Annotated in this window: 44 protein-coding genes, 3 tRNA genes and 1 pseudogene (1 of these 48 running past the window's edge); 15 read left to right on the top strand and 33 right to left on the bottom strand. The window is 63.4% G+C overall.

The window, feature by feature from the left end; translation table 11 throughout:
- The 19 genes from BCHO_RS03285 to dapE all read right to left on the bottom strand — a co-directional run.
- Nucleotides 1–4 carry the start of a PucR family transcriptional regulator gene (locus BCHO_RS03285; RefSeq protein WP_024541043.1) on the bottom strand. It extends 779 nt beyond the left edge of the window, so the window shows 4 of its 783 coding nt (coding positions 1–4); the start codon lies at nt 2–4; its stop codon lies beyond the left edge, outside the window.
- 174 nt (nt 5–178) lie between these two features.
- Nucleotides 179–868 (bottom strand): 50S ribosomal protein L1, encoded by a 690-nt coding sequence (gene rplA, locus BCHO_RS03280; protein ID WP_024541044.1) that lies wholly within the window; start codon nt 866–868, stop codon nt 179–181.
- A 14-nt stretch (nt 869–882) separates the two neighbouring features.
- Nucleotides 883–1,314: a 50S ribosomal protein L11 gene (gene rplK, locus BCHO_RS03275; RefSeq protein WP_024541045.1), complete on the bottom strand. Its 432-nt coding sequence runs from the start codon at nt 1,312–1,314 to the stop codon at nt 883–885.
- A gap of 587 nt (nt 1,315–1,901) precedes the next feature.
- Nucleotides 1,902–2,828: a transcription termination/antitermination protein NusG gene (nusG, locus tag BCHO_RS03270; protein ID WP_024541046.1), complete on the bottom strand. Its 927-nt coding sequence runs from the start codon at nt 2,826–2,828 to the stop codon at nt 1,902–1,904.
- Nucleotides 2,829–2,946: 118 nt separating this feature from the next.
- A complete protein-coding gene (gene secE, locus BCHO_RS03265; RefSeq protein WP_024541047.1) occupies nt 2,947–3,177 on the bottom strand; it encodes a preprotein translocase subunit SecE in 231 nt (76 codons plus the stop codon).
- A gap of 44 nt (nt 3,178–3,221) precedes the next feature.
- Nucleotides 3,222–3,294: transfer RNA gene (locus tag BCHO_RS03260), tRNA-Trp, on the bottom strand.
- Between the two features lie 611 nt (nt 3,295–3,905).
- Nucleotides 3,906–5,123: a pyridoxal phosphate-dependent aminotransferase gene (locus BCHO_RS03255; protein ID WP_024541048.1), complete on the bottom strand. Its 1,218-nt coding sequence runs from the start codon at nt 5,121–5,123 to the stop codon at nt 3,906–3,908.
- A 406-nt stretch (nt 5,124–5,529) separates the two neighbouring features.
- On the bottom strand, nt 5,530–6,687 hold the full coding sequence (gene proB, locus BCHO_RS03250; protein ID WP_024541049.1) for a glutamate 5-kinase: 1,158 nt from the start codon (nt 6,685–6,687) through the stop codon (nt 5,530–5,532).
- A 116-nt stretch (nt 6,688–6,803) separates the two neighbouring features.
- Nucleotides 6,804–8,546: a GTPase ObgE gene (gene obgE / locus BCHO_RS03245; RefSeq protein ID WP_024541050.1), complete on the bottom strand. Its 1,743-nt coding sequence runs from the start codon at nt 8,544–8,546 to the stop codon at nt 6,804–6,806.
- Nucleotides 8,547–8,979: 433 nt separating this feature from the next.
- Nucleotides 8,980–9,231 carry a 50S ribosomal protein L27 gene (gene rpmA, locus BCHO_RS03240; RefSeq protein WP_024541051.1) on the bottom strand — a complete coding sequence of 84 codons (252 nt, stop codon included), beginning with the start codon at nt 9,229–9,231 and terminating at the stop codon, nt 8,980–8,982.
- A 60-nt stretch (nt 9,232–9,291) separates the two neighbouring features.
- Nucleotides 9,292–9,600, bottom strand: coding sequence for a 50S ribosomal protein L21 (gene rplU / locus BCHO_RS03235; RefSeq protein ID WP_024541052.1), 309 nt, complete (start codon nt 9,598–9,600; stop codon nt 9,292–9,294).
- A 1,042-nt stretch (nt 9,601–10,642) separates the two neighbouring features.
- Nucleotides 10,643–11,692, bottom strand: coding sequence for a Cna B-type domain-containing protein (locus tag BCHO_RS08745; RefSeq protein ID WP_024541053.1), 1,050 nt, complete (start codon nt 11,690–11,692; stop codon nt 10,643–10,645).
- A 74-nt stretch (nt 11,693–11,766) separates the two neighbouring features.
- Nucleotides 11,767–12,807: a class C sortase gene (locus BCHO_RS03225; protein WP_237743027.1), complete on the bottom strand. Its 1,041-nt coding sequence runs from the start codon at nt 12,805–12,807 to the stop codon at nt 11,767–11,769.
- A 25-nt stretch (nt 12,808–12,832) separates the two neighbouring features.
- Nucleotides 12,833–14,413, bottom strand: coding sequence for an isopeptide-forming domain-containing fimbrial protein (locus tag BCHO_RS03220; protein ID WP_024541055.1), 1,581 nt, complete (start codon nt 14,411–14,413; stop codon nt 12,833–12,835).
- Between the two features lie 164 nt (nt 14,414–14,577).
- Nucleotides 14,578–18,957, bottom strand: a complete 4,380-nt coding sequence (locus tag BCHO_RS08995; protein WP_081707971.1) for a SpaA isopeptide-forming pilin-related protein — start codon at nt 18,955–18,957, stop codon at nt 14,578–14,580.
- 789 nt (nt 18,958–19,746) lie between these two features.
- Entirely contained in the window at nt 19,747–20,493 is a 747-nt protein-coding gene (locus BCHO_RS03210; protein WP_152595869.1) for a hypothetical protein, read from the bottom strand.
- A 343-nt stretch (nt 20,494–20,836) separates the two neighbouring features.
- Nucleotides 20,837–21,859: a hypothetical protein gene (locus BCHO_RS08740; RefSeq protein ID WP_051354878.1), complete on the bottom strand. Its 1,023-nt coding sequence runs from the start codon at nt 21,857–21,859 to the stop codon at nt 20,837–20,839.
- A gap of 462 nt (nt 21,860–22,321) precedes the next feature.
- Complete coding sequence (locus tag BCHO_RS03200) at nt 22,322–25,285, bottom strand: Rne/Rng family ribonuclease (RefSeq protein WP_024541058.1); 2,964 nt, start codon at nt 25,283–25,285, stop codon at nt 22,322–22,324.
- 789 nt (nt 25,286–26,074) lie between these two features.
- Nucleotides 26,075–27,346, bottom strand: a complete 1,272-nt coding sequence (gene dapE / locus BCHO_RS03195; RefSeq protein WP_081707963.1) for a succinyl-diaminopimelate desuccinylase — start codon at nt 27,344–27,346, stop codon at nt 26,075–26,077.
- A gap of 893 nt (nt 27,347–28,239) precedes the next feature.
- Between dapE and BCHO_RS03190 the strand changes: the two genes are divergently transcribed.
- Nucleotides 28,240–29,184: an AEC family transporter gene (locus BCHO_RS03190; protein WP_024541060.1), complete on the top strand. Its 945-nt coding sequence runs from the start codon at nt 28,240–28,242 to the stop codon at nt 29,182–29,184.
- A gap of 325 nt (nt 29,185–29,509) precedes the next feature.
- Here the strand turns inward: BCHO_RS03190 and BCHO_RS03185 are convergent, their stop codons facing one another.
- The 8 genes and pseudogenes from BCHO_RS03185 to BCHO_RS03150 form a co-directional block, all read right to left on the bottom strand.
- Nucleotides 29,510–29,695, bottom strand: coding sequence for a hypothetical protein (locus tag BCHO_RS03185; RefSeq protein ID WP_024541061.1), 186 nt, complete (start codon nt 29,693–29,695; stop codon nt 29,510–29,512).
- Between the two features lie 193 nt (nt 29,696–29,888).
- On the bottom strand, nt 29,889–31,595 hold the full coding sequence (locus tag BCHO_RS03180; RefSeq protein WP_024541062.1) for an FtsX-like permease family protein: 1,707 nt from the start codon (nt 31,593–31,595) through the stop codon (nt 29,889–29,891).
- 236 nt (nt 31,596–31,831) lie between these two features.
- Nucleotides 31,832–32,476: pseudogene (locus BCHO_RS03175) on the bottom strand (ABC transporter ATP-binding protein); the annotation flags it as partial.
- Between the two features lie 786 nt (nt 32,477–33,262).
- Nucleotides 33,263–33,961 (bottom strand): ribonuclease HII, encoded by a 699-nt coding sequence (locus tag BCHO_RS03170; RefSeq protein ID WP_029675521.1) that lies wholly within the window; start codon nt 33,959–33,961, stop codon nt 33,263–33,265.
- Nucleotides 33,962–34,286: 325 nt separating this feature from the next.
- Nucleotides 34,287–35,027 (bottom strand): signal peptidase I, encoded by a 741-nt coding sequence (gene lepB / locus BCHO_RS03165; protein ID WP_418215004.1) that lies wholly within the window; start codon nt 35,025–35,027, stop codon nt 34,287–34,289.
- Nucleotides 35,028–35,291: 264 nt separating this feature from the next.
- Complete coding sequence (gene rplS / locus BCHO_RS03160) at nt 35,292–35,657, bottom strand: 50S ribosomal protein L19 (protein ID WP_024541066.1); 366 nt, start codon at nt 35,655–35,657, stop codon at nt 35,292–35,294.
- Nucleotides 35,658–36,507: 850 nt separating this feature from the next.
- Entirely contained in the window at nt 36,508–38,205 is a 1,698-nt protein-coding gene (gene pgi / locus BCHO_RS03155; protein WP_024541067.1) for a glucose-6-phosphate isomerase, read from the bottom strand.
- Between the two features lie 225 nt (nt 38,206–38,430).
- Nucleotides 38,431–39,642 carry a mannose-1-phosphate guanylyltransferase gene (locus BCHO_RS03150; RefSeq protein ID WP_024541068.1) on the bottom strand — a complete coding sequence of 404 codons (1,212 nt, stop codon included), beginning with the start codon at nt 39,640–39,642 and terminating at the stop codon, nt 38,431–38,433.
- A 239-nt stretch (nt 39,643–39,881) separates the two neighbouring features.
- Between BCHO_RS03150 and BCHO_RS03140 the strand changes: the two genes are divergently transcribed.
- The 3 genes from BCHO_RS03140 to BCHO_RS03130 all read left to right on the top strand — a co-directional run bounded on the left by BCHO_RS03140 (nt 39,882) and on the right by BCHO_RS03130 (nt 41,204).
- Nucleotides 39,882–39,957, top strand: a tRNA-Thr gene (locus tag BCHO_RS03140).
- A gap of 95 nt (nt 39,958–40,052) precedes the next feature.
- Nucleotides 40,053–40,133: transfer RNA gene (locus BCHO_RS03135), tRNA-Leu, on the top strand.
- Nucleotides 40,134–40,193: 60 nt separating this feature from the next.
- Nucleotides 40,194–41,204 carry an AEC family transporter gene (locus BCHO_RS03130; RefSeq protein WP_024541069.1) on the top strand — a complete coding sequence of 337 codons (1,011 nt, stop codon included), beginning with the start codon at nt 40,194–40,196 and terminating at the stop codon, nt 41,202–41,204.
- A 236-nt stretch (nt 41,205–41,440) separates the two neighbouring features.
- Here BCHO_RS03130 and BCHO_RS03125 read toward each other — a convergent pair whose 3' ends face one another.
- The 5 genes from BCHO_RS03125 to BCHO_RS03105 all read right to left on the bottom strand — a co-directional run bounded on the left by BCHO_RS03125 (nt 41,441) and on the right by BCHO_RS03105 (nt 46,515).
- A complete protein-coding gene (locus BCHO_RS03125; RefSeq protein WP_024541070.1) occupies nt 41,441–42,727 on the bottom strand; it encodes an aminoacyltransferase in 1,287 nt (428 codons plus the stop codon).
- Between the two features lie 95 nt (nt 42,728–42,822).
- Nucleotides 42,823–44,088 carry a peptidoglycan bridge formation glycyltransferase FemA/FemB family protein gene (locus BCHO_RS03120; RefSeq protein WP_024541071.1) on the bottom strand — a complete coding sequence of 422 codons (1,266 nt, stop codon included), beginning with the start codon at nt 44,086–44,088 and terminating at the stop codon, nt 42,823–42,825.
- 115 nt (nt 44,089–44,203) lie between these two features.
- A complete protein-coding gene (locus tag BCHO_RS03115; RefSeq protein ID WP_024541072.1) occupies nt 44,204–44,911 on the bottom strand; it encodes a non-canonical purine NTP pyrophosphatase in 708 nt (235 codons plus the stop codon).
- A gap of 76 nt (nt 44,912–44,987) precedes the next feature.
- A complete protein-coding gene (rph, locus tag BCHO_RS03110; RefSeq protein WP_024541073.1) occupies nt 44,988–45,758 on the bottom strand; it encodes a ribonuclease PH in 771 nt (256 codons plus the stop codon).
- A 115-nt stretch (nt 45,759–45,873) separates the two neighbouring features.
- Nucleotides 45,874–46,515 (bottom strand): Pr6Pr family membrane protein, encoded by a 642-nt coding sequence (locus BCHO_RS03105; RefSeq protein WP_024541074.1) that lies wholly within the window; start codon nt 46,513–46,515, stop codon nt 45,874–45,876.
- Nucleotides 46,516–46,682: 167 nt separating this feature from the next.
- Here BCHO_RS03105 and BCHO_RS03100 point away from each other — a divergent pair, with 167 nt between their 5' ends.
- Together BCHO_RS03100 and BCHO_RS03095 are read left to right on the top strand one after the other, a co-directional pair.
- Nucleotides 46,683–48,011: a nicotinate phosphoribosyltransferase gene (locus tag BCHO_RS03100; RefSeq protein ID WP_024541075.1), complete on the top strand. Its 1,329-nt coding sequence runs from the start codon at nt 46,683–46,685 to the stop codon at nt 48,009–48,011.
- A gap of 296 nt (nt 48,012–48,307) precedes the next feature.
- Nucleotides 48,308–49,315 carry an aldo/keto reductase gene (locus tag BCHO_RS03095; RefSeq protein WP_024541595.1) on the top strand — a complete coding sequence of 336 codons (1,008 nt, stop codon included), beginning with the start codon at nt 48,308–48,310 and terminating at the stop codon, nt 49,313–49,315.
- Between the two features lie 92 nt (nt 49,316–49,407).
- Here BCHO_RS03095 and BCHO_RS03090 read toward each other — a convergent pair whose 3' ends face one another.
- A complete protein-coding gene (locus tag BCHO_RS03090; protein WP_024541596.1) occupies nt 49,408–49,749 on the bottom strand; it encodes a DUF3039 domain-containing protein in 342 nt (113 codons plus the stop codon).
- A gap of 191 nt (nt 49,750–49,940) precedes the next feature.
- On the opposite strand from BCHO_RS03090, the gene coaD reads away from it, so the two are divergent.
- The 9 genes from coaD to BCHO_RS03045 all read left to right on the top strand — a co-directional run.
- Nucleotides 49,941–50,429, top strand: a complete 489-nt coding sequence (gene coaD / locus BCHO_RS03085; protein ID WP_024541597.1) for a pantetheine-phosphate adenylyltransferase — start codon at nt 49,941–49,943, stop codon at nt 50,427–50,429.
- Between the two features lie 37 nt (nt 50,430–50,466).
- Nucleotides 50,467–51,153 (top strand): ATP synthase subunit B family protein, encoded by a 687-nt coding sequence (locus tag BCHO_RS03080; protein WP_024541598.1) that lies wholly within the window; start codon nt 50,467–50,469, stop codon nt 51,151–51,153.
- Between the two features lie 180 nt (nt 51,154–51,333).
- Nucleotides 51,334–51,960: a YceD family protein gene (locus BCHO_RS03075; protein WP_024541599.1), complete on the top strand. Its 627-nt coding sequence runs from the start codon at nt 51,334–51,336 to the stop codon at nt 51,958–51,960.
- Nucleotides 51,961–52,124: 164 nt separating this feature from the next.
- Nucleotides 52,125–52,319: a 50S ribosomal protein L32 gene (rpmF, locus tag BCHO_RS03070; protein ID WP_024541600.1), complete on the top strand. Its 195-nt coding sequence runs from the start codon at nt 52,125–52,127 to the stop codon at nt 52,317–52,319.
- 102 nt (nt 52,320–52,421) lie between these two features.
- Complete coding sequence (gene rnc / locus BCHO_RS03065; protein WP_418215003.1) at nt 52,422–53,189, top strand: ribonuclease III; 768 nt, start codon at nt 52,422–52,424, stop codon at nt 53,187–53,189.
- Between the two features lie 361 nt (nt 53,190–53,550).
- A complete protein-coding gene (locus tag BCHO_RS03060) occupies nt 53,551–55,458 on the top strand; it encodes an acetolactate synthase large subunit (protein ID WP_024541602.1) in 1,908 nt (635 codons plus the stop codon).
- Between the two features lie 13 nt (nt 55,459–55,471).
- Entirely contained in the window at nt 55,472–56,026 is a 555-nt protein-coding gene (gene ilvN / locus BCHO_RS03055; RefSeq protein WP_024541603.1) for an acetolactate synthase small subunit, read from the top strand.
- Nucleotides 56,027–56,278: 252 nt separating this feature from the next.
- Complete coding sequence (locus tag BCHO_RS03050) at nt 56,279–57,007, top strand: type 1 glutamine amidotransferase (RefSeq protein WP_024541604.1); 729 nt, start codon at nt 56,279–56,281, stop codon at nt 57,005–57,007.
- Nucleotides 57,008–57,113: 106 nt separating this feature from the next.
- Nucleotides 57,114–57,671, top strand: a 558-nt coding sequence (locus BCHO_RS03045; protein ID WP_156097567.1) for an ATP-binding cassette domain-containing protein, incomplete at its 3' end; no start/stop codon positions are given.

Genomic DNA, 57,671 nt, shown 5'->3' with positions numbered 1-57,671 from the left:
ACATGATTTCGATTCTACCCACCGACCGTTTCTTCTCCGAGCTTCGTCTCTTCATCCTCACGATTCACGCACGCCGCCGACCAACACCCACCACCTACAAGAAATCCCCGCCGGGCATGTTGCCCAGCGGGGATGACGCTTCAATCAGCCGTAGTCGGCCGACCAATCGGAAACCGAATCAGATCGAAGCCGGATCGACCGGGACGCCCGGTTCCATCGTCGCGGTGATGGTCGCCTTGGTGATGTAGCGGCCCTTGACGGTGGACGGCTTGAGACGCTTGACTTCGTCGGCGATTGCGCGGAAGTTCTCGTCAAGAGCCTCAGCGGTGAACGAAAGCTTGCCGAAGAGGAAGCTCAGGTTGCCGTTCTTGTCGACGCGGAAGTCGACCTTGCCGCCCTTGATGTCCTTGACGGCCTTCGTGACATCCATGGTCACGGTGCCGGTCTTCGGGTTCGGCATGAGGCCACGCGGACCGAGCACACGGCCGAGACGGCCGACCTTGCCCATCATGTCCGGGGTCGCGACGACGGAGTCGAAGTCGAGGAAGCCGTTGGCGACCTGCTCGACGAGATCGTCGTCACCGACGATGTCCGCGCCGGCTTCGAGCGCCTCGGTGGCCTTCGGGCCACGGGCGAACACGAGGACCTTGGCGGTCTTGCCGGTGCCGTTCGGCAGGTTGACGGAGCCGCGCACGAGCTGATCGGCCTTGCGCGGGTCGACGTTGAGGCGGAGCACAGCTTCGACGGTCTGGTCGAAGTTGTACGACGGCATGCTCTTGAGCAGAGCAATGGCCTCTTCCGGCGTGTACAGGTTGTTGCGATCGATGCGCTCGGCCGCTTCGCGATACTTCTTGGAGTGCTTAGCCATCTGTCCCTCTCCTCTCAGTCCGTCACCGTGATGCCCATCGAGCGCGCGGTGCCCTCGATGATCTTCATTGCGGCTTCGATGTCACGAGCGGAAAGATCGGCCATCTTCGTCTCCGCGATCTCGCGGACCTGATCCTTGGTGACCGAGCCGACCTTCGTCGTCAGCGGATTGTCAGCGCCCTTCTGCACGCCCGCAGCCTTCTTGAGCAGCGCGGCCGCCGGCGGCGTCTTGAGGATGAAGTCGAAGGAACGATCCTCGTAGACGGTGATCTCGACAGGGATGATCTGGCCCATCTTGTCCTGCGTCTGCGCGTTGTACGCCTTGCAGAAGTCCATGATGTTCACGCCATGGGAACCCAGAGCCGGGCCCAGCGGCGGTGCCGGATTGGCCTTGCCAGCCTCGATCTGGAGCTTGATCAGCGCCGAGACTTTCTTCTTAGGAGCCATAAGTTGGTTCTTCTTTCTGTGAAGCGGTGAAACGGCGTGTTTCCACGCCTTCCGCAACGTTGTCTTGCTGTGCTGTGCCAGCGGGCGCACCAACGCGCACCCTCCAGTCACAACTTTTCCATGATGCCACCTATTCCCGACATCTTCACGACCGCTTTACCGGCCGCGCCATCCGCTCCTCAAGCCCCTCATGCACCGCCTCATCCATTCGCCGATTCCGGCACAACTCTCTTAGAGCATATGAGAAGCAATAAGTAATACCGCTCTCCCTCATTCCATCATCTCCGCCACGCCCATCGCAGCCTATTTCAGCTGAGAAGGAGCATTTTCTCCGCTACTCTCAAGTATCACCGGTCAGAATCCGTCTCACGATGCCGATTTCATGGCCATACCGGCCCATAGCCGAGAAAATGCTCCTCTTCAGCCGAAATGCATCCGCGCACCCGTCCAGCCGACGCGCATCGCGCACGGCCGCATCCGCAAATCCACCAATCCGCGTCGTCCACCACTCGTCGAATCTCGCTCGCAATGAAAAACGCGCAGCCGTACGAAGACGGGCTGCGCGTTTCCTTGCCGAACTATACCGTTCAGACGAGCTTCTCCACCTGCTCGAAGCCGAGTTCGACCGGCGTGTCGCGCCCGAAGATCGACACGAGCACCGTGAGCTTCTGCGTCGACGGTTCCACTTCGGACACGACGGCGGACATCGTCGCGAACGGGCCATCGGTGACGGTGACCTGATCGCCGACGGCGTATGAGACCTCCATGACGCGCTTCTTCGCAGCGGCCGGCTTGTCGCCCGCCTCCTTGAGCGCCTGCGAAGCGATCATCGGCGCCATCATCTGCACGACTTCCTTGCGGGTCAGCGGCGCCGGCTCACGCGTCGGGCCGACGAAGCCGGTCACGCCTTCCGTCTCGCGCACGATGCGGCGCGCGTCCTCGTCCGGCCACATGCGGATAAGCACATAGCCCGGCACACGCACGCGCGTCACGACCTTCTTGCCTTTCTCGGTGTGCTTTTCGACTTCCTCCATCGGCACTTCCACTTGGAAGATCGTGTCTTCAAGACCGAAGCTGGCCACGCGCGATTCGATGTTGCTCTTGACGCGCTTCTCATATCCCGAATACGTATGCAGCACGTACCACTTGCCTTCGAGCGTGCGCAGGCTCTTCGAGAACTCCTTGACGGCCTTCGTACCGGCGTCCTCCTCCTCGGCTTCCTCTTCCGCCTCCGCGGCCGGACCGTCGTCATTCGCGTCGGCGTCTGCGGTGCCGCTCGATTTCGCGTCCGAGTCGGCGTCCGCCTGCTCGTCGATGTCCTCTTCGATGCTCACGGTTGCAGCCGCGTCGGCGCCGTCGGCTGGCGTCTGCTCCGCGGCGTCCACGGAGTCGTACGCGATGCCTTCCGCGACATCCTCACTCGGCGACGCGGCGGCGACGGCGTCAATCTCCTCCGTCTGTGACTGATCCTGATCAGCCTGATTGAGGTCATCGAGATTCACTTCGTCACTCATGCATGTCCTTTGTGCTGGGGGTTGATTTCAACGATTGAATGTACCAGAAAACGATTATAGCTGGGGTTCCCCCCAGCTATAATCGCAACGTTTGCGCCTGTTTTTCGCCTTGGCCGAATCAGCCGAAGACCAGGAAGGCGAGCTTGCCGAGTCCGGTGTCCATCAGCGTGACGAGCACCATGAGCAGCACGACGAAAATGAACGACGCGAGCGACCAGTAGAACAGCTGCTTCCTCGTCGGCGTCACGACCTTGCGCAGCTCATCGATGATCTGCTTGATGAACAGACCGATGCGCATGAACACGTTCGGCTTCACGACAACTTCGCCATGATCAGTCTTCTTGGCCATGTTCCCTCCTGAAAGACATTCGATGAACTTACTCGCCGTCTTTGCAGGGAAGGCGGGACTCGAACCCACAACCTACGGTTTTGGAGACCGTTGCGCTACCAATTGCGCCACTTCCCTAGGTTGATTCTGCGACCTGCCGTCTCCGACCTTCGCAAAACCGCCAAGTCGAAATAGTAACGTATCCTTCCGACGATGTCCAATCCCGTGTGTTTCCTTCACAATCCGCCCACGTTTCCCCGATTCCCGGCGCCCCCTCAGGCACGTCCCCGCCGCAAACCACCCCTCTCCTCTTCCTCTCTCTTTCCCTCCTCTCCCCCTATCTCCTTCTCCCTATCTCCCCCTCCCCGCTGCTTCCCCTCTCCGCCCACGAGTCCCCCGTCCTCCTTCCGTCACTTGCCCATCTCATCCGCACCGTCCCGACCCATCGACCCCACCGACAACCCCGACCACTGCGTCCCGATCCGTCGACCACCCAGACGAAAACACCCGCAAACCGGCCCATTTGCGCCCCGACCCATCGACCACCACGACGACCCCGACCGCAAACCGGCCCATTTCCGTCCCAACCCATCGACCACCCCGACAACCCTACCCGCAAACCAGCCTCCATTTCCATCCCGCTCCGCCCTATCCATGCGAAAACGGCGGCCGCGCATCAGCGCAACCGCCGTCAATCCGCTCACGACGAACCGATTCCTCCGATTCCGTCGCGAACCGCCATCACACACTCAGGCGCGCGTCGCCTCGGCCCATTCCTTGAACCGACGCATGCCCTCCACAATCTGATCGTCCGCCACCGCGTACGAGAAACGCATATACCCGGGTGCGCCGAACGCCTCGCCCGGCACGGCGGCCACGTGGGCCTCGTCGAGCAGCGCCGCAGCCAGATCAGAGGAAGTCTCGAATTCGAGTCCATTCGGGCCGACCGGACGGTTCAGCAGTCCGCGAACGTCAGCGAACGCGTAGAACGCGCCATTCGGCGTCGGGCAATGCACACCTTCGATATCGTTGAGCGCGGAGACGATGATGCCACGACGTTTGTCGAAGGCCTCGCGCATCATCTCGACCGCGTCGAGCGGCCCGGCGACCGCCGCGAGCGCTGCACATTGCGCGATGTTGTTGACATTCGACGTCATGTGACCCTGCAGTTTCGCCGCTTCCTTGGCGACTTCCGGCGGCGCGATGAGCCAGCCGACGCGCCAGCCCGGCATCGCGTACGTCTTCGCAACGCCGTTGAGCACGATGAGCTGTCCGCGTACCTCCGGCACGGCCGCGCCGATATACGTCGTTTTCACACCGTCATAGGTGAGGTGCTCGTAGATTTCGTCGCTGAGCACCCACACGCCGTGTTCGACCGCCCATTCGCCGATCTGCTTGATCGTCTTCTCGCTCCACACCGCACCGGTGGGGTTGTTTGGCGACGTGACGATGATTGCCTTCGTCTTGTCGGTACGTGCTTTTTCGATGTCTTCGATATTCGGCTCGAAGCCGACTTCGGCACCGGCGAACACTTCGACCGGCTTGCCGCCGGCGAGCTTGACCATCTCTGGATAGCTTGTCCAGTACGGCGTCGGGATAATGACTTCGTCGCCATCGTTGAGGATCAGCTGCATCGCCTCGTACACGCCCTGCTTACCGCCGTTCGTCACGACGACCTGCTCGGGCTTGACTTCATAGCCGCTGTCGCGCAACGTCTTGTCGGCGATGGCCGCGCGCAGCTCCGGCAGACCCGCCGTCGGCGTGTACTTGTAGTTCTTCGGATCGACGACCGCTTCGGCTGCGACCGCGACGATTTCCTGCGGCGTCGCGAAGTTCGGTTCGCCCGCGCCGAAACCGACGACGTCAACGCCCTGGGCCTTCATCGCCTTGGCTTTGGTGTCCACCGCGAGCGTGGCACTCGGCGCAACATGGTTGATTCTTTCGGAAAGAGGAAGGGAGTTGCTCATGTCCTCCATGCTATCCCTTCGCGTTGTCATCCCAGCCCCGTGTCGCCCTCTCCCATTCACCATCCGGACTTTCACCCTCCCAATCCCCCCGATTTCCGTCCCAACCCGTCGGCCACCCCGACAACCCCACTCGCAAGCCAGCCCATTTGCGTCCCGACCCATCGACCACCCCGACGAACCCGCCCGCAAACCAGCCAGTTCCCGTCCTGACCCGTCGGCCACCCCGACAACCCCACCCGCAAACCAGCCAGTTTCCGGCCCACCTCGACGGCCTAGGACGCACAACGGCCGCTGCAGGCGAAAAAACCTTGCAGCGGCCGTTGCCGGCAGCCTAGATCCACCCGCGCACCATCCTCGCGCGCATCACCCCCGCGCCCCACCCCGCGTGCACGCCGGCTCTACACCTCTACACGAGTACGAGGTTGTCGCGGTGCACGAGCGGATGCGCGTATTCGTCTCCGAGCAGACGCCGCAGCTGCGCCGTAGTGCGGCCGAGCATGTCCGGCACCTCCTCGGAATCGTAGGCGACAAGCCCGCGCGCCAGATGATTGCCGGCCTCGTCGTCAATCCACACCGCATCACCGGCGGAGAAATCCCCGCGCGTCTCAAGTACGCCCGCGGCGAGCAGGCTCGCCCGCCCTGCGCGCACGGCCGCAGCCGCACCGGCGTCGGCGACGAGCGTGCCCTGGGGATGCGACGCGAATTTGATCCACAACCGCTTCGCCGAACCGCGGTGTTTGACCGGCGCGAACGCGGTGCCCACGTTGTCGCCCATCAGCGCAGGTCCAGCGTTCGACGCACAGGTCATGACGGCCGGGATGCCGGAGACCGCCGCCATGCGCGCGGCCTCGAGCTTCGTGACCATGCCGCCGGTGCCGACGCCTGAACCGGTGCCGCCGACACGGATCTCGTCGATCATCGCCGTCACATTCGGCACGAACGTAATCTTGCGTGAGCCCGGCTCCTTCGGCGGCGCCGTGTAGAGCGCATCCACGTCGGTGAGCAGCACGAGCGCATCGGCGCGCACCATGTTCGCGATGAGCGCGCTCAGGCGATCGTTGTCACCAAAGCGGATCTCATTGCTGGCGAGCGCATCGTTCTCATTGACGATCGGCACAACGCCGAGCTCGAGCATCGTCGCCATCGTCCGGCGCGCGTTGCGGTACTGCTGCGGCTGCATCGTGTCGCCGGCAGTGATGAGCAACTGCCCGACACGCACGCCGTAGCGCCCAAACGCAGTCTCGTACTGCGCCATGAGCAGCCCCTGCCCGACCGACGCGCACGCCTGCTGCGTCGCCACGTCGGTCGGTCTTGACGCGAACCCGAGCGGCCCGAAGCCCGCCGCGATCGCGCCCGACGACACGAGGACAACGTTGGCACCGGCGAGGCGTACGCTCGCCACCGCGCCGGAAAGCGCATCGAGCTTGTCCACATCGAGATGCCCCGACGGCTGCGTCAGCGAACTCGACCCGACCTTGACGACGATCGTCTTCGCCGCCGCGACCGCGCGCCGCGTTTCCTCGGCCGTCCAATCGCCGACCGTGAAACGTCTATCGTCGTCCACCGAGACCGAAGCGATTCCCGTTCCATCCGTCACGCCCGCAGCCGATTCCTCGCCCGCAGCCGAACCGTCTTCCGCCTGCAGCCGACTTTCGGCTCCAAGCTGACCGTCGCCGCCCGTCACGCTTCGTCTCCCCGCGAACCCGTTCGCCCCGAACCCGTTCGGCCCGAACCGTCATCCGATTCGTCCTCATACTCCTCGGGTTCGCCTCGGCCGAACAACGACGTCTCGTCGTGCCGGTCGTCATCGATCGACGGATCCGCCCAATGGCCAGCCTCGCGTTCCGCCTGCATCGCGGCGCGCACGGCGGCGCGCGCGTCCATCATCTCGTGGTACTGACGGCGACGTTCCGCATTCGTACGGCGCCGCGCACGCGTGTCCTCCTCCTCAAGGCGAAGATCATGGCCACGCGAGCCGAGCTGCGTGCCGTCGAGCATCTCCGCGCCGGCCGCGATCGTCGGATCCCAATCGAAGGCGACGGCGCGCGCGCCGCGTCCGATGCGCACTTCGTCTCCCGGCTTGGCACCGTTCTTTCTGAGCGCATCCTCGACGCCGAGTTTCGCGAGACGGTCCGCGAGGTAGCCGACGGCCTCGTCGTTGTCGAAGTTCGTCTGCACGACCCAACGTTCCGGTTTCGTGCCGGTGACCGTGTACCAGTAGTTGCCGTTGCCGTCTTCTTCGCGTTCGATCGTGAATTCCTGCACGTCGCCGTTGCGTCCGTTGCGCCGGCGCGTCCCCGCTTCCTCGAGCGGCTTGATGACGACGCGTTCCTCCTCGGCGCTCGCCTCACGCGCGGCGACGTCCTTGCGCATCTCGGTGACGAGGTTCGCGAGCGCGAAGTTGAGTTCCTTGAGGCCTTCGTGCGACGCGGTCGACACGATGTACACCGGCAAATCCATCTTCTCGAATTCCGGCTTGACGAATTCAGCGAGTTCCTTCGCCTCCGGCATATCGACCTTGTTGAGGATGATGACGCGCGGGCGTTCGGGGATCGGGATCGCCCCGAGCGGCAGTTCGAGCTCCTCCGCGTATTCGGCGAGTTCCTTTTCGAGCGCGCGGTAGTCGGCGACCGGGTCGCGGTTCGGTTCGAGCGTCGCGCAATCGATGACGTGCGCGATGATTTCGGTGCGTTCGATGTGCCTCAGGAACTGCAGTCCGAGCCCTTTGCCCTGCGACGCGCCGGGGATGAGCCCCGGCACGTCGGCGATCGTGTATCGCATATCGCCCGCCTGCACGACGCCGAGGTTCGGCACGAGCGTCGTGAACGGATAGTCGGCGATCTTCGGCTTCGCCGCGGACATGGCCGCGATGAGCGACGATTTGCCCGCCGACGGGAAGCCGACGAGCGCCACGTCGGCGATCGATTTGAGCTCGAGGATGACGTCGCGCTCTTCGCCGGGTTCGCCAAGCAGTGCGAATCCCGGGGCACGACGCGTCTTGTTGGCGAGCGCCGCGTTGCCGAGGCCGCCCGCGCCGCCTGCGGCCGCGACGAATTCGTCGCCGGCGTGCCGCAGATCGGCCAATACCTCGCCCGGACGCTTCGGCTGACCTTCCGCTCCGCGCGCGGTGAACACGACGGTGCCGACCGGTACCGGCAGCCGCAGATCCGCTCCTTGCGAACCGTCCTTCGTGTCGCCGAGGCCCATCGTTCCGCTCTCGGCGGTGCGATGCGGCATGAACCGATAATCCAGCAGCGAATTCGCATTCGGATCGGCCACGAAGATGACCGATCCGCCGCGCCCGCCATTGCCGCCGTTCGGCCCGGCCAGCGGCTTGTACTTCTCCCTGCGGATGCCCGCCGACCCGTTGCCGCCGTCTCCGCCCTTCACATGCACTGTCACTCGATCTACAAAGTCACTCATAACCGACCATTCTATAGGGGCGTCGCTATCTCGACACCGTCCGCATGCGACGCCCGTCGCCTGCCGGTATGCCGACGGTGCAAATCGCCGACAGCATGGGTCGCCGGACGGCGATGACTGCCGCGCAAGCCACCGTCAATACGTACACTGCGTAACCTGCGCAATTCGCATAACTAGCACACTCCCGAAGCCGCCGCTCCGACTTCCTATGCGTAGCTCCACCCACACACCACCAATCAAGGCACCCCAAACGGCATTCCACAGGTGACCACACCCACAAACAACCACCCACACCACCACCGACGGCACCTCACACTCATCACTCAACCACGCCACGCCCAGCCACCGCCTACTCACACCCCCGCAAACGCAGGAAGGCCCCCGCCAAACGGCGGAGGCCTTCCAAAAGTCTGTGCTTACGCGATCAGTGGAATCACTCAGCGACGACGTCGACGACCTTGCGATCGCGGCGAACACCGAAGCGAACCTGACCATCGGTCAGCGCGAACAGCGTGTGGTCCTTGCCAACGCCGACGTTCTTGCCCGGATGGAACTTGGTGCCGCGCTGGCGAACGAGGATGTTGCCGGCGACGACGGCTTCACCGCCGAAGCGCTTCACGCCGAGGTACTGAGGATTTGAATCGCGACCGTTACGCGAGCTGGACGCGCCCTTCTTATGTGCCATTTCTAATTCCTTTCAGTGTCTGACTGCAGTCTTCCGATGCCGATCCGTATCTGAGCGAACTCAGGCGATCTCGGTGATCTTGACGGCGGTCAGCTTCTGGCGATGGCCCTTGCGACGAGCAACGCCGGTCTTGTTCTTGAACTTCTGGATGCGGATCTTCGGACCCTTGGCCTCATCATCCACAACTTCCGCCTTGACGGTGATCTTCGCGAGATCCGCCGCCGCAACGGTGACCTTGGAGCCATCCACGACGAGCGCAACCGGGAATTCCACGGTTTCGCCATTCTTGGCTGCAAGACGATTCACGAGGATCGTATCGCCGACCTCGACCTTTTCCTGATGGCCGCCGGCCTTCACAATCGCGTACATATTCGTTCCTTTATTCACTTGGGAAGCTTACTGTCCGGCGCGTGCGAGCCTCGCGGCCAGACACCAGCAATCTAATATACACAGTCCCATGAACATCCGTTGACCGTCCGCGACACGCCGATGATACTCGCCGATGCCACACACCGTCATCATCCGACGCTGCCGCGCTGCCCAACGTCTGCATTCCCCTAACCTACTCCCGCCAGCTGACCATCCCCAACCACCGCACCCATCGCGTAGCAGTTCACGCCGTATTATTGGAATTATTGGGCCAATCCCCGCGGCCATGCCGAAGTCGATTTCGCCATCGAGCGATATGGCGCCATCCATCCGATCGAGGTGCAGGCGGCGATCAATCTCAGAACCAAGAGCCTGCATGCCGCCTGCGACCGATTCCATCTTGACCGTGCCTTCCGCATAGCGATGACCGATTACCGATGACCGATTACCGTGACAAAGGCTGATCGCCGACTTCCCGCTCTGGGCCGCCACCGGCCTGCGCGTTATCTGGAGCAAGGCATCCCCCTATCTCCGATTTTGGGGTGGGCAGGTCGGGTGACTGGCCCTGTTTTCCTTGGATTTCCAACGCCGCTTTCGCTCCAACGATACGATTAGCGGGAAAAACCCACCCCAAAATCGCAGATACGCGCAGCACATGTCTACAGGCACGCCGATTGCGCCAACCATCTCGTGCTTTCTCGTTTTCCGCCCCGCAGCGCTCTGATTCATCAGCCTATCTCCCGACTATCTCAGCTGAAGAGGAGCATTTTCTCGGGATACCCCATGTATACCCCCACTTATTTCCGCGCCGCGCCATAGACGCTACCCGCCATCTACAGAGAAAATGCTCCTCTTCAGCCGAGATACCACCCAACCAACCTAGATGGGACCCGCAAAGGGCCGCCAACCACCGAACACACCCAACCACCAACCGCAGAGCACTCCCCAAACAACACCCCAAATACCAAAAAGAGGGAAGGCCACCCTCCCGGATGGCCTTCCCTACCAATCGGCGTCAGCCGCTGCGATCACTTCGCGCAGCTCACGCTTCCTTCTTGCGGCTCTTCACGATGAGCAGCACGCCAAGCACGAGCGCCGCTCCTGCCACGACGACGACGAGCGCGATGTCGGCACCGGTCTGCGCCGGCGGCTTCTGCGGCGTGACCGGCGGAGCCGGCTTCGTGTTGGTGATCGTCACGCTGGCTTCATCCTCAGCGGTCATGTCGTAGTCGGAGATTGTCGTGTACCCTGCCGGCACGTCCTTCTCCACGACCTTCCAGTCGTTGCCGGATTCGAGTTCCGCCCACGTATGCTGCCAGTTGTTCGCGTCGGACAGTTCGATGGTCTCCTGGCTTTCACCGTTCTTGAGCAGTTCCACGGTGATCGACTTCGGGCGATCGTTGTTGCCGGCGTCCTTCCAGACCTTCTTGACGTTGAGCGTCTCGGTCTTGATTTCCGGCACGACGCAGTCGCTCTTCGGTTCGATGTTGACGACGCGCTGGTTCGCCCCGTCTTCGACGTGCACGTTCGGCAGCGCGACGAGCATTGCCGAACTCGCGCATTCGAGCGTCTTTTCGACGAGGCGCTCGGCGGTGACGAGGAACATGCCGTCGCCGACCTTTTCGAAGGTGACGTTGCCGTCCGCGTCGGTCATCGCGCTTGCCGCCGGCTTCGTGCCGTTGACGTCGATGTAGCCGGCGAGCGTGTTCGCCATGTCGCGGAAGGTCTGCGGATCGGCGTTGAGCACATCCCAGTTCACCGGATACTGTTCAGCGTCGGCGAAGTCGCCGATCGGCTCGTAGCCGCCTTCGTTCGCCCACTTCGCCACGTTGTAGACGTGGAATACGACGCCTTCGAGTCCGGCGCTGTCGTGCGCATAGTGGACGTTGATGGTGCCCTCACCGTCCCCTGCAACGACGGTGGCCGCCAGATCGGTGCGGTCATCGGTCGTCGTGATGGAGTCTTTGACGTCCGTGTCCGTGGCCGTGTCGTCCGCGTAGACGTTCGGCAGGCCGATGGCGAAGCTTGCGATCAACGCGCCCGCGCACAGCGTTGCCGTGGCGATGCGGCTGCCGAGGGTAAGCCGTTCCATATTGTCCCCCTTGGGTTGGTGAGGTGTTCTTTCTTCTCTTGGTTCATTATAAGTGTTGCGATGACGGGTCTGCGTCAACGGCCCGCATGCTTGACCTGTGCGCCGGTCACGGCGTCGCGTCCGCGTTTGCGGCTGCGGTGCACGATGAGCCAGATGATCCAGAGGATGAACATCACGATGGCGAGTGCGATGCCGGCGATGATGAGCGTCCGCTGATTGTCTGCTTTGTCGTATGGTGTCTCGTCTGCGTTCGCCGGCGTCGGAATCCGGTGTCCGCGTACGAGGAGTCGGTGCGAGTTGACACCGTATGGTGTGCAGGTGATGAGTGTCGCGTAGTCCTGGTCGGGGTCGAAGTCGAGGTCCCGCATTTCGTTCGGCAGCACGGTGCGTATCTGATCGACTTGATACGTGTAGGTGTCGTCGAGGATGTGGAATGCGAAGGTGTCGCCTTCCTTGAGGCTGTCGAGTCCGGTGAAGAGTTTCGCCGATGGCAGTCCCGTATGTCCGGAGATGGCCGTGTGCGTGTCTTTGCCCCCTACGGGCAGCGACGATCCGGCGAGGTGTCCGCCGGCGATCTGCAGCACGGTGTCTTCGGTGCCGTGGTAGATGGGCAGTCGCACTTCGAGTTTCGGGATCGTGATGTATCCCATGATTCCGGTGCCTGAGACGTCAAGCGTCTTGTTGTACTGGTCCATCTGCTCGTCGGTGAGGTGCCAACGGTCCGGCAGCGTGTTGAGTTGTTCGTTGTAGGCGTGGGCTTGGGCGAGGAGGTCCTTCTTCTGGTCCGCGCTCATGTCTTTGACGGTTTCGACGTATCCGGCGACGGCGCGTGACGCGTGCATCGTGTTCCACCAGTTGGCGAAGGTCGGATAGACGAGAAGCCCGATGCCTCCGAGGAGGACGAGGGCGAAGAGCACGATCATGATGTTGAGTCCGACGTTGCTCTTCTTTGTTGTTGTGGTTGTTGTGGCGTTGTCAGTGGCGTTGATGGTCTGTTCCTCCATAAGGATGCCGCCCGTCGATTCCTGTGCGGAGCCGGCGGGCGACGTAAGGGATGAGGCATCGATACTACCGTCAGTCTGGGATTCCAGATTGGCCGAGTGTTGATTCCTCATGTCACCTTTCCTTGTGGGGTGTCACTCAGGCCTGACGGCGACGGAGCGCAACCGCGAGGCCGATGCCGGCGATCAGGACGATCGCAGCGCCAGCGACGTACAGCACCGTGGTGCCCATGCCACCGGTCGACGGCAGCTCGTTGCCCGACTTGTTCTCGATCTTGGTCGAGATGGAACCGGTGCTCGCGGTGCCGGTGAACGTATCGCCACCAGCAAGGCTGTTCAGCTTCGGATCATCAGAGCTGATCTGATGGTCAGCGGTGACGGTGAACTCAACATCAGCAGCCGTGTTGTAGCCTGCGGGCGTGTACGTTTCGGCGAGCTTGTAGTCGCCGGCGTCGATGCCTTCCCAAGCGATGGTGTACTTGCCATCAACCTTGACAACGGACTTCTCAGCGGAGGCTTCCTTGCCGTTGGTGTACGGGACGTACGTACCATCAGCGTTCTTCTTGTACAGCGTGAACTTCGGCAGGTCGCTCTCAGCCGGAGCACCGACGTCGAAGGTCTTCTCGACATCGAGCCTGTAGGTGAAGACGGTGACCTTGTCCGTCGGGGTGTTTTCGGTGTTGCCGGTGCCGTCGTGGTTGCTGTTGTTCGAGAACTCGAGATAAGCCTCGTTCGGGTTGCCGTTGGAGCCGATGACAGCGCCAGTGTTCAGCTTCGCGGTGTAGCGAACGTAGACGGTCGTGTCCTTGTCGACCAGCGTCTGACCGTCGGTGTTCAGCGAAAGGATGTCGGCGATGCCAACGGTGAACGCACCATTCTCGCCCGGCGTCAGCGTGAAGCTGGATGTGACGTCGGTTTCCACACCGCCGTTCGCAACGACGACCTTAAGATCATTGTTGCGGGTCAGACCCGTCGACAGCGTATCGTGGAAGACGTAGTTGAAAGTCTTGAAGGACGTCAGGTTCGCAGGCAGCGTGCCGGCCAGCTGGAACGGAACATCATCGCCGATGTTGTAGTCGGCGGAATCAATCCACTGCTCGGCGGTCTGACCGTTGGAGGTATCGTTGTCCTGGACCTTCTTGACGAGGGTCACGGTGCCGTTCTTGACGGCAATGTTCGCGTCCTTATCAAGCGCGGTGTCCACGATGAACGAGGAATCGGTGTTCGCAGCCGGGGCGCCGTTCACCGTCTGGTTGAACAGGTAGTAGCCACGCGGAATGCCGGTGAAGGCGAGCGAGTTGCCGGCAGCGGTCTCGGCAAGATCAGCTTCGATACCATCCGTAGTAATCGCATCCATGACCTTCTTGGCAAAGGCACGAACATTCTGAGAATCGGTGTTGGTGGTGGTGTCGCCAGTGCTCAGATTCTTAATACCATCAACGATCTGCTTGTCGGTGACGTTACCACCGGTCAGGCCAAGCGCGGTCTTCAGCACCGCTGCGTACTTGGTGTTGACTTCATAAGCAACCGAAGTGCCGTTGACGCCGGTGACGTTGAGCAGGCGATAGGCCTTATACTGATCACCCGAAACGGTGCCGGTCAGCGTGATGTTGCCGGTACCAACCGGGGCTGCACTTGCAGAGGTGGCACCGATGAAACCGGTGGCGGCGATCGCAGCGGCGGAGACCGCGGCGGCGAAGCCCTTCCAAACCTTCTTCATGTTATCTCCTTGGATTGGTTTATGAATTTTTGATTCATAAATCGGTTTTTACTTCCCCCCAGCAAAGAATCGTTATTGATTCAAGCAAGGGAGGTACCGTCTCGCGATAACCGATCGGACGGCACCAAATCTTTAATTGTTGTTCATCGTTGACTAGGTTTTGTTTAGACACGTTTCCGCGTCGCTATCGCATAGCCTAGCATCGATATCGCTGTCAGCGCAAACCCGACCAGCACAATCAGCGTGTTGCCCTCGCCGCCCGTAGAAGGCAGCTCAAAGCCCGGCGTGTTCGGAATCTTGTTGCCGTTTTCCGCACCCTGAATGGCGATGTTCTTCTCCACATTGTCTTTGGACACAGTGAACGTGTAGGTCTTGTCGGACGGATAAAAACCATCAGGGGCCTTCGTCTCAACGAGCTCATAGTCTCCCCACTGCAGGTTCTGCATCTGGAATACGCCGGCACTCGGATGATGATCATAAGTCCAAGTCGGCTGATTATCCGGCTTTCCGGGGACGGAACAAGCGGCAGGGGTAGTCGTGCAGTCGATGACTTTATACCACTCAGAGTAATTAACCGTATCTTCAGCCTTAAACCTGACCTTCCATTCAGAGCCAGCAAGCAGTTCACTAGTGTCCTCGGAATTGACCTTGGTCCAGTTTACGCTGCCGGTCTTGCGATTGTTCGGCGCGACATTATTATTCACAGATTTTTCACCAGTGCCGTTGAAGGAACCAGTCTTGTCGTAGCTCGTCCCGTTGCCCTTGTTCCAGGCAACGCCAGAGGTGTCGTCAGGAGCCTGCGTGCTGAGCTCGAAGTAGTAGTAGACGTTCTCCGGAAGTTTGTAGCCCTCAGGAGCCTTCGTTTCGGACAAACGATACTTGCCGATCGCAAGACCCTTCAGCGTGAACTTACCCGCCTCATGGTTCTTGTCGGAGCTCTTGCAACCGGTCGCCGCATCCGCCTGGCAGTCCTCGATCTTTTCGATATTGGTCGCATATGCACCGTTATCGAACTTCTCGAGCTTCCACTCAGAACCAGCAAGCGGATCGTTCGTGGCATCGGAATCGTTCTCCGAATACCCGGCGTCGATCTTGTCCCAGCTGAACTCGGTCAACTTATCGGAAATCCATGCAACACCGTTTTGATCGACATGGTTGGGATCCCAGGTCACAGTGCCGTTCTGGATGGTGATCGTATATACCTGAGGATTCAGGTAGTAGCCTTCAGGAGCAGTGTGTTCCTTAAGCTTGTAGACGCCATCAGGAAGGTTCTCCAGCTTGAATCGACCTGTATCAGGATCAGCATCGGCCCAAGCCGCATTGGATGCATAAGCCACGTTTTCATCGGACAGCGCCGCAACCGCAGTATCTTCCGGCACGTTCGCATCATCTACTGGGGTAGACGACGCCGCACGCTTAGGAGCCTGATTCCGGACACGAGTGGTGGCACAGGACGGGGCGCCCGCGGAGCCTTTGCCGGCTTCGATCTTCCAAGCTGCCGCACCTGCAGTAACTGTGCTTCCGCTGTTAATACCATATGTACCTTTATCCGACTGGAGGTCAGTAATGGTGAACTGCTGGCGATTCTTATATACGTAGCCCACAAACCAGTTGCCGCTGCTTGTGCATGACTGCATCTTCTCAGCCTGGACTACATCCCCATCGGCCTTAAAGGTCACCGAATTCACGCTAGGCCACAGAATATAAACAGCAGTCCGGGTCGTGTCTTCCGTGACATTCACGGTAACGGAGGCTTGCTTCCCTCCCGCCGTTGCAGTCACAGTAGACCTACCGACGACGTTTCCCGTGACAGTGACGGTTCCATCCGCGTTGGTAGTGAGCGTGACGTTAGCATTGTCCGTTGACCAGGTTGCACTACCTGCAGGACGAACAACAGCTTCAAGCTTCACGCTGTTGCCTACTGTCAAATCAATAGACGTCGCTGGCTGGGTTTCACCAGACTTGTAAATCTCAACGCTATCGACATTCGGAGCCAGCGGTGTAAAGCTCACGGTAGCCGTAATGGACGGATTTGAGGTCGAAGTCGCAGTCAGTGTAACAACTGTCGTCCCATCACCATCACGAACAGAAACGGTACCGTCCTGTTCAACGACCGCCAGACTTGGTTGATCAGAGGACCAGTGCACGCCATTAGGCGCACCCTCCGGGGTCACCGAAGTCGAGAATTTCAGCGTGGACGGAGACGAAACAGTTCCGATATTCTGTCCAGTGACATTGACGCCCTCAGCATTCTTGATCTCAATGCCCTCAACGCCAGCCGTGACATCATCGATGACCGTCCAAGTCTGTCCGCCATCAGAGGAGATTTGCCAGGAAGAGCTCGGAAGTGGTGTATGGGAAGTGTCGCCTTCGGCATACTTACCCCACTTGATTTCGGTTCCGCTGTTCACAGGGGTATTGATGATTGCTTCATCATCGGTCAAATCTTTATCGGCATTTGAGCCATTAATCGGATTACCATGCTGATCCCACACCTTGGCGATGGTCGTATTCGGCGTATCGCCGGAATGGGTAGTCTGAATGAGATAAATGTTATTGTTCGGCTCGTGATCCTGCACATGACCGTTTTCGCGGAGATAATAGTTCTTGTCCGGAACTAGGCTAGTCACCGAAATAACGCCCTCAGTCATATTCCAATCACCGGTGCCGTTATCGGTCACCGTAGTGATCGGATTCTGCTGTGCTTTTGCATCTTCAAGGTTACGGTACAACTTCCAGCTACTTCCAGGAAGAAGAGTCGAACCGTTGGACTTTTGCCACTGGATCACAGACGCTTTCGTGGAGACGGAACCGGTCCAAGGAAGATTATGGCGTTCCTGATCCATATCAAGCACGGACGAGGTCACACCTTCGATTTTATTGAAGTATGCTGCCCCCTTCGGGTTGTTCATCATGAAGTCTTCGCCGACCCACACACGACCATTAGTCGTGACATGGCTGTCAAAGCTACCGTTGGGAACAAGAATGCTGCCTAGCATGGCCGCAGCAGGATCATCGCCCGCGCATCCCCTGTTGTAATTGGTGTTGGTGCCACAAGCGATATAACCCCAATCATTACCAAACGCACCATCATCCTTGCCGGCGGCACCTGTAGAACCGGCATAGTACTGGCCACCGTTGATGGTTACCAGCTTGGCGTCTGCAAAGTTCCACATGATCGAGCGAGCAGCATCGACATAGGCCTTCTGGATATCTTTATTGCCTTCCAGATAATAGCCATTCCCGATTTGCTTATCTCCCCACCAGAAACGCCAACCGGTGTTGAACTGCACATCGCCACCGGTCACATTGATGACGATAGAGGCTCCTTCAGGGATATCAGTGAATTTGAAATCGACACCTCCCTGAGTACCATTGCTCAGCAAGGTGTTCTCGATGTTGAAAACCTGCAGGTTAGAAGTGCCATCACCCTTGAAGGTGATCAGCTTCTCGCTTGCATTACCAGAATTATTCTGGAAGTTAAAAGAATAGCTAATACCATTCTTGTTGCTATAGCTATAACGGTAATACGTGACATTTTCAGCAGGCGCCGTGCCCACTTTCACCGTACCGGTGGAAGCAAGCTTTTTGAAGGTGTCGGAATCACTCTGAATCTCCTCAGTGTATCTAGAACGATTAACACCATTCACGCTATTCAACGGATTGGTTGCGTTCCAATCAACAAGGCCATCTCCTCGCCAAGCGCCCTGATTACCTCCAATTGAATCACGGTCACCTTGCTTAAAAACGCCTCGGAACTGCCCAATCCCCGGCTGGTAACCATCTTTATATCCTTGAGAGAAGGTTGTACTGCCGACAATTTTTGCATTGTAACTCGCCTCATTAGTGGCGGGCGTCCATGTATCCAGACCATTCCACGTAGCGGTCTTGCCAATCCAACCATTATGGTTCCAAGCGCCAACATTGCCGGTTACGCCGCCGGTCGTCATCGACTGGATATTGGAGCCTTCACCAGCGACAACAAGAGCGGTGCTATCAGTTGTCGGTCGGAACTGTGCGCCGAAGCCAGCGATACCGAAACGGAAGCCCTGACCGCCCGAGAATCCAATGCGGGCACCGGCATCACTCCACTTACTCGTCGACCAGCTGTCCTTGATCTGATTGATGGCCAGCTTACCTTTGACAATAGTCAGGCCCTCAGCCTCAGCCGCATATGAGGCCGTAGGCGCACTAGTGTAGTCATAGAAACCTCTGTCGTTGGCGCCACCTGATTTATTGCCATTCAAGGTAAGATTGCTACCCGCCGGACGACCGCCAACATACATGTCGCGTCCGACCCATGTCGCAACGCCAGTATCAACCTTGAGGTCGGACATGTCATCGCCAAGCTGAATGTCCCCCGGCTTATAGAAGCCCGACTCACCCGGCCCCAAATCGGTAGGATCCGCGGCATACGCCTCACGCGCGGGCATCAACGCGGGAACGGCGGTGGCGAACATCATCGCTACCGCCGTGAATGCAGCGAGCAGGCGGGGCTTGGCCGATGTGGCATCCCCGCGGCCGCTCCCGTGCTTCATCCTCATAGGTTCTTCCCCTTTTGCTCTTTCCCGGGCCGAGGTGGACCGAAGTTCCTCTTAAGTGCTTTCTGGCATTGCCGACCAGCTGGATGCTGCGGTGAATCCGTCTGCAATCCTTCGCAGTCGCATCCCTCCTCTACCGGTGGCAACGCCTTCGTTTCACATCTGTACTGCATTTTACCCGAAGCTGAAAGGTAATGCGTACATCCAACAAAACTGAACCGCTTAAGATGCACTCCTCAAACGTTTGCATCGGCGTTTCGCCGTGGGAATGAGTCGGGCATCGGCAGCAGTTGCGGTCTGTGGACTATCCATTCAACCACGAAAGCCCTTCTACGACAATCGATTCGGCGCCTTTCCCACACACTTTTCACAATCCATCTCACCCACCTGTTCCACGATGCGAATGCACCAGCGTGTCTCCGCGCGAGTTCCGGCCCGTTTGCAGTAACCCGCATCATCCATTGGAAGCCCCTACCTGCGGATTATCCCCCGCATAAGCCCATCGCTGACGCATCCCGCTCCAACTCCTGACAACGTACGCATTCTCCAATCAATTCGCCACCCATTGCCCCATCCCAGCTCTCCCCTCCACCAAACCGTCCCAGTGAACGCATTCGCCCCAATCCGTACCCACCACGTTCACAACAACCCGTCCCAGTGAACGTATCCGCCCCAATCCGCACCCGGAACGATCGCAAACAGACTACTTCACGAACATATCGCGTATGCCCCTCCCCCAACAAAAGCATCCCCACCCCCATCCCTCTTGACCAATTCATACGGCGTCCTTTTCTAATCTCCAGAAACAACTCTGGTATAGGGCCACGTGATATCTGCATGAGGATGTTCCGCTAGCCATTTTTTCACGTTAGGCAACTCAGCAGGAACTTCTGCATCATAACGGTACCTGATCTGCGGTAACGAGCAGTTTGTTGCTTCAGCCGCAGCAACGAAGTCCCCCTCTCCCGCCGCTGAATCTGCAAGTTTCCATACATCCTCAACAGTCTTCACCAAGCGAGGACCGCCCTTGACGAAATAGGAGGCATGTGGCAACGGCGAGATGGCCTTGTCATAACGCCGCTGCCAATCAGCTTCAATCTGCTCAAACTCATGTTTGAGCTCCTTGCTGCGCAGAAGCCGCTTGAACAGATTCCCCTCACGTTCGGACGCAAAGGCGCTCCATTCCGGCTTCCTACCGGCCACTTTTAGGGCGAATGCCTTCCGGTCCCTTTCCGTGACCTTGCGCAATGACAGGAATGTGTTCCAAATCAGTTTAAGACGCAGATACCTTTTCCCATCCTCCGTCTGTGCCCACATAGCCAATCTTGCTTTGTTTCCTCTCGATATCTCCTCCTCTATTCGTTCTGACATCGTCTCCACTTCATCTCGCAAATCATCCAAATCGCTCCGCAGACCGTCAATTTCATTCTGGAGCTCATCCAACCGCGTATTAAAGTCATCCATCAGTGTTCCGCCTTCGCTTCCTCTTCTTTCACACAACCGGGAGGAGAACCGTTCTCCCTCGGCATCGAAGTTCATCGCCTTTAATCTAACCAGAACTTTCGTTAACCAAACTCCACAATGCGTAGCCGGTGCTCTCTGGCAACGAGCAGTCATATCTACTCCTTATACGACGCCTGTTCGAATCGGCGCAATAGGCATCCCATAGGAGTCTCTGTCTCCAATCCGCTTCCGTCGCGCTTACCACAGACCGCCCCAGTGAACGTTTCCGCCCCAATCCGCACCCGGGACGATCGCAGACAGGTCTCTCAGCGAACGTCTCTGCATCAATCTGCACCCGCCGTAATCGCGGCGGACTGGTCTAGCGAACATCTCACACGCAGATCTCCCCTACGATGATCGCAAGCGCCGACGGTTGCGATCATGTCGGCTGCGAGAGCGCACCGGCATGATCGCCAAATCGACCCGCAGAACCCGTTACCGACGTACGGGAACCCCGGCTTCGCGCAGTTTCCGTTGCAGCATCGCCGTATTGTTCAGGTCCTCCATCCGGATGCGCACCACGGTATGGACGCCGGCACGCTTCAGGCCCTCGACCCGCTCGCGTTCGTCGTCGATGATGCCGCCGAGCGAGCGCCCCTTCGTCATCTGCGGATCGGTTGTACTTGACGAGCCCATCGAGCTCGACGACGATGATCGCGCCATCGGTGCAGAGCCACAGAAAATCCACGCGGTAGGTGCGCCCGGTCTGCGGATCGACGAAAACCACCTGCATCTGCGGCACCGCGAACCCGCATTGGACGAATCGGGCCAGCGCCTTCGCCTCGCCGCCATTCTCGACAAGCGGTGTCGCATATTGGAACACGGCCCGCGGCGCCTTGCCTATCTCGCCGTTATGCGCCGCGCATCCGATGATCGACGTCAGTTCCACACCGTTGTGCAGCACGCAGCACACGACCTGCATCGCGGCGTCGAACGGCGGCATCCGCGCGCAATCGACCGCCGTCCGCTCCGGCGTCGTCACCTTCACGCCATCTACGCGGATGCACAATCCGGCACCCGAGCGGATGCGGTGCATGTGGCGGCTGTCTCCTTTCCCATTGCGCATCGTGCACATCACATCGACCTTGCCGCTTCGCAGCGCCTCGTTCACGGTGCGGTAGTCGATCCACAAGCCGAGTATGCATGCTGCGGCGACGCCGCCGAAGACCCAATCGGAATGAATCTGCGCGAGGCCGCGGACCAGATGGCACATCTGCTCAATCGGCGTCAGCGCCTCCCAGGTCGTGCGCCATATGAACAATCCGGGCATCAGCGACACGATCTCACCCGCTCTGCGCCGCCGCATCAACGCCTGCCGCACCCCATCATTGGTGGCGTGCAGGCATCTGCGCGCCGCCTCCGCCTCATCCAACTGCTGCTCCATTGCCGCATGTCTGCGCATGATAGCTCCTTTCCACACATTCCCCCGCACTCCATCGGCGGGATATGAGCCCATACGCTAGCCGCTCACCACACCACGCCGCCACCTGCGCCGGCACCTGTGTACGGATGCCCCCGTTGTCCACATTCCCTCCCCGGCGAACCGCTCCGCCGAGCGGCGCACCCAATCTGATCGCAACAGCATACCTCAGCGAACATCCCCGCCACATATCGCACCGCTGATGATCGCAACCGCACAACCCAGCGAACACCCGCGCCACACACCGCACCCCGGATAATCGCAACGCGGCCATAGCCGCCATCCGCGCACAGAAACACACGAAGCGGAGCGACCGAAGACCGCGTCCAAACCACAAAACGGCCCACCGAAAACACAGAACGGCCGTGGGCGGAAGCGTCAGCCTCCACCCACGGCCGTTCAGACTACATATACACGCGCGGACAACCAGCCGCCCGCGGAGGACTAGTCCTCGTTCTCCTCGACGTGTTCGATCTGCACCTCGAGGGTTTCTGCGTCGTTGAGCGCGTCGTGGATCTCCTCTTCGGCGTTCGTCGCCGCCACGGCCGCCGCCGCGATCTGCGCGAGCTTCTGCTTGACGGCGTCGGACGACCCCTGCGGCACCGACGCGCCACGCGCGGACGACGTCCCGCGCCCTGCACCATGCGCACCATGCGCACCATGCGAGCCGGAGCCGCCGTGCGCTTCGCTGCCGTGGCCGTGCTTGTTCGTCTTGACGAACGGGTCGCCGCCCTTGAGCGCATACGGATCGTCGTAGTCCCCGGAGATCGTCGGCTCGTCATGCACGATGAATCCGCGCCCCTTGCACGTCGGGCACTCTTCGGAGAACGCTTCGACGAGTCCCTGACCTATGCGCTTGCGCGTCATCTGCACCAAGCCCAGCGACGTGACCTCGGCCACCTGATGCTTCGTGCGGTCGCGCGCCAGGCACTCGACCAAACGCCGCAGCACGAGGTCGCGGTTCGCCGGCATCACCATGTCCACGTAATCGATCATGACCATGCCGCCGATGTCACGCAGACGCAGCTGCCGTGCGATCTCCTCGCTCGCCTCGAGGTTGCAGCGCGTCACCGTCTCCTCGAGCGACTTGCCACGGCCGATGAACCGGCCGGTGTTCACATCGATCGTCGTCATCGCCTCGGTGCGGTCGATGACGATCGATCCGCCGGACGGCAGGTACACCTGACGTTCCATGCCCTTGCGCAGCTGCGAATCGATCTGCCACTTGTCGAACACGTCCTTGCCTTCGTGCTCGGCCGGATCCCACTTCTCCAGCTTTGCGCTCAGATCGGGCGCCATTGTATCCAGATACTGTTCGATGCGCTCATAGACGCTGTCGCCTTCGACGATCATCTTGCGGAAGTCGTCGTTGAAGATGTCGCGCACGACGCGGATCGCCATGTCCGGCTCGCCCTGCAACAGCTTCGGACGCTTGCCGTGGCGGAATTCCTCGAACTTCGTCTGGATCTGCTCCCACTGATGCGTGAGCTGTTCCATGTCCTTGACGATCGCCTCTTCGGTGGCGCCCTCCGCGGCCGTGCGGATGATGACGCCCATGTCCTTCGGCGCGACCTTCGACACAATCGACTTCAGGCGGCTGCGCTCACGGCTGCTCAGCTTGCGGCTGACGCCGGTCATGCCGCCCAACGGCACGAGCACGAGGAAGCGGCCGGCGAGCGTCACCTGACTCGTCAGACGCGCGCCCTTATGGCCGATCGGATCCTTCGTCACCTGCACAAGCACCGGATCGCCGGAGCGGAACGCGAGTTCGATGCGCCGCGGCTGCCCTTCGAGACGTGTCGTGTCCCAGTTGACCTCGCCCGCGTACAGCACGCCGTTGCGCGCCTGGCCGATGTCGACGAAGGCCGCCTCCATGCTCGGCAGCACGTTCTGCACACGGCCGATGTAGATGTTGCCGACCGTCGCGACCTCCTGGATGTCGGAGACGTAATGCTCGACGAGCACGTTGTCCTCGAGCACCGAGATCTGCGTATGGCGTTCGCGCTGACGCACGACCATCAGTCGGTCGACGTTTTCGCGGCGGGCGAGGAAGTCCTGCTCGAGCAGCTGGTTCTGCCGGCTGCGCTCGCGACGGTTGTCACGACGGCGCTGCTTCTTCGCCTCGAGACGCGTGGAGCCTTCGACGTCGGTGATCTCGTCGATGTACTGCTGCTTGCGCGAACGGTGCGTCGTCGTCTCCTCTTCGGCGTTCTTGCCGCCACGGCGACGACGGCGACGACGCGTGACCGTCGTCTCCTCGTCTTCCTCGTTGTTCTCTTCGTTGTCCTTGTCGGCGTTCTTGTCGTTCGACTTCGTCGACTCGGCGTCGGACTCCTGCGAGCGGCGACGGCGACGGCGACGCGTGCGCATCGACGTCTCCTCCTCCTCGTCCTCGTCCTCGCCGTGCTCGTCGTTCGCCTTCTTCTTCGCGTTGCGCGCGATCGCGTCGTCGATCGGCGCATACGTGATGTCGTCGAGCACGAGGTCCTCTTCGATCTGCTCGACTTCGGCCGCCGCGCGACGCTCCTGCGCGTTGAGACGACGGTTCGATCTGCGCGAACGGCGGCGCGTCGACGTCGTCTCCTCTTCGCCGTCGGGGTAGTCGCGAACGGTCGTCTCCTCGCTCGTCTCGGTCACGTCGTCGGCGTCGGACGACTCATGCGCGGCCGATGCACGACGCGAGCGGCGGCGGCTGCGCGGCGCCGGCTCCTCGTCATCGTCCTGCGACTTCGCGCGGCGCGAGCGACGCGACGTCGTCGGCTCCTCATCGTCCTCGTCAGCGGCGGACGACGCGCGACGCGAACGGCGGCGCGGCGCGGACTCGTTCTCATCGTCGGAGGCGGAGGCACGACGGCGACGGCTGCGCGGCGCCGGCTCCTCGTCATCGTCATCAGCGCCGTTGCGGCGGGAGCGGCGGTCGTCGTCCTCATCGCCCGGCAGCGGGATGACGGGCTCCTGGAACAGCAGCGACGTCATCGGACGCGAGGCGCGGCGGTGCGACGTGCGGCCGGATTCGCGATTGGCGTCACGGTCGGCGTCACGGTCGTCATTGTCGACGAAATCGTCGAGCGCGTCGACGACGTCGGCCGCGGAACGGCTGCGCGACGACGACGTCGCACGTGTACGGCGACGCTTCGGTTCGCCGTCAGCGGAATCTTTGTCGTCCTTCGACGACGTGATCGCCGCGGCCGGCTTCGACGCGGGCAATGCTGGCACGCTCGGCTCGCGGAACAGCGGCGCGTGCTCCTCCACCTTGAGCTCGACGGAGGCGTTCGCGGCGCCGGCGTCACGCACGACACGGCGGCCGCGACGACGCGGCGCCGGCTGCGCGGCAACGTTTTCGGGGGTCTTCTCTGTAGATGCGGAAGTTTCGTTCGCGACGAAACGATCAGTCAAATCGGGCACCATGCTCCTAACGGCGCGCCATGCTGCAATCACGGCGCAGACGTCCTGGCCCCATGCGTTCTCACGCCATACTCTCACTACGGCCGCGCGGGTCGCGCACGCTGGTGGCAATCCAAAAGTCGATTCAAGCGAAGGCGGACACCGGCGCTCGCGGTTTACGATCCCGTTCTTCCGGGTTCAACGCGAGGGGATCAACGCCATCGGTTGTTGGGCGATTTTTGCAGAAAACCGCCACGTCTCAGTATGACACAACTCATGGTCGAATGTGCGACGGCGTGGGTGGATGTGCGCGGCGGCGGTTCGCGGACCCCGCGTCCCGGAACGTCGACGGGGCCGATGAAACTGGACGGAAGCGGGCCTTTAGCGTCCCGACCCATCGAACCAGCCGACGAACCCACCCGCAGCGTCCCAACCCATCAGGCCAATCGACGAACCCACCCGCAAAACGGCCCTTTAGCGTCCCGACCTGTCGAACCAGCCGACGAACCCACCCGCGAATCAGCCTGTTAGCGTCCCAACTCATCGAACCGGCCGACGAAACGGGACGCAGCGTCCCGAACCATCGGCACAGTCGACGAAACCGGACGCACCCCAGTCCCCCAGCGTCCCGAACCATCGAACCAGCCGACGAACCCACCCGCAGCGTCCCGAACCATCCGGTCGGACGACGGAACCGGACGGAAACAGGCCCCACAGCATCCCAATCCGTCGGCGCGGCCGACGAATCGGGACGGAAACAGGTGGTTTTGCGGGTTGGGATATCGACTGCACCGACGAAACGGGACGCGCGGGTCAGTTCAGCCAGTCGGTGAGGATGCCGGCCATGAGCGTGAGGTCGGTTTCGGGCAGCTGCTCGTCATGCTTGTGCGCCAGCAGCGGACTGCCGGCGCCCAGATTCACGGCGGGGATGCCGAGTTGCGAGAAACGCGCCACATCGGTCCAACCGAGCTTCGCCAGCGGCTCACGGCCGGTACGCTCACGCACAAGCGCGACAAGCGACTGCACGAGCGGATCGTCCATGCCGGGACGCGCGGACGGCGACTCGTCCTTCATCTCGATGCCGAAACCCGCGAACACGCCGCCGGTCGCGACATGCTCGCCGTTGCCGAGTTCGGCGCCGCAATCGGCCCCCATCATCAATGCCTTCGCCTGTGGCAGCGTCTTGTTCGGAGCGAAACGGTAGTTCACATGGACACGGCATTCGCCGGGGATGACGTTCGTGCCGTTGCCGCCGGAGATCAGCGTCGCGTTGAGACCCTCCTGATACGTCAGGCCATCCACGTCGACCGCCTTGTTCTCATAGGCGTTCAACCGGTTGAGGATTTCGGCGGCCTTGTGGATCGCGTTGTCGCCCATCCACGCGCGCGCCGAATGCGCGGCCACGCCGTGCGCGACGACGTCGAAACGCATCGTGCCGTTGCAGCCGCCCTCGATGCCGCAGTCGGTGGGTTCGCCGATGATCGCGAAATCGCCGGTAATCCAGTCGGGATGCGCCTCGACGACCTTGCGCAGGCCGTTCTTCTCGGCGGCGACTTCCTCATGGTCGTAGAAAACGAAGGTCAGGTCGTACTTCGGGTCGGTCAATGTGGCCGCAAGGAACAGCAGCACGGCGTTGGAACCCTTCATGTCGGTCGCGCCGCGCCCCCACAGCACACGTTCGCCCGGATGGGCGGCGGCGACGTCCCCGCGGATCAGCGGATCGCCCGGTTCGAGCCACAACGGCGGGAAGTTGTCGATGACCGGCACCGTGTCCAGATGTCCGGCGAGCACGACGCGATGCTCCTTGCCGAAGTCCGTGGTCGCGACGAGCGTATCGCCGTGGCGGCGCACCGTCAGATGCGGCTGCGCGCGCAGGAACTCCTCGACCATATCGGTGAGCGGGCCTTCGTCATCACTCACCGAATACACGCTCATCACCTGCGCCATCAGATCGTTGAGGTTCCGCTGGTCGCCCGCGGACGGGTCGATAACGATGGAGGACGCCGGAGGAATCGGAGTCGCGGTGGTGGAGGAGGCGGGCGACGTGTTGGAGGCGGAAGCAGTAGGTGCGGAGTTAGCAGTCATTGAAATCTCCAGATACAGAACGATTCATAGTCGGTTTGCTCGCACATATCGTAACAGCTGGGTCAGCGACACGGTCGGCGCGACCGCAGTGCGGGCATACGGGCGGCGACACAGCGCGCCGGGTCTTCTGGCGTCCGCGATTGCCGGCGGCGGCGACGGAATGGGACGGAATCAGGTCCCTTCGCGTCCCGAACCGTCGACGCACACGACAAATCGGGACGCTACGGGACGGTTCATCGACACGGCCGATGGAACCACCCGCGGAACCGCCCGTTAGCGTCCCGGTTCATCGACAGCACCGACGGAACGGGACGGAAACAGACTCCCCAGCGTCTCGAAACATGGACGCGTGCGACGGATCGGGACGCAATCAGGCTCCCCAGCGGGACGGAACGTCGACGCGCACGACGGAGCGGGACGCTACGGGACGGGACATCGACACGGTCGACGAAACCACCCGCGAACCAGCCACTTCGCGTCCCGGCTCATCGGCGGCTCTGATGGAACGGGACGCAAACAGGCCCGTTTGCGGGACGGAACATCAACATGCCCGACGGAACGGGACGCTACGGGACGGTTCATCGACACAGCCGATGGAACGGGACGGAAACAGTCCCCTTCGCGGGACGGAACATCGACACGACCGACGGAACCACCCGCGGAACGACCCCTTAGCGTCCCGGCTCATCGACAGCACCGACGCTACGGGACGGTTCATCGACACGGCCGATGAGTCAGGACGCGAGCGCGCGCCCGTTTTGAAACAAATGACGCGCGATGTGGGAGGGAGGTGACACACTGAGTTGGGCATACGAGCATACGAGCATACGAGCATACGAAGCACAACAAAGCACAGCAAGGCACAAACGGAAACACACGAGTAAAGGAGCGTCATGGCGGGCTTGATCAGCGCGATGGAAGGTTTCTGCGTCATCGGCATCGTGATCGCGGTCGGCTATGTCGCCGCACGCATGCAGATTGGCGGCCCGCAGGCGCAGTACGTGCTCAACCGCTTGAGCTTCTTCGTCGCGAGCCCCTGCCTGATGTTCGATATCCTCGCCGACGAGAAGCTGGGCGAGATCTTCCATCCATCGATTTTCGTCGCGTTCTTCTCGGCGCTCGCGGTGGGCGTCATCTTCCTGATCCTCAACGCGTGCTTCTTCCATCTGAAGGCGCCCGACGCCACGATCGGCGTGCTCAACTCGCTCTACCTGAACTCGAACAACATCGGTCTGCCGATCGCCACCTACATCCTCGGCAACCCGGCGCTTGTCGCACCGATTCTCGTCATGCAGCAGGCCGTGTTCACGCCGATTGGCCTGACCGTGCTCGATGCGACGACGAAGGGCAAGGTCTCGGCGAAGACGATCCTCAAGCAGCCGCTGCATCAGCCGCTGCTCATCGGCACGATGCTCGGCATTCTCGTCTCGCTGCTCAACGCGAAGTTCGGTTTTGCAATCGTGCCGGACTACATCCGCAACCCGATCAGCATGATCGGCGCGTCGGCGGTCCCGATGATCCTGATGGCGTTCGGCATGTCGCTGCACGGCACGAAACCGATGCAGAACAAGAGCAACCGTCCGGCGATCGTCACCGTCGCCGTGCTGAAGAACGTCGTGATGCCGATCATCGCATTTCTGCTCGCCTACTTCGTGATGGGCTTCCGCGGCCCGGTGCTATACGCGTGCGTCGTGCTCGCCGCGCTGCCGACCGGCCAGAACGTCTACAATTACGCGGCCCGTTACAACGTGGGTCTCACCTTCGCGCGCGACGGCATCCTCGTCTCGACTGTGACGAGTCCGATCTTCATCGCGATCATCGCCGCGATCCTGAGCTGACAGCGGAGCGGCGTGCCGATACGCGCGTACTTGCGCGATCCTCGGCATGGAACCACGATTGGCGGCCGCGTCTTCCACGGCGTGGGGTCGGAAGGCCTCAGTACGGCCGACGCCACCGGTCATGCCCACGCGTTGTTCCGCAGCGGAAGCCGGAAGATCCCCATCCGAACCGACCATTCCGGAAAGTCTGCATTGAGGCCCCGAGGAGCATGAATGCGGGTCTTACGCAACTATCTCGGCTGAGGAGGAGCATTTTCTCCGAATAGGCCGAGTATCAAGCGGCAAAACGGCATGGCGCAGTGCCTTCGGACGCCGATACTCGTGACTAGCCGAGAAAATGCTCCTCCTCAGCCGAGATAGTCCCGCCGAAGCCGCAGATAGCGTCGCCAACGCCGTCACGATTCCCGTCAACGTCGATCCAGCCCTGCCGAAGCAGACTAGAAGTGCCGATTTTCTCCTCGAGCGCATGCGGCTCGAGCCCGGACCGCCATGCAACAGCAATGTTCGCCATCTTCCATACCCGTCGGCCTCCATTTCCACAAATGACAGCACCCCAGTGATCACGGACGGCTGCCAGCCGGCAGGACAGCGGTCACGCGGAGTCGTCGCCGTGCCGTATCCGGTTGCCCATCGCCGCAATGCCGGCAGCCCCACGGCCGCGTCCACTTCCGACCATTCCGCATCGGTGGGGCGCGTCCCCGTCGTCAGTCGTCGCGGCGACGGCTGACCGTATCGAGACGCGTCGCTGTCCGGTTCGCGCACACGGCGCCGACGCTGACGAGCGCATAGCACAGCGCGATGCCGAGCGCGAACCGCAGCAGCACCGCTGGCTCGGTAAGCGCGGAGCCGAGCAGCGGCAGCATCAGGAACATCGAACATCCGGCCGCCACGATGATGACGGTGTTGAGCGGCGTGAGCACTTCGCTGAATCGCGCACGGCGCAACGTGCGCGCGTCGGTGCCTTCGAGGATGAGCATGTGGTATTCGTCCGCCTGGTCGTACACGCTCGCCGACTGCATGATGCCCGAGCTGACGGCGGCGAGCACGGCCGCGAACAGGAGCGTGAGCGTGCCGCCGAGCGCGATGTCGTGCATCATCATCAGCGATTCGGGATCCGCGTCATCGCCGGCGACAAGTATGCCGCACACCGACGTGACGCCGGCGATGAACACGGCGAGCGCAATGCCGGAGACGTTGCGCCATGCGCGTTTCGGATTGTCGAGTATTCTGCGCATCGCGATCATGACGGCCGCGTTCTTCGGATGGCGGGCGCGTGTCTTCGCGACGGCTGTCACAATCCACGAACCGATGAGGTTGAGCAGCATGAAGCAGCCGCCGATGATGCCGAACACGATCGCATAGACGACGATCATGCCGGCCTGCGCGAACATTTGCAGACTGTTGAGCACGACGAATCCGCCGATGGGTACGACGACGAAGACGATGGCACGCCACCCGCTCGGCATCGCCGACCCCTGCCGTGCGCTGACGCCGAGCGGCGTGATCGCGACGCGGCGCAACGTGAGCAATGCGGAGACGAGCGCGAGCAATGCGACGCCGACGACGGTGCCGACAAGCGCATATGGGCCGACCCACAGCTGTGCAAAGCCAAACCGTCGGTTTTCGAAGGTGAGCGTCATGATGAGCGGCATGATCGCGAAGTAGCCGACGACGCCGATGAGTGCGCCGAGCACCGCCTGGCTGACCGCTTCAAGGGCCGTCAACCGTGTGACCTGCGCCGTCGTCGCGCCGATGAGCCGCAGCGCCGCGAGACGTTCGTCGCGTCGGGTCGCCGCCAATCTGGCCGCCGAACCGGCGAGCGTCGTGAACGGGACGATGAGCAGCACGCACGCGAAGATCGCAAGCGTGACATAGAACTCGCCGTTGGCGCTCATGTTGTCATGCGATGCGCAGCGCGCGGCGTCGAACATGCAGGCCACCGTATGGTCGGGCGACGCGCGCCAGATGAAGCCGTGCAGACCGCCGAGCACGGTGAGGAAGATCGCGGTCGCGGCGGCGAAGGCGATGACGGCGAGCATGCCAGTGAAGTCGCCGCCGCGACGTCCCGCGCACACCGGCTGTGTGGTGGCGGACGACGTGGGCTGTGCGAACGTGTGCGCTGCGGATGTATCAGCCGCCGGCGTAGTCGTCGGTTGCATATCCGCTGCAGCCGCGACCGTGGCGTCGGTGATCGCATCCGTGACCGCTCGCGATGCGTCCGCAGTCTTCGGCAATGCCATGTCCGACGTCGACGCCGCCATCGCCGCGACCATGTTCGATGTCGGCACAACCACCGCAGGCTGTGCGTTTGATTGCGCGTCCGACTGCGCGTCGCGCTGCACGGTGTGCAGCGACCGCGCGATGGCGGCCGGACTGCGGTGGAACAGTCTCCAGAGGGCAAACGTGTTCATCGTGCGACTCCTTGCGAAGGATTGCGCGAATGGTCAACCATTGCGGGCATCGTCGCGCCGCCGACAGCGCCGCCTCGCGGATCGGCTCCGTGCACGAAGTCACGCGCGCGGGCGTCGGCACGCTGTGAAACAGCCGTGCGGGCGCCGGCACCGTATTCCATGCCCCGGCCCCTTCCCCTGTCCCTTCCCCTGTACGGCGAATTGCCCATCCGCTGGTTCGCCGCGTCGAGTACGATGCCGTCGCGCATGTGGACGGTGCGTCCGCAGAAGGCGGCGATGTTCGGGTCGTGCGTGACGAGCACGACGGCGGCGTTGTTCGCGGCCGCCGCCTCCATCAGCAGCTGCATGACGTCATGCCCGGTGTTCTGGTCGAGCGCGCCGGTCGGTTCGTCGGCGAAGATGATCGCCGGGTTCACGCACAGCGCACGCGCAATCGCGACGCGCTGCATCTGGCCGCCGCTCATCTCGCCGGGCCGGCTGAACATCAGATGGCGCAGACCGATGCGATCGAGCCAGGAAAGCGCACGGTCGGTGGCCTCGCGATACGGCATGCCGGACAGCATCAGCGGCAGCGCAACGTTCTCGACGGCTGGCAGCTCCGGCAGCAGCTGTCCCGATTGGAAGACGAATCCGAAGGCCTGACGGCGCAAACGTGTGCGTTCGGCCTCGCTGATGCGATCGATGTCGGCGCCGCGGAATATCACACGGCCGATTGTCGGCTTCGTGATGCCGGCGAGCACGTGCAGCAGCGTCGACTTGCCCGAGCCCGACGGTCCCATGATCGCCACGCGCTCGCCTTCGCCGACGAGAAAATTCGCATGGTTGAGCGCCGGCGGCTGCCCCGGCTGGATTGTGCTGTGCGACGTCGCGTTGTAGTCCATGACGAGGTCGATGCCGTGCAGCACCGGCGTCGGCGCTCCTTGTTGCGTGCGTACGGCGCGCGCCAGGTTCACCGCCGGCGGATTATTCGTGCTGCTTTGCTGTGACGGATTCTGTGCGTTCATAGTTGCCACGGTATGCCCGCTTCTGCGGCGCGACCATCATGCATCGGGATGACTTCGTCTTCGGTCCCGCGCATTCGTCAGCCTTAAGGATGACGCATACGATTGCATCCCGCCCGCGAGCGCCGCGCGCGACTGCACGTACACCATGCGCTGACAACAAGTAAACCGCACAGCTGACAACAAGTAAACTATGCACTGAAACAAGACATGCTTTTTTGTGGACTATCGCTGTAGTTTCATCCCCACGCGTATCCCCCACATGTGGACCATCGGCGCCTTCCCCTGCGATTGCGGCACACCCACACGTTTCTCTCACTCCTGCGCAAAAGCCCGGAATTCCGACCATCTGCGCGGATCAGACTCACCAACCAACATGACATCCATCATCGTGCCCGCATGTGCACACCCGTATCCACTACCAATGTGGACTATCGCTGTACTTTTGTGGACTATCGGCGCTTTCCGTGGAATATCAACACTTTTGTGGACTATCGGCGCCTTTCCACACCGCATGTGGACAGTCGCCTCGCTTTCCCCACATGCGCATCCACATATGTGGACTATCGGCACTTTCCTCCGCTCACGGCGTGCGCGGCACGCACGGCGTCCGCACTGCGCATATCGCGCATACGGTGTGCATGCCATGCACACCGTCCGCATCGCTCATGTCAGATTCCAGCTGACACGATGCAGATCGCTCGGACCATATTCGGCGATCGCCACACGATGCGCCTTCGATCCGTAGCCCTTGTTGTGCGCCCATCCGTAGCGCGCATAGTCGGGGTTCTCCGCGAGCGCAACCATGAGCCGGTCACGCGTCACCTTCGCGAGCACGGCCGCGGCGGCGACCGAACAGCACCGCTGATCGCCTTTGACCTGGGTGATGACGTGTGCAGGCACCGGCACGAGCGGCGCCTCGAAGGTGCCAAGTGCCTTCGTGATGTAGTCGTTCGGCCCGTCGAGGATCGCACCGACGCGCGCATCACCGTGTCCATCGATGCCGAGTGCGCGCTCGACCTCATCGAGTGCGCGCAGTGCGGCCACACCGAGCGCGTGCGAGATGCCCCACTCGTCGATCTCCTGATTCGTCGCCGAACCGATGGCATACGCGTCCACCCATGTCTGCAGCGGTTCGTACAGCGCTTCGCGACGATGTTCGGTGAGCATCTTCGAATCCGCCAGATACTGCGGCACCGTCTGCTGCGCACGGTCGAGATCGGCGGCGCGGAACGCTGCGGCGCCGACCATGGCCGGTCCGGCGAGCGACCCTCGTCCCACTTCGTCGAATCCGACGATGACATCGCATCCATCCGCCGCGATACGTCTCTCGAGCTCAAACGTCGGCACTGCGGAAATGCTCATCCCATCCTCTTTTCTGATCGTTGTTCCGTTCGCCCGATGTTCCAGCCGCCACATTGCACGACCGTCCAGTGCAGCCGCCGCGCGCATCACTTTCACTCTACGCGACCGCCGTCGCGACCGCACGCATCACGCAGTCGGCCGGCATCATCACTGCACGCATCCACGCACCCACGCCGCATAGTCGCCCTGCATCACCGTGCGAGACCGCCTGCATCATCACCGCATGCGACACTCCATGCAATCGTTGCCATGACCGCGCCGTCACAACCGCCGCGCGCAGCCATTCGCCGTGGTTGTCATCACTCGTCGTGATTCACGTGAAACGTCAGTTCTTCGCTTCGCGGAACGGCACATCGGCGAAGACATCGTGATGCGCGCTCAGCCAACCGAGCCGGTTGAGCGGCCAGTAGCGCGCGAAGGCAACGCCGACGATGTCGCTGATCGGCACGAGTCCACTGTCGCCGTCGTTCTGATGGTATCGGGAATCCGCGGAATTCGAACGATTGTCGCCCATCACGAACACATGGCCCGGCTTGACGGTCACTTTGAACGGGAAGGCGCTCGGCTCGGTGCCCGGCTTGATGTACGACGATTCGTCGATGGCGACGCCGTTGATGACGACGGGCGCTCCGTTGCCGTCGCATTCGACGATGTCGCCCGGCAGGCCGATGAGTCGCTTGATGAGATAATCACTCGAGAACGTGTTCTGTTCGTCGGCGAGCCAGTTCGCGGGATCCTTGAAGACAACGATGTCACCTCGCTTGAGCTTGGTGACACGCGGCACGAGCTTCGTCGTCACGACGCGGTCGCCGGGAAGGATCGTGTCTTCCATCGACCTCGACGGAATGACGTACATGCCGAACAGGAACACGCGCAGCAGCACGACGATCGCGATCGGCAGCGCGCACCACAGCAGGAAATCGCGCACCGTGAACTTCGCGTCCGGCTTCGGCTGGTTGGCATGCCGCGCGCTGTACACGTCGTCGCGGCCGGCGCCGCCCTGCGTCTGCATGGATGCGCCTTCGCCACCCATCCGGCTGTCCTCGGCTGACGAATCGTTGCGCATGGATCTCCTGACTGTTGGCTGCCGTGCTCCCCGCATCCGCACAACGAACGCGCGGCTACGCTGTACGCCATTGTATGACATCGCTGGCATAACGGACGCCCGCATGCACAAGCTCGTCACATTCGGCCACGGACGGAATCTTCAATGCATCATCGACATGTCACCGACAGCGAACGATACGAAAAGAGGATCCGCGGAACACGGATCCTCTGACGACTATGCACACGCGCGATCGTCACTGCAGGATGACGTGCGCGGCCGCACTCACTTGGCGGAGTTGTCGCGGCGCTCGACGATGCGGGCGGCCTTACCGCGCAGGTTGCGCAGGTAGTAGAGCTTCGCGCGGCGCACGCGGCCACGACGGACGACCTTGATCGAGTCGATCGCCGGGGAGTGCAGCGGGAAGCGACGCTCAACGCCGGTGCCGAAGCTGATCTTGCGGACGATGAAGGTCTCGCGCACGCCCGAACCCTGACGGCCGATCACCACGCCGGTGAAGGTCTGGATACGGGAGTTGTTGCCTTCCTTGATCTTCACGTTCACGTCGACGGTGTCGCCCGGACGGAACGCCGGGATCTCGTCGGCCGGCTTCATGTGCTTGGCGTCGAATGCCTCAATAGCGTTAACCATGATGTTCCTCGCTCGCTGCCGCATATCAGCGCAGTGGTTGGGGCGGTCGTCTTCTGGACGCCGCCAGATTTTCGCGGACCGCTGCGGCCCGCGCTGCCGATCCGCCGAAAGTCACGTTCGGCTGGACCCGAAGATGCGCGGGGTTATGCGGCACCCCATGCATCGACACAACGTTCGGTATTGTACACACGGCCATGAACACAACCATGAGCAGCTTCGCGCGGCGATCGTTCCATCCCTGTATGCGGCAGTTGGTGATTGAGGTCAATCACCAACTACGATTTACATCCGTCGTGACGGCAGTATTTGAGTAAGTCCACCTATAAACTGCCATCAACGGCTGCCATCACGGCAATATTCAGGTGAGACCACACACAAACGGCCATCCCCCATCACCCCGACGGCATTCTGTGGGTGGCACACTCACAGGATGCCGTCCACGGCCGCCGAGACGGCATTCTGTGGGTAAGGCCACCAAAAAAGCGCCACCCGCAGCCGCAGGGATGGCATTCTGTGGGTGAGGTCACCAAAAAAGCACCGCCCGCAGCCGCCGAGACGGCATAATTTGGGTAAGTCGCCTACACACTGCCGGCTACAGCCGCATAGGCACAATAAACAGCAAAAGGGTGCACAGCCCGCAGCGGGGCCATGCACCCTATGTATGGATCACGGCTATCTCGGCGGCAACTACCTGACAGCAGACGCCGCCGCAGCAACCGCAACCGCTATCCAGCAGCAACAGCTACCTAAACGGCAGCAGCTAGCAGTAACAGCCGCAACAGCGTCAGCCACCAGCAATGACAGCCGCAGTCGCTAGCCGCACCAGCTGCCGCCGAGAAACCGCCGAGAATCAGAACTCGCGGACCTTGCGGTAGAAGTTGATCAGGCTGCGCGTGGACGCGTCCTGCGCGGCGAGCGCCTCGTCGTTCTGCGAGATCGCCGGCGTGATCTCCTTCGCGAGCTGCTTGCCGAGCTCGACGCCCCACTGGTCGTAGGAATCGAGGCCCCAGACGGTGCCCTCGACGAAGGTGATGTGCTCGTAGAGCGCGATCAGCTCGCCGAGCGCGAACGGATCGAGGCGGACGCCCATGATCGACGTCGTCGGACGGTTGCCGGTGAACACGCGGGCCGGGACGATGTCCTCCGGTGTGCCCTCGGCGCGCACTTCGTCGGCGGTCTTGCCGAAGGCGAGCGCCTTCGTCTGCGCGAAGTAGTTGCCGAGCAGCAGCTCGTGCATGTCCTGGTCGCCGTCCTTGAGCGGGTTCGGCGTGTTCGCGAACGCGATGAAGTCGGCCGGGATCAGCTGCGTGCCCTGGTGGATCAGCTGGAAGAACGCGTGCTGGCCGTTCGTGCCCGGCTCGCCCCAGAAGATCTCGCCGGTCTCGGTCGTCACCGGGGTGCCGTCCCAGCGCACGGACTTGCCGTTGGATTCCATCGTCAGCTGCTGCAGGTACGCCGGGAAGCGGTGCAGGTACTGGTCGTACGGGAGCACCGCGTGCGAGGCGACCTTGAAGAAGTTGCGGTACCAGACGTTGAGCATGCCCATGAGCACGACGACGTTCTTCTCGAACGGCGTGTTCTTGAAGTACTCGTCGATCTGGTGGAAGCCGTTGAGGAACTCCTCGAAGCGGGCCGGTCCGAAGACGATGGCCAGCGTCAGGCCGACGGCGGAATCGACGGAGTAGCGGCCGCCGACCCAATCCCAGAAGCCGAAGGCGTTCTTCGGGTCGATGCCGAATTCCTTGACGCGCTCGAGGTTCGTCGAGACGGCGACGAAGTGCTTCTCGACGGCGTCGGCCTTGGCCTCGCCGGTGCCGTCGATGGCGCCGGAGGCCTGCAGCTCCTCGAGGAGCCACGCACGCGCCTCACGCGCGTTCGTCAGCGTCTCGAGCGTGCCGAAGGTCTTGGAGACGACGACGAAGAGCGTCGTCTCCGGGTCGAGGTCGCGCGTCTTCTCGGCGATGTCGTTCGGGTCGATGTTGGAGACATAGCGCGCCTTGATGCCGGCGTCGGCGAACGGCTTGAGCGCTTCGTACGCCATGACGGGGCCCAGGTCGGAACCGCCGATGCCGATGTTGACGACGGTCTCGATCTCCTTGCCGGTGACGCCCTTCCATTCGCCGGAACGGACCTTGTCGGCGAAGGCGTACATGCGGTCGAGGGTCTCACGGACGTCCTTGACGGTGTCCTGGCCGTCGACGATGTACTTGCCCTCGTCCTCGGCCGGGCGGCGCAGCGCGGTGTGCAGCACGGCACGGTCCTCGGTGTTGTTGATGTGCACGCCGGTGTACATCTGTTCGGTGCGCTCGGCAAGCTTGACTTCCTTGGCGAGTTCGGCGAACAGCTGCAGCGTCTCCGGCTTGATCAGGTTCTTGGAAAGATCGAAATGCAGCGTGCCCGCGTCGAAGGACAGCGCATCCACACGGTTCTCGTCCTCGGCGAACCACTTCTTGAGGTCGACCCCTTCGGTCTGCATGTCGTCATAGTGGCGCTGCAGCTTGGCCCACGCCTCGGTTTGGGTGGCGTCGACTGGAGGATTGATTGCCATTGTTGGTCCTTTCATCATCATCTTCTGCAAAGCGCGCGTGCTGCGATGGCGCCGTCCGCGCCGCCGTCAGTCGGCATACGTTTGCAACGCTTCACAGAACACACACACTACTCACGAAATAAGACAGTGCCGCACGTCGCGCCGGGCGCGATGTGCGACCTCTCATTGCTTAACGACGTTAACCGAAAACGGCGGAACGTCGCCGCCGCCACACGCGCGCGGCGGCTACAGCAGCTCGTCCGCACCCGATTCCGCCAGATGCTTGACCATCGCCTTGACCTCCTGGCTGCGAGCGCGCGGCGCGACGAGCAGCGCGTCGGCGGTGTCGACGACGACCATGTCGTTGACGCCGAGCAGCGCGATCGTGCGGCCGCCGCCGGCGACGATGACGTCACCGGCCGAGTCGAGCGTCGAGACGTCGTCGAGCGAGCCGAGCACCTTGTTGTTGCGTTCGTCGACGCTCGGCAGCAGCGCGGCGACCGAATTGAAGTCGCCGATGTCATCCCATCCGAAGTCGCCGGGGATCATCGCGACGCCGCCTTCGACGGACAATGGTTCAGCGACGGCGTAGTCGAAGGCGATCTTCTCGATCGACGGCCAGTGCTTCGCCATCGCCGCATCGCGATGCGCGCGGAAGTCCTCACGGTGCACGCTCTCGCGCGGGTTCTCGCCCTGCGCGCGCGCCGTCTCGACGGCCGCCTCGTAGGCGCGGTCGTCGTCGACGATCGCGTCGGCGATCGCGTCGATCGCGCGCGCAAGCCGCGGCTTCTCCTTGTGCAGATGGTCCATCAGCACGCTCGCGCGCATGACGAACATGCCGGCGTTCCAACGGTATTCGCCTGTCGACAGATACGCCTGCGCGGTGACGGCGTTCGGCTTCTCGACGAAGCGTTCGACGAGCGTCGCGTCGGGCGCGTCGGGAATCTGCGCGGCGAGCGAACCGCCTTCGTGGATGTAGCCGAAGGCCGTCGACGGGCGCGACGCGGCAATGCCGATCGTCGTGACGTAGCCGACGCGCGCGGTCTGCACGGCCTGGCGCACCGCCTCGATGAACGCGAGCTTGCCGCGGATGACGTGGTCGGCGGCGAAGGATCCGACGATGATGTCGTCGCCGTGGCGGCGCATCAGCACGGCCGTCGCGAGCGCGATCGCCGCCGTCGAATCGCGCGGCGACGGCTCGGCGAAGATATGCTCGGCGCTGAGCTCCGGCAGTTGTTCGCGCACGGCGGCGACGTGGCGCTCGCCGGTGCTCACGCACACATGGTCGATGCCGCAGATCGCGGCGAGACGGTCGAAGGTCGTCTGGATGAGCGTGCGCCCCTGACCGAGCAGGTCGAAGAGGAACTTCGGCTTGCTTTCGCGGCTCAACGGCCACAGCCTCGTGCCGGTGCCGCCTGCGGGGATGATGGCGTAGAAATCGTCGAATCCGTTACTCATGCCGTTCATCTTACACAGTCGCGCAGGTCGCGCGAACGCGTGACGCCTTGCAACGCCTCGCCTCGCGCGGCCTCGCGCATCGCCTCACGCGGTGCCTCCTCGCCGTCCGCCCCCCACAAAAACCCCACGACCATCCCGACGATTTCCCCGCCGGCCACACCGTCCGCGACACGCGCGACACGCGCGTATTGCGCAATCGCCCGGCATCGACTATACTCACCATCTTGTGCACTAAGCACGCCACTTTAGCTCAGTCGGTAGAGCGGCTCACTCGTAATGAGCAGGTCGACAGTTCGATTCTGTCAAGTGGCTCCACTGCCCTAGGCTACACGGCCTAGGGTTTTTGTTTTCCGATCACTCGCGCGCCATCTGCACCGCGGGACGGCCGGAAGACGAAACGGTGCAGTGACGCGCGAGTGGCGTAATTGGTAGCCGCGCAGGATTTAGGTTCCTGTGTCTTCGACGTGTGGGTTCGAGTCCCATCTCGCGCACGCGGACCACCCATCCGTCCCTTTCGCGTATCCATCCGCCCATCCGCGACCGAGGCCACCATGCTCACGCTGCTCCAGCCCATCTCCCTGCTGTGCATCATCGTCGTCGGCTATCTGTTCAAGCGTCGTGGCCTGTTCGGCCCGCGCGACTACCGCATCATCCAGGTCGTGCTGTTCGACCTTGTCCTTCCCGGCGCGATCGTCTACTCGTTCGCGAGGAACCCGCACGACCTGTCGCTGCTGTGGCTGTCCGCCTACGGCTTCGTCGTCGCGCTGATCCCGGTCGTCGTCATCTATCTGGCGACGTCGCGCCACCCGATCGCGTCCCGCGCGTTCCTGATGCTCAACGCCTCCGGCCTGAACATCGGCTGCTTCTGCTTCCCGGTCGTGCAGGCCTTCCTCGGTTCCGCCGCCGTCGTGCCGGCCGCGATGTTCGACATCGGCAACTGCATCATGGTGGCCGCCGGCACGAACGTGATGACGCAGACGCTGCTGCACATCCGCCCCGGGCGCACGCTCGCCGAGCAGGGCGCCGGCGACACGCCGACGCTGCCGTATGAGAAGCCGACCGACCCCGACGCCAGACGCCTCGCGTGCCGTTCGCTGCGCCGCACGATCCTCAAGGGCTTCGTCGGCTCCGTCCCCTTCGATGTCTACGTCGTCATGATCGTGCTGACGGCGATCGGCGTGACGTTGCCCGTCTGGTTCGCCGACCTGTTCGCGCCGCTGGCGAATGCGAACGCCTCCGTCGCGATGCTGATGGTCGGCATGCTGATGGACGTACCCTCCGACCGACGCGACGTCCTCGCCGTGCTGCGCGTCATCGCCTGGCGACTGCCCTTCGGCCTGCTGTTCGCGGCCGCCGCGTGGTTCCTGCTGCCCTTCGACCCGATGATCCGCGAGGCGACGATGATGTGCTGCCTCGCGCCGATCGCCGTGTTCTCGACGTTGTTCACCGACGAGGTGCTCGGCAACGCGAGGCTCGCCGGCTTCTCGCTCGCCGTGACCGCCGCCATCAGCATCCTGCTGATGACCGGCGCCCACATGCTGATCGCCGCCGGAATGCTGTGAGATCATGTGCGGATATGTGCCGACATGTGCGGCCTGACATGCATGCGGCGCCGCAGCGCCCTGGCGTACAGGCCCGGCGCCCCCATCTGCGCTGAGGGAGAGCAACTTCTCCCGAAACGGCAAGTATGGCCTTCGGCAACCGCGGATTTCCAACGCCGATGAGGCCGGATACCCGCCTACATCGAGGAAGTTGCTCCCCCTCAGCGCAGATAGGCGTCACAGCCGCCGCGCAACGGTCAGCCGAGGACCTTCTTCAGCGTGCGCCTGAGCGCCATGCGCGCACGGCTCACCGGCAGCACGAACTCGCCGACGAGCTCCTCAACATGGCCGTTGAAGCCCTGCTTGAACTCGAGCACGCCGTGGCCTTCGCTGTCCGGATCGTCGAAGACGCCGTCGATGCCGTAGAAGTTGTAGCGCGTGATGCCCTTGTCGAGGCACAGCTTGACCATCGCCTCGTGCTGGATCAATGCGCTCGCATAGAACGGCTTGTACTCCTCGACGCTGCCCGAGTACAGGTAGACGGTCTCGTTCGGATGCGTCACGAACAGCGAGCATGCGGCCGGCAGCATCGCGCCGCGCGCCTTGAGTTCGCGTGCGGCGTCGAGCCGCTTGTGCGCGGCCTTGAGATTGCTCGACTCCTCGTTGTGGCGGCGGCGCAGCTTCGTCGTCTCGCGCTGCGCGAGCTTTTCCCCGAGGCCGGCGACGAGCTCCTCGAGCCGCTGCGCCTTGCGCTGCATCGACGCCTCGTAGGCGGCCGTGTCGATGTAGGCGATGAGGAAATGCGCGCGGTCGCCGAAGGCGTCGGCGAAATCATGGAAGTACTGTTCGCCGCGGTAGGCGAAATGGCGGCGCTGCGCCGTCTGCCGTTCGATGTCGGCGAAGACGTGCAGTTCGTCGGCGCCGACCTCCCTGACGACGACGCCCATCGACCGCGCGCGCTCGATGCTCCACTGCGTGCGCTTCTCATACGACTTGAGCAATGCGTCGGCCGTGTCGTAGGGCGTGAGGTCCTTGACGTACACCCAGCGGTTGATGACGCTGTCGTAGCCGCGGGTGAAGGGCTGATGCTGCCAGCCGAGCCGTTCGAAGGCGCGCAGGTACTCGTCGTGCGGCTCCTCGGTCGGCGTGCCGTCCGAAGCGCGCAGCCGGTAGACGAGGTTCGGCCAGCAGGAGACGCTGATCGCATGGCGGCGCTTCGCGTCGGCGCGGATCGCGTCGCTCATCGCGGCCATCATCGCCGCGTCGTCGGGGTCGCAGACCGGGCCGAGCCAGATCGATCCGGCCATGCCGAAGCGGCTCGGCGTGTAGGCGATCATCGCGCCTGCGACGATATGGCCGTCGGCGTCCCTGAGGCCGACCTGCGAGCAGACGGAGCCGTGCTTCGCCGCGAGCGCCGCCATCTGCGAAGTCTGCTGGAAGTCGCCGAGCGGATCGCTGCCGGACAATGCGTCCATCTCCTGCGCCGTCAGCTGCGTCGCCGTCCATCGTCCTTCGTTCGCCTGCGCCGTCTTCCGTGTCGCCATCGTCGTTCCGTCTCCCCTGTGCTGATCCGTGTGCCCATCTGCTGCCATGATTGCCTGTCCGCTGCGCTCGCCGCGTGTCTGCCGCGCGCCGCCGCTCATCCGCGGATGCGGTGCGCGAGCCGTTCGAGCTTGTACACGGCCGGCCGCAGCACGCGCATGAACTCGCCGGGCAGCTCCTCGACGTAGCCGTCGAAGCCCTGCTTGAACTCGAGCACGCCGCGTCCCTCGCTGTCCGGATCATCGAAGACGCCGTCGATGCCGTAGAAGTTGTAGCGCGGCACGCCGCGTTCGACGCACAGGTGCAGCATCGCCTCGTACTGGATCAGGGCGCTCGCGTAGAACGGCTTGTACTCTTCGACGCTGCCGGAGAACAGGTAGACGGTCTCCTGCGGCACCGTCACGAACATCGACGCGGCGACCGGGATGAATCGGCCGCGTTCGAGCAATGTGGCCGCCTCCTCGTAGCGTTTCGTCGCCGCGGCGAGGTTGTTCGACTCCTCGTTGTGCCGACGGCGCAGCTTCGTCGTCTCGCGCTGCGCGAGCTTCGCGTCGAGATCGTCGACGAGCTTCTGCAGATCGTCGCGCTTGCGCTGCATCGCGTCATGGTAGGCCTGCGTGTTGATCTGCGCGACGAGGAAATGCACGTCGTCGCCGAAGGCCTTCGCGAACTTGCGGAAGTACTGTTCGCCGCGGTATTCGAAATGGCGGCGTTCCGCCGTCTGCTGCTCGATCGACGCGAAGACGCCGAGTTCGTCGGGGCCGACGCGGCGCACTTCGACGCCCATCGACTGCGCGCGCTTGACGCTCCACTGCGTGCGTTTGCTGAAGGTCTTCAGCAGCGCCGCACCGTCGGCGACGCCGTCGAGGTCCTTGAGGAAACGCCAGCGCGGCACCGCCGTGTAGCCGCGCGTGAAGCCGCCGTGCGCCATGCCGGCGGCCTTGAGGTCGGCCATCATCGCCGTGTCGGGCTCGCCGGTCTGTCCCGGCAGCGGCTCGCCCTGCGCGTCGCGCAGACGGTACGGCTGTTCGGGCGTGATGTCGAGATGCACGGCGTGGCGGCGGCGCTTCGCCATCGCGGCGATGTGGTCGATGAGGAAGACGGTCAGTTCGCGGTCGTCGAGGTCGCACAGCGGGCCGTCGGCGATCGTGCTGAAGGCGGTCAGGCCGGAGCCGTGCGTGGCGACGAGCGCCGCCGCGACGACCGCGCCGTGCTCGCGCACGCCGACGTAGTCGATCGTCTGCCCTTGGGCGACCCTGAGGTCGGCCATCATCACGGTCTGCTGGAAATTGCCGTGCCGGGCGTGCGCCGCGAAACCGGCGAACTCGTCACGGGTCAGATCGGCGAACACGAACTGCCGCATCACAAAACCTCCACTCATCGGCGCCTGTGGGCGCCGTACTGCAGCGCGCGCTGCACCATCGGAATCATCGAAATCATCGGACGGACGAGCGGCGTACGACGCCGCCGCGACCGGACTACAGCAGCGCCTCGATCGCCGGCACGAGCGCGCGCAGCGCCTTGCCGCGGTGCGAGATCGCGTTCTTCTGCTCGGGCGTCATCTGCGCGCTCGTCAGCAGCTCGCCGCTCGCGACCGCCTCGGCCGGCTGGTCGTCGGGCATGAAGATCGGGTCGTAGCCGAAGCCGTTCGTGCCGTGCGGCGCGCGCACGATCGTGCCGGCCATCTCGCCGAGCACGACGGTCTCCTGCGCGTCCTCGAGGCCGTCGCCGTCATCGATGTCGTCGCCGGATGCGGCGTCGAAGTCAGCCGTGTCCTCCTCGTCGGCCACCGGCGCGACGAGCGCGGCGGCGCAGCGGAAGCGCGCGGTGCGGTCGTCGTCCTGGATGTCCTCGATCTGCGCGAGCAGCAGACGGTTGTTGGCCTCGTCGTTGCCGTGCTCGCCGCTCCAACGCGCCGACAGGATGCCCGGCGCGTTGCCCATGACGTCGACGATCAGCCCCGAGTCGTCGGCGATCGCCGGCAAGCCGGTGCGCAGCGCGACGAAGCGCGCCTTGAGCAGCGCGTTCGCCTCGAAGGTGACGCCGGTCTCCACCGGGTCGGACAGTCCGAGGCTGCCTGCGGACACCAGTTCGATCTCGTCGGCGCGATCGCCGAGCCGTTCGGCGAGAATGGCGCGGATCTCCACGAGTTTGCCTTCGTTATGCGTCGCCACGACGATCTTCATGGCGCTCCTTTCCTGCGGTATCTGCGGTATTCAAACGATGGTGGTCAAGCACGGGCGGCGGCTGCGGCGCAGCCGCTCACTCAGCGTCGAGCTCCTCGAGCGCGGCGCGCTGCGCGGCCTGCAGCTCGCGGTTGCCCTTCGTCGCCAGGTCGAGCAACACATTAAGTTCGTCGCGGGAGAACGGACGGTGCTCGGCGGTGCCCTGGATCTCGATGAACTCGCCCGAGCCGGTCATCGCGACGTTCATGTCGGTCATCGCGCGGCTGTCCTCGAGATACGGCAGGTCGAGCATCGGACGGCCGTCGATGACGCCGACCGACACTGCGGAGACGCTGTCCTTGAGCACGCGCTTCGCGCTGCGGATGCGGCGGTTCTTCTGCGCCCAGCGCAACGCGTCGACCATCGCGACGTACGCGCCGGTGATCGACGCGGTGCGCGTGCCGCCGTCGGCCTGCAGCACGTCGCAGTCGAGCTGGATCTGGTTCTCGCCGAGCGCCTTCATGTCGACGACGCCGCGCAGGCAGCGGCCGATCAGGCGACTGATCTCGTGCGTGCGGCCGCCGACCTTGCCGCGCACCGATTCGCGGTCGGTGCGTTCGGCGGTGGCGCGCGGCAGCATCGAATACTCGGCCGTCACCCAGCCGAGACCGCTGTCCTTGCGCCAGCGCGGCACGCCCTGCGTGAACGTGGCCGTGCACATGACGCGCGTGTTGCCGCATTCGATGAGCACCGAGCCCTCCGGGACGTCGGTGAACGCGCGCGTGATGCGTACCGGCCGCAGCTCATCGCTCTGCCGCCCGTCGGGGCGGATGACGGTGGTCGAACTGATCATGTCCTTGATTTCCATGCTGTGGCTTCCTTCGGATTGCCTGTGCGGCGGCGGCGCGCGACGGCGCGACGACGTGTTCGCTGTACTTCGTTACCGATGATAGCCGCATATGCGGCCGCCGCCATGCTCGCGGCTACGCCGTTTTGCCGCCGGCGGGCGCGCGCGCCGGCATCGCGCGGTCGATGATGCACACGAGCGCGCCGACGACGAGGAACGCGGCGACGATCTTGAGGCATGCGACGCCGAAGTTCACCCAGCCGATCGACGGCAGATCGAGGAACGCATACGGATACGGGCTGCCGCCGACGCCGGGGCCGACGCCGTGCGGCCACCACCATGCGCGTGCGAGCACGAAGACCAGATACAGCGGCGGGTAGATGAGCCACAGCAGCGGATAGGTCGGCTTGTAGCGGCGGTGGACGTCGAAGACGATGAAATCGATGACGACCATGACCGGCACGATGCGGTGCAGCATCGTGTTCGTCATGATGCCGAGGATCTGCGGCACATAACGAGGATCGTCGGGTGGCATCATGAAGAACGCGACAAGCGCGACGACGATCGCATAGGTCGTCGCCATCCCCTTGAGCCACGCCGGCGGCTGTTCGCCGTGCACGAGCGATGCGGCGCCCGCCCACAGCATGACGAAGGCGATGAGCGCGCCGGTCTGGAACGTGAAGTACACCCAACGGTTCGGTATCGTCCACGCTTCGGACGTGCCCATGATACATAGCGCGGCGATCGCCAGCCGCCAGATTCCCGCAATGAAACGCATGTCCCCAGCATACCGGCAGCGCCGTGCACCGCGGGCGCGCGCCGGACGCCTCACGATATGGGCGCATGCCGCCCGTTGCCGCGGCGCCCGACTACTGTGGTGCGCAACATGCGCCCGTTCGCGCCATCCGCGCGGGGCACCCTGAAGGATCCAAGGAGAGAGTTCCCATGGTCGACTACAACCCGGTCCTGATGACCGACATGTACGAGTACACGATGCTCGACGCGACGCTGCAGGATGGCACCGCGTCTCGCGACTGCGTGTTCGAGGTCTTCACGCGCCACCTTCCCGAAGGCCGCCGCTACGGCGTCGTCGCCGGCACCGGCCGGCTGCTCGACGCGCTCGCCGACTTCCACTTCGCCGACGAGGACCTGAAGTTCCTGCGCGACCGCCATATCGTCAACAAGGAGACAGTCGACTGGCTCGAACATTTCGCATTCCACGGCTCGATCCGCGGCTACCGCGAAGGCGAGATGTACTTCCCGAACTCGCCGATCCTGCAGGTCGAGGGTTCGTTCGGCGAATGCACATTGCTCGAGACGCTGATCCTGTCGATCCTCAACTACGATTCGGCGGTCGCGGCCGCCGCGTCGCGCATGACGTCGGCCGCGAAGAACCGCCCGTGCATGGACATGGGCGGACGACGCACGAACGAGTGGGCGGCCGTCGCCGCCGCACGCGCGTCGATCGTCGGCGGATTCCAGGGCACCGCGAATCTGCTCGCCGCGAAACTCTACGACCTGACGGCGATCGGCACGGCCGCGCACTGCTTCACGCTCGTGCACGACAGCGAGCGCGCCGCGTTCGAATCGCAGATCGCCGCGCTCGGCAGGAACACGACGCTGCTCGTCGACACCTACAACATCGAGGAGGCGGTCAAGACCGCCGTCGAGGTCGCCGGCCCCGAGCTCGGCGGCGTGCGCATCGACTCGGGCGACCTCGCGTCGCTCGCGCAGCGCGTACGCAACCAGCTCGACGCGCTCGGCGCCGTCAACACGAAGATCACGGTCACGAACGACCTCGACGAGTACGCGATCGCGTCGCTGCAGACGGCGCCGGTCGACTCGTACGGCGTCGGCACGCAGCTCGTCACCGGCTCCGGCGCGCCGACCTGCGCGATGGTGTACAAGCTCACCGAACGCGCCGGCGACGACGGCACGATGGTGCCGGTCGCGAAGAAGTCGACAAACAAGGCGACGGTGCCCGGCCGCAAGCTCGCGTTCCGCTCCTACGAATACTCGCTCGCCGACTGCGAGCACGTCATCTCCGGCACGAAGGAGCAGCTCGACACGTTCACGCCCGAGGAGGGCTGGCAGGACCTGCTCGTCGACTTCGTCGACCACGGCCAGATCGACGACCAGTGGCGCGGCCATGACGCGATCATCAACGCGCGCACGCACCACGAGGAGGCGCTCAAATCGCTGCCGATCACCGCGCAGTCGCTGATGCGCGGCGACCCGGTGATCCCGACGCAGACGATCGTCCTGCCGCAGTAGGCGGCTGTAGTGGCAATGGGTGTGGCGGCGATTTATGGGTGAGGCACCTGCAGACTGCCGCCGCAGCAGCCACCAACGGCATTCCATGGGTGACACACCTACAGACTGCCGCCGCAGCAGCCACCAACGGCATTCCATGGGTGACACACCTACAGACTGCCGCCGCAGCAACCACCAGCGGCATTCCATGGGTGACACACCTGCAGACTGCCGCCGCAGCAGCCACCAGCGGCAGTATCGGGGCACCGTTACAATGGGGGCAGCCATTACCAACCATCCAAGACAGCGAGGTCACGATGTTCGAAGCCACCGACAGCTACACACCCGATCCGACGCGCTACGAGTCGATGGAGTACCGGCGCTGCGGCGTCAGCGGCCTCAGACTGCCGCGCATCGCGCTCGGCCTGTGGCACAACTTCGGCGACGACACGCCGCCGGCGAACATGCGCGCGACGATTCGCACGGCCTTCGACAACGGCGTCACCTACTTCGACCTCGCCAACAACTACGGCCCCGAACCCGGCGCCGCCGAGCGCAACTTCGGCCGCATCCTGCGCGCCGACCTGGCCGCGCACCGCGACGAACTCGTCGTCGCGACGAAGGCCGGCTTTGAGATGTGGGACGGCCCCTACGGCCGCGGCGGCAGCCGCAAATACCTGCTGAACAGCCTCGACGACTCGCTCACCCGCCTCGGCCTCGACTACGTCGACGTCTTCTACCACCACTGCATGGATCCGGACACGCCGCTCGAGGAGTCGATGGGCGCGCTCGCGACCGCCGTGAGCAGCGGCAAGGCGCTCTACGTGGGCCTGTCGAACTACGACGGCGCGACGATGGAGCGTGCGATGGGCATCCTCGCCGACCTGCATGTGCCGTTCATCGTCAACCAGAACCGCTACAACATCTTCGACCGCACAATCGAGCACAACGGACTCAAGGAGACCGGCGCGCGTCTCGGCCGCGGCCTCGTCACGTTCTCGCCGCTCGACCAGGGCCTGCTCACCGACCGCTACCTCCACGGCATCCCCGCCGACAGCCGCATCGCGCGCGACGGTCGCTTCCTGCAGGCGAGCGCGCTCACCGACGAACGCATGCGGCAGATCCGCGGCCTCAACGAGCTCGCCGCGCAGCGCGGCCAGTCGCTTGCCGAGATGTCGCTCGCGTGGCTGCTGCACGATCCGGCGGTGACGACGGTGCTCGTCGGAGCGTCGCGTCCCGCCCAGCTGCTCGACGACATCGCCGCGCTCGACAACACCGATTTCACCGACGACGAGCTCGCGCGCATCGATGCGCTATCCCTCTGAACGAAGGAAAACGCTCCTCCTCAGCGGCGAATACCACGGCGACACGCCAATGGTTTTGCGCTGAGGAGGAGCGTTTTCCTTGAGAATCGGGTTTAGAACTTGTTGCCGTACTCCGCGTAGATGCGCTTGCACTCGGGGCAGATCGGGTAGTCCGCCGGGTTGCGCTTCGGCACCCACACCTTGCCGCACAGCGCGACGACCGGCCGTCCGGTCAGCCTCGATTCCTCGATGCGTTCCCGGGAGACGTAGTGCGCGAAGCGGTCGGCGTCTCCGTTGTCGCTGCGTTGCGCCTGCTCCTCCTCGGCCGGCCGTTCGAGCACCGTCGTGCCGGTGCTCGTGTCCGGCTCGGTCTGCGTGAGCGGATCGGCCTCGTCGAGCGCCCCCGCGTTCCTCCACTGTCCGAGCTGTTCGAACTGTTCGATTAATGCTTCCATGATTGTTCTCCGTTCCGCGGCGCACCCCGCGCGGCGCGTCCAGTGCGTTGGTGCGTCCATGATATCGCACGCGCCCGCGCGCATCGCGGACATGCGCCCCGTCTGACCAACCGCGCGCCGCCGATGCGCATTCCCGCGGCTTTTTCGCGAAACGCGGCTCGAAAACCCCACGTGTCGCTACTCTTGTACATATGACTATTGCTGTATGCCCCGGATCGTACGATCCGATCACCGACGGCCACCTTGACGTCATCCGGCGCTGCGCGCGCCTGTTCGACGTCGTGCATGTCGTCGTCGCCGTGAACGCCGCGAAGACGCCGCTGTTCACCGAGGAGGAGCGCGTCGACATCATCCGCCACACATTGGGGCCCGACGACACGAACATCGTCGTCAGTTCCACCGACGGCCTGATCACCGACTACTGCGAGAAGGTCGGCGCGACCGTCATCGTCAAGGGTCTGCGGCAGAACGGCGACTACGAGGCCGAGCTGGGCATGGCGCTCGTCAACCGCAAGCTCGCCGGCATCGAGACGATGTTCCTGCCGGCCGACCCGGTGCTCGAGCACATCTCGAGCTCCGTCGTCAAGGACGTCGCACGCCACGGCGGCGACGTGCGCGGCATGGTCCCCGACTACGTCGCCGAAAAGCTCAACGTCGCGCTCGGGGCGGCGCACGACTGACGATGGCTGCACACCCACGCATGGAAGAAGGACGACAATGACGGACGAGACACCGGTCGACGACACCGACGAGCACATTCCCGCGAACGCGCGCGGCCGCGCGACCTTCAACATGAGCGACCTGCCCGACCTGCGCGACCATCAGGACGGCGACGCGCAGCAGCCGACGCGCGAGCAGGAGGAGTTCACGACCGTCTACGACACGATCGACGCGATGGAACGCACGCTCAACGAGGCGAAGGGCACGATGTTCTCGCCGACGCTCGTGAAGATCGACCGCGAGGACTTCCTCGACCAGCTGCAGTCGCTCAAGGCGATGCTGCCGGTGCAGCTCGAACGCGCGTCCGCGCTGATGCGCGAGGCGGAGCGCCGCCTCGAAGGCGCGCAGTCGCAAGCGAACGTGATCATCACCTCCGCGCAGAGCCGCGCCGCCGACATGATCCGCGACGCGAACGACCAGGTGCAGTTCCTGACGAGCCAGGAGAACATCACGCAGCTGGCGCGCGAGAAGGCGACGCAGATGCTCAACAAGGCGCAGCACACCTCCGACCGGCTCACGCAGGGCGCCGACCGCTATTGCATCGGCGTCATGAACGATCTGCAGGAGCAGCTCGACAAGCTCAAGCGTGACGTCGCCGGCGGCCTGCAGGTGCTCGAGGACCGTCAGCAGAAGGCCGCGCAGAACGTGCCGCACGTCTCCGACGACGACTACCCGGAGGCGTGACGCGCCGTCGCGCGCGGCGGCGGACGCCGGGAATCGCGCGGCGACCGACGGAGGAATAAACGTTTCCGATCGGCGATTGGTCGAAGCGGATACGTCTGCGCCGACGTGCGGCGACGCGACCGTGCGCGGACGACGCAGACGACGAGAACGACAGACACAGCAATCAGAAAAGAGGAACGCATGGCACGTGTGCAGTACACGGATTGGACGGTGCCGGTCGCACAGGTCGGCTCGCATGCGGGGCAGCAGATGCCGCTCGACCGCGTCTTCCCGGCGCCGTCGGGCATCGGCGACAACATCGTCGGCGTCACCGAGGGCGCCGACGTCCACGTCAACGGACAATTCGACTCGATCGTCGACGGACTGATCTTCACCGGCACCTTCACGGCGCCGGTGCACGCCGTGTGCTCACGCTGCGACACGCCGCTCGACGACGACTGGAGCGAACAGGTGACGGCGTTCTTCCCCTACGAGGAGGAACAGTCGGAATCGAAGGGCGGCAAGGGTAGGAAGCAGGACGAGGACGTCGAGATCATCGCCGGCGAGGACGAGGCCGAGGACGTCTATCCGCTGATGGACAACGGATCCTTCGCCGACCTCGAGGCGCTGATCCGCGACACCTTCGTCGACGCGCTGCCGCTGCAGCCGCTGTGCCGCCCCGACTGCAGGGGCCTGTGCCCGCAGTGCGGCATCGACCTCAACGAGTATCCCGACCACCATCACGAGACGACCGACATCCGCTTCGCCGGCCTCGAGGCGCTCAAGGCGCGGCTCGAGGCGGCCGAAGGCAGCGCGGACGGCGAGTAGGCGGGGCACTGCGTCGTCCATGGCCGGCGTGCGGCGCAGACGACACGCGTCGCAGTCGCCACGCGGTACGCATGCGCAGCCGCGTGCGTCGCACTTGTACAACCAATGCGTTAGACTGCTGAACGCTTAAGCTCAATTGTTCGATCGAATAGAGGAAACAAACTATGGCACTGCCAAAGTACAAGATGTCGCGCGCCAACACGCGTACGCGTCGCGCTAACTGGAAGACCAAGGCCGTCCCGACGATCAGCTGCCCGAACTGCGGCGCTCCGACGATGGCTCACATGGCCTGCCCGACCTGCGGTTCCTACCGCGGCCGCGTCTATCGCGAGGCCATCCGCAGCACCTACTCGCGCTGAGTCAAGGATCGCCGACTAAACGCATAACACGAAAAACGCTCTGCCATCGACGGGTGGCAGGGCGTTTTTCGTTCCCCTAGCCTGCGCACGGCGCCGACTACTATGGCGGACATGACCAACCATGTGACCGTAACCATCGACGACACCAATCCCGCGCATCCGCTACTGGAGGCGCTCGGCACGACGCTGCAGCCGGATCTGCTCGTCGAGGCACTCACCCACCGTTCCTTCTCCCATGAGCATCCGGACGCGAAGAACTACGAACGTCTCGAGTTCCTCGGCGACGCCGTTCTCGAACTCGTCGTCACCGAGACGCTGTTCACCGCGCATCCGGACATGACCGAAGGCCAGCTCGCGAAGATCCGCGCGAAGGCCGTCTCCGAGGACGCGCTGTCCGCGATCGCCCGCACGAAGCTCAACGCGAGCCCGTACATCCTGCTCGGCCACGGCGAGCTCGAGCAGGGCGGCGCCGAGAAAAGCTCGATCCTGTGCGACATCGTCGAATCGCTGATCGGCGCGACCTTCGTCGAATACGGCATCGACGGCGCGCGCGAGGTCGTCCACCGTCTCGTCGACGGCACGCTCGCCGAAGTCGCGAGCGAGGGACCCGCGCTCGACTGGAAGACGTCGCTCACCGTGAAGGCGCATCAGCTGGGCTTGGGCGAGCCGCGCTACCAGATGTCGGTCGGCGGCCCCGAATACGCGCAGCAGTTCACGGCGCGCGCGATGCTCGGCGACAGCGACGACGTCGTCGGCATCGGCCACGGCACGAGCAAGCGCAAGGCGCAGCTCGCCGCCGCCGAACAGGCATGGAAGAACCTCGACGCCGCGCAGACGGCCGTCGACGACGACGCGGCGAACGGCGACTGATCGGCGCGGACGGCCGGACGTCGCATCGCGAACGGAATCGGCGCAGGCTGCACCCGTCACGTTCGCAAACGGTACCGTTTGCGAACGTGACGGGTGCGCTATTGGTCCCATGACAGTCGCCAAGCGGCAACCTCGTGAACGCTGCGGGTGCGATCCGCGCCGATTCCGTTCGCGTAGGCACGATGTTGCGAACGTGACGGGTGCAGTCCGCGCATGCGACGGTCGCGGATGGACGCCGCCATCGGCCGGCTGTCCGAAAAAACATTCATCATTCGGTCATGACCGCGGCCATACGACCCTTTTCCATTAGGATGACGTGGACAACCAGCAGACACAACCTAGGAAAAGGGAGGGATCAGCAGTGTCACCTACACCCCTGCAGGCGTTCAGCGGCGTGACGAAACCCGCCGCGGCCCATCACAAGCATGCGGTCACTGAAGGCGAGAAGATGACGGGTGCGCAGGCGCTCGTCCGCGCTCTTGAGGATCTGGGTGTCAAGGACGTCTTCGGCGTCCCCGGTGGCGCGATCCTGCCCGTCTACGACGCCATCAACGAGGACACGCGCTTCCGCTTCATCCTCGCACGCCACGAACAGGCAGCAGGACACGCGGCCGAAGGATACGCCGTCGCCACCGGCGAGGTCGGCGTGTGCATCGTCACATCGGGCCCCGGCGCGACGAACGTCATCACGGCGATCGCCGACGCGAACATGGACTCGATCCCGATGATCGTCATCACCGGGCAGGTCGGCGTCAACTCGATCGGCACCGACGCGTTCCAGGAGGCGGACATCGTCGGCGCGACGTACCCGGTCTCCAAGCATTCGTACCTCGTCACGAGCGCGCAGGACGTGCCGCGCGTGCTCGCCGAAGCGCACTACATCGCGCGTTCCGGCCGCCCCGGACCGGTCGTCGTCGACCTGACGAAGACCGCGCAGAACGAGGAGATGTACTACACGTGGCCGCAGCGTATGATCCTGCCCGGCTACAATCCGACGACCGAGGCGCACGGCCGCGTGCTGACGACGGCCGCCGAGCTGTTCCAGCGTTCGTTCCGCCCGGTGCTCTACGTCGGCGGCGGCGCCGTGCGTTCCGACGCCGGCGACGAGATCAAGGCGCTCGCCGACCTCACCGGCGCGCCGATCGTCACGACGCTGCCGGCGCGCGGCATCGTCTCCGACGACGACCCCGCCGTGCTCGGCATGCTCGGCATGCACGGCACGATCGCGGCGACCGGCGCCGTGCAGCGCTCCGACCTGCTCGTCGCGATCGGCGCGCGCTTCGACGACCGCGTCACCGGCAAGCTCGAGGCCTTCGCCCCCGGCGCACGCGTCATCCACATCGACATCGATCCGGCGGAGATCGGCAAGAACCGCGTCGCCGACGTGCCGATCGTCGGCGACGTCAAGACGGTGCTCCAGGCGCTGATCCCGCAGATCGAACAGCTGCACTCCGAATACGGCAAGCCGGATCTGAGCACATGGTGGAAGCTGCTCAACAAGTGGGTCGAGCAGTATCCGGTGCGCTACGACGAGCCGACGGATGGCACGCTCGCGCCGCAGTGGGTCGTCGAGCAGCTCTCCGAAGCGGCCGACCCAGACACGATCTGGGTCTCCGGCGTCGGTCAGCATCAGATGTGGGCGACGCAGTTCATCAAATTCCGCAAGCCGCACCAGTGGATCTCCTCGGGCGGTCTCGGCACGATGGGCTTCGGTCTGCCGGCGGCGATTGGCGCGGCGGTCGGCTCGCAGCGCTACTTCGACGGCAAGAAGCCGGTGTGGCTCATCGACGGCGACGGCTCGTTCCAGATGACGAGCGAGGAGCTCGCGACGGCCTTCCTCGAAGGCACGCCGGTCAAGATCGCGCTGCTCAACAATTCGGTGTACGGCATGGTGCGCCAGTGGCAGACGCTGTTCTACGACAAGCACTATTCGGCGACGATCCTGCACGAGGAGGACAAGACCGGTCTCGTCGGCTGCCCCGACTTCGTCAAGCTCGCCGAGGCCTACGGCTGCGTCGGCCTGCGTGCACGCACGAAGGAAGAGGCCGTCGAATGCATCCGCAAGGCCAACGAGATCAACGACCGTCCGGTGCTCATCGACTTCCACGTCTGGAAGGACGCGATGGTGTGGCCGATGGTCGCCGCCGGCGATTCGAACAACAACGTCACGTACATGCCGGGCGTCAAGCCGCTGCTCAACCCAACCGGCGACGTGAGGCTGGACGACGCGGATGACATGTCCGCGGCCGACGAGAACGAAGAGAACTGAGAGGAGCACCGTCATGGCATCGTATCCTGCATCCCAGCCGGGAGCCAAGCGCCACACACTGTCCGTGCTCGTGGAGAACCGCCCGGGCGTGCTCGCACGCATCGCCGGCCTGTTCGCGCGGCGCGCGTTCAACATCAACTCGCTGTCCGTCTCGCCGACCGAACGTCCCGATATCTCCCGCGTCACCGTGACGGCGGAGGTGGATGAGGTGCCGCTCGAGCAGATCATCAAGCAGCTCAACAAGCTGTTGCATGTGCTCAAGATCGTCGACCTCGACCCGGAGACGACGGTCGAACGCGAACTCGTGCTCATCAAGGTCGCCGCCGACGAATCCAACCGCTCCGACGTCCTCGAGATCGTGCGCCTCTTCCGCGTGCGCGTCGTCGACGTCAACCCGGAGTCGCTGACGATCGAGGCCACCGGCGCGGGCGGCAAGATCGACGCGCTGCTCGGTCTGCTCGACCACTACGGCATCATCGAGCTCGTGCGTTCCGGCGCCGTCGCGATGAGCCGCGGCCCGCGCGCGCTGAGCGAAAAGGTCATCGGCTCGGAGATCACCGGCCGCTGACGTACCAGCTTCCCGATGTGGGGGTGGCGATTCATGCGAATCGCCACCCCCACATCGCGTATTGCGCACACGTACGCTGCACGGGTCGCCAACGCACCGCTCCGCGTCCCGCACAGCGCACACGTACGCACCACAGGTCGCCGGCACGTTGCTCCGCGTCGCGCGCCCCGCCGCACGCTACGCGCTGAGGAAAAATCAGCGCACAGCCATCGTCGAAGGCGCCAAGTCAGGGCGGATGGCACAATGGGAGGCATGACACAACCGGAAGTCCTTATTCTGCAGCACGCCGCTTGGGAGAAGCCAGGACGTATCCAGACCGAACTTGAAGAGATCAATCTGCCTATTCAGACGCTGAACATCGCGAAGAAAAAGAAGCCGGATATGCCGGACTTCGACGAGGTCGCCGGCGTCGTCGTCATGGGCGGGCCGATGTCCGCGACCGACTACGACAACTACCCCGGGCTGAAGGCGGAGGGCAAGCTCGTGCGTGCCGCGATCAGCGTCGGCAAGCCGGTGCTCGGCGTATGCCTCGGCCACCAGATCATCGCGACCGCACTCGGCGCGAAGCTCAAGACGAACGGCGACCCAGAGATCGGCGTGCTGCCGATCAAACGCGTCGAGCGTCACGACTACTTCGCGATGTGGAGCAAGGAACTCGACGTGCTGCAATGGCACACCGACTGCGTCACGCTGCCCGACGGCGCCACATTGCTCGCCCGCTCCGGCGCCGCGAAGGTGCAGGCCTTCCGCTTCGGTTCCGCCCTCGGCATGCAGTTCCATCTCGAAGTGACGCCGCAGCTGCTCGAGGAATGGCTCGAGGAGCCGCTGATGGTCAAGCAGCTCAAGGCCGCTGGCGGCTCGAAGTCGCAGCTGCGCGAACAGTACGCGGCCTGCAATCCGCAGCTGCAGCCGCTCGCCGAACAGGTCTTCTCCGGTTTCGCCGCGCGCTGCAGCACCTACGCGAAGACGATCATGCGCTGAGCGCGCATCGATACGCCGAACGCATACGACAATCGGCGGTGCGCGGTGACGCCGACGGCTGATCCGCGCACCGCCGATTTACCGCGCCACCATTACAGTGTTCCCTATGCCGACTTTTGATCTTGGATTGGAACACGTCTCCCTCGCCTTCGCCACGAAAACCATCTTCACCGACGTCACGCAGGGCGTTTTCGAAGGCGACCGCATCGGCATCGTCGGCCGCAACGGCGACGGCAAATCGACGCTGCTGCGTCTGCTCGACGGCGAGCAGACGCCCGACTCGGGACGCGTGAGCCGCCGTAACGGCCTCACCTTCGGCGTCCTCGGGCAGCGCGACGAACTCGACGACGACGCGACGCTGCGGCAGGCCGCGCTCGAAGGCCGCGAAGACTACGAATGGGCGGCGCAGACGCAGTCGCGCGAAATCGTCGAGGCGCTGCTCGGCGGCCTCAACCTCGACTCGAAGATCGGCACGCTCTCCGGCGGCCAGCGCCGCCGCGCCGACCTCGCACGGCTGCTGCTCAAGGACTGGGACATCCTCGCGCTCGACGAGCCGACGAACCACCTCGACGTCGTGACGATCCACTGGCTCGCCGAACATCTCAAGAACCGCTGGCCGAAAGGCACCGGCGCGCTGCTGCTCGTCACGCACGACCGCTGGTTC

It is taken from the genome of Bifidobacterium choerinum (assembly GCF_000741135.1).
Classification (GTDB): Bacteria; Actinomycetota; Actinomycetes; order Actinomycetales; family Bifidobacteriaceae; genus Bifidobacterium; species Bifidobacterium choerinum.
This window is presented reverse-complemented; position numbering and strand designations above follow the sequence as displayed.

Excerpts from the sequence above, each read along its gene's own strand:
- BCHO_RS03130 (WP_024541069.1), top strand. The coding sequence starts at position 40,194 with ATGCTCACGCTGCTCCAGCCCATCTCCCTGCTGTGCATCATCGTCGTC.
- secE (WP_024541047.1), bottom strand. The coding sequence starts at position 3,177 with ATGGCCAAGAAGACTGATCATGGCGAAGTTGTCGTGAAGCCGAACGTG.
- BCHO_RS03200 (WP_024541058.1), bottom strand. The coding sequence starts at position 25,285 with ATGGTGCCCGATTTGACTGATCGTTTCGTCGCGAACGAAACTTCCGCA.
- BCHO_RS08740 (WP_051354878.1), bottom strand. The coding sequence starts at position 21,859 with ATGCGCAGACATGCGGCAATGGAGCAGCAGTTGGATGAGGCGGAGGCG.
- rplS (WP_024541066.1), bottom strand. The coding sequence starts at position 35,657 with ATGGTTAACGCTATTGAGGCATTCGACGCCAAGCACATGAAGCCGGCC.
- nusG (WP_024541046.1), bottom strand. The coding sequence starts at position 2,828 with ATGAGTGACGAAGTGAATCTCGATGACCTCAATCAGGCTGATCAGGAT.
- BCHO_RS03090 (WP_024541596.1), bottom strand. The coding sequence starts at position 49,749 with ATGGAAGCATTAATCGAACAGTTCGAACAGCTCGGACAGTGGAGGAAC.
- BCHO_RS03190 (WP_024541060.1), top strand. The coding sequence starts at position 28,240 with ATGGCGGGCTTGATCAGCGCGATGGAAGGTTTCTGCGTCATCGGCATC.
- lepB (WP_418215004.1), bottom strand. The coding sequence starts at position 35,027 with ATGCGCAACGATTCGTCAGCCGAGGACAGCCGGATGGGTGGCGAAGGC.
- BCHO_RS03255 (WP_024541048.1), bottom strand. The coding sequence starts at position 5,123 with ATGAGCAACTCCCTTCCTCTTTCCGAAAGAATCAACCATGTTGCGCCG.
- BCHO_RS03080 (WP_024541598.1), top strand. The coding sequence starts at position 50,467 with ATGACGGACGAGACACCGGTCGACGACACCGACGAGCACATTCCCGCG.
- BCHO_RS03115 (WP_024541072.1), bottom strand. The coding sequence starts at position 44,911 with ATGAAGATCGTCGTGGCGACGCATAACGAAGGCAAACTCGTGGAGATC.
- dapE (WP_081707963.1), bottom strand. The coding sequence starts at position 27,346 with ATGACTGCTAACTCCGCACCTACTGCTTCCGCCTCCAACACGTCGCCC.
- ilvN (WP_024541603.1), top strand. The coding sequence starts at position 55,472 with ATGGCATCGTATCCTGCATCCCAGCCGGGAGCCAAGCGCCACACACTG.
- rpmF (WP_024541600.1), top strand. The coding sequence starts at position 52,125 with ATGGCACTGCCAAAGTACAAGATGTCGCGCGCCAACACGCGTACGCGT.
- BCHO_RS03170 (WP_029675521.1), bottom strand. The coding sequence starts at position 33,961 with ATGAGCATTTCCGCAGTGCCGACGTTTGAGCTCGAGAGACGTATCGCG.
- BCHO_RS03125 (WP_024541070.1), bottom strand. The coding sequence starts at position 42,727 with ATGGCGACACGGAAGACGGCGCAGGCGAACGAAGGACGATGGACGGCG.
- obgE (WP_024541050.1), bottom strand. The coding sequence starts at position 8,546 with ATGAGTGACTTTGTAGATCGAGTGACAGTGCATGTGAAGGGCGGAGAC.
- BCHO_RS03095 (WP_024541595.1), top strand. The coding sequence starts at position 48,308 with ATGTTCGAAGCCACCGACAGCTACACACCCGATCCGACGCGCTACGAG.
- BCHO_RS03075 (WP_024541599.1), top strand. The coding sequence starts at position 51,334 with ATGGCACGTGTGCAGTACACGGATTGGACGGTGCCGGTCGCACAGGTC.
- BCHO_RS03050 (WP_024541604.1), top strand. The coding sequence starts at position 56,279 with ATGACACAACCGGAAGTCCTTATTCTGCAGCACGCCGCTTGGGAGAAG.
- BCHO_RS08745 (WP_024541053.1), bottom strand. The coding sequence starts at position 11,692 with ATGGAACGGCTTACCCTCGGCAGCCGCATCGCCACGGCAACGCTGTGC.
- BCHO_RS03105 (WP_024541074.1), bottom strand. The coding sequence starts at position 46,515 with ATGCGTTTCATTGCGGGAATCTGGCGGCTGGCGATCGCCGCGCTATGT.
- rplK (WP_024541045.1), bottom strand. The coding sequence starts at position 1,314 with ATGGCTCCTAAGAAGAAAGTCTCGGCGCTGATCAAGCTCCAGATCGAG.
- BCHO_RS03225 (WP_237743027.1), bottom strand. The coding sequence starts at position 12,807 with ATGAGGAATCAACACTCGGCCAATCTGGAATCCCAGACTGACGGTAGT.
- BCHO_RS03150 (WP_024541068.1), bottom strand. The coding sequence starts at position 39,642 with ATGAGTAACGGATTCGACGATTTCTACGCCATCATCCCCGCAGGCGGC.
- rplA (WP_024541044.1), bottom strand. The coding sequence starts at position 868 with ATGGCTAAGCACTCCAAGAAGTATCGCGAAGCGGCCGAGCGCATCGAT.
- BCHO_RS03185 (WP_024541061.1), bottom strand. The coding sequence starts at position 29,695 with ATGGCGAACATTGCTGTTGCATGGCGGTCCGGGCTCGAGCCGCATGCG.
- BCHO_RS03100 (WP_024541075.1), top strand. The coding sequence starts at position 46,683 with ATGGTCGACTACAACCCGGTCCTGATGACCGACATGTACGAGTACACG.
- coaD (WP_024541597.1), top strand. The coding sequence starts at position 49,941 with ATGACTATTGCTGTATGCCCCGGATCGTACGATCCGATCACCGACGGC.
- BCHO_RS03180 (WP_024541062.1), bottom strand. The coding sequence starts at position 31,595 with ATGAACACGTTTGCCCTCTGGAGACTGTTCCACCGCAGTCCGGCCGCC.
- rpmA (WP_024541051.1), bottom strand. The coding sequence starts at position 9,231 with ATGGCACATAAGAAGGGCGCGTCCAGCTCGCGTAACGGTCGCGATTCA.
- pgi (WP_024541067.1), bottom strand. The coding sequence starts at position 38,205 with ATGGCAATCAATCCTCCAGTCGACGCCACCCAAACCGAGGCGTGGGCC.
- BCHO_RS03210 (WP_152595869.1), bottom strand. The coding sequence starts at position 20,493 with ATGAACTTCGATGCCGAGGGAGAACGGTTCTCCTCCCGGTTGTGTGAA.
- BCHO_RS08995 (WP_081707971.1), bottom strand. The coding sequence starts at position 18,957 with ATGAGGATGAAGCACGGGAGCGGCCGCGGGGATGCCACATCGGCCAAG.
- rnc (WP_418215003.1), top strand. The coding sequence starts at position 52,422 with ATGGCGGACATGACCAACCATGTGACCGTAACCATCGACGACACCAAT.
- BCHO_RS03120 (WP_024541071.1), bottom strand. The coding sequence starts at position 44,088 with ATGCGGCAGTTCGTGTTCGCCGATCTGACCCGTGACGAGTTCGCCGGT.
- rph (WP_024541073.1), bottom strand. The coding sequence starts at position 45,758 with ATGGAAATCAAGGACATGATCAGTTCGACCACCGTCATCCGCCCCGAC.
- rplU (WP_024541052.1), bottom strand. The coding sequence starts at position 9,600 with ATGTACGCGATTGTGAAGGCCGGCGGCCATCAGGAAAAGGTCGAGGTC.
- BCHO_RS03220 (WP_024541055.1), bottom strand. The coding sequence starts at position 14,413 with ATGAAGAAGGTTTGGAAGGGCTTCGCCGCCGCGGTCTCCGCCGCTGCG.